The organism is Paenibacillus chondroitinus NBRC 15376 (assembly GCF_004000765.1).
Lineage (GTDB): Bacteria > Bacillota > Bacilli > Paenibacillales > NBRC-103111 > Paenibacillus_E > Paenibacillus_E chondroitinus.
In genome coordinates this window covers 1-57,671 of the sequence record NZ_BILW01000002.1, presented here as the reverse complement: position 1 = coordinate 57,671, position 57,671 = coordinate 1, and the positions used below count along the sequence as shown (strand labels likewise).

Genomic DNA, 57,671 nt, shown 5'->3' with positions numbered 1-57,671 from the left:
TGTTATGAAAGGGAGAGTAGGCTCCTCTAATAGCGGGAAAGATGGGATTTACCAAATATTGAAGAACTTTGAAGTTAATTGCTTGAACACTAATTATATAAATTTGCAAAATTTCCCCACTAAAATATCTGATGATTTTGATTATTATTCGTCTTGGGGACATATTTACAAACACTTGAACAAGATAATTAATCTAAAGCATAATATTATTATGGATATTTGTGAAATAGAAAAAGAAAAATATACAAATGTAATAAATGATATAAACAATGCTAGCTGGAATGTGAATTACAAAAATATCGATGGTTTTAAATATTTGGAAGAGTTAATAAGTAGGAAATGTAAACCGGACATTGTCTTTATTGATCCATTTTGGAAGAATATAAAATTGGAGGGAGAGTTCAAGGATCCTAATAATAACATTCTTCTATGGGATTACGTATATGTTGCAAATGCCATAAAAACCATGAATGATGCTAAAATTGACTTTATAATATGGTATCCGCTTTATAAGAATAAAATGAGAGATGAAGTTAGTGAATTTAAAGAGATGCTATCAAGTTTAACTCTGGTGAACTACCAATATGATAATGGTGGGAAACCATCTTCTCAATTTATGTATGAAACAGGAATGCTTTTCTCAAAAAATTTAGCCACTTTCATTCCTAATATTAAACAAGAATTAAGCTATTTTAATAATAGTATTAATTCTTGGAGAGTTGAAAAATCATTTGCCTAAAGTGCAAAAAAACAATTAACATTACAACACGGTGATTTAGGGTCATTATGCATATTTCAAAAAAACAGTGGATGAAACTTGATTTATTATTTGATTTAGTGGGTTAACCAAACCAGTGCATTCGCACTGGCTTATTTTTTAGGAGATGTGGGTGAGAACTAAATCATTATAACGTTCGTTGGGATAATCCGTCAGCGCCGTGCAAGTAAATAATTAAAGTTATCTGCGGATACAGGAATGTTAAGAGGAGCTATTTGTGCTGATTATATTGAGACAGACAATTTCGATATCTTTCCTGAAATGCAATGCTGTATAGTAAAATTGATCGCTTTTTGAGTTTCAAGTTATACAAGGTTGAAGGAGACGCACTATGTCAAACGCGCAAATGGGTATATTGATTCGTCTATCGTGCCATAGTAGGCAATGGTTGATGAAGCTTTCCAAGCTCTCCAAAACCGCAAGGAACATCAAACCAATTTACCTGCACCATTGGGTGTCTGTAGCATGCTAGCTACGAGAAAATTCTTTTGCGCTATTAAATCACTTCTGATATATTTTACTTTATCGAATAAAAGGAGGATTTTGTAAATGATCAACGGGGATACTGAAGTTAAAAAATTTCACATTGTAAAAGATCTCGATGAAAAGTTAAATGTTATTCATATTAAAGAGGACTTATCCATAGACGAACTAAGAGCTTTGGTGGTGGAGTTCAAAACTATTAATAAAGCAGATCTAAATGAAAAATATTTAGTAAATCGATTTGTGGAATTCTTGAATAATAAAAGCTTTAACGCAAAGGACGTAGTTCTCGGGGCAACAATCGACTTACATATGTAAATTTAAATGATTATATACATCCTTCCTAAATATATTTATTGGGGGGAGATTTATGGACAATTTTAGTGAGAGTTTTAATGAATTATTAGTTAATGGATTATCGGTAAAAGATTTCGTTTCCTTAACTAAGGAATCACAAGCTAAGACACTCTCTTATATCAGAAATGATGAATTGCTTGCACTTATTAATGATAATATGTATAAACCATTTGTCCAATCTGTAAATAGTGCTTTGCCAAACGAAAGATTAAAAGAATTGTCCCTAATTGCTCATATTTATTTTAGTGATGATTTTTTGATTAATACAAAGTCAACTTTTATTAAATTAATGTTTGATCTTTTGGTGAGAGAAGAGATTCAATGGGAAAGCGACATCATTTTATAAAGAACAGTCGACATCTTGTATGATGTCGACTGTTCTTTAGTTAAGCTTTAACAATTAATATCCGTTATATTTAAGGATTAGGCTATGTTAATTATAAATGTTGTTTTAGCCCAAAAGAAAACCACCCTATGAAAAGGCGGTTAATTACTTGCGTTCTGCGTTAATTGAATCGCGATTATTCCGTTAAAAGACAAGAACTAATATCTCATAGCGAAGCGTGACCCCGCGGTTTTCCGACAGCCGCTTCCTGCTGTCAAATTAAATAAACGATAGCCATTTAGCGAAAGGATACTTACTTTACAACTACCTGACGATCACTTTAGTTCAAAATCAGGTGTATTGATTCTTTCTGACACATTTTTACCGCTAACGCTATCATCAAAGCTAATTTCTTTAATTAGATGGTACGTTCCCTTAGACAGCCATTGTAAAAGCCAGACTTGCATCGTTAGTGATTCACCTGGCTGTAATTGGTATCCGACCGCAGCGAAAGCGAAGTTACTTTGTGTCAAAGTATATCATGTATGCTTGCATGGTTTCTTTTTTTGCCATAGCTGCTTTTGTCTATGGTTATGGTAAAGTCACTGCTGTACTGATTATTCCGAATGACTTCACTGGCTTCCACTTTACTACTCACGGGTGCCACAAAGACATTTTTTCGTGTTCTATTGGATACTTAATATTACATCCAGAAATCCGCAAGCACTTTTGTCAAAGCAAAATGTCTTTCTTCGAGAGTGCTTGGGTTCCAATCATTATACTTCGATAATTCCTTGGTAATAGTAAAGTCGGTCATGCCTTTGGATAAGTAGGTCTTTACTTTTTTATCGAATGAACGGTTGTTGGCAGATGAATTTTTCATCCGGCTAAGTAACACCAAATTGCCTAAACGATGAGTCCAGAATTTGCGTGTCTCATCATTGAAATCAGCGGACCATTCCGATGAAGGATTCTGTGGCAACACGTGCTCAACAGTTATGACGCCGGTATAGGCTTTCATAATGTTATGATTTTCACTAAGCAACATGTCCAATCGAAGTAGAACATACTTACAATATTTCTTTTTGTAGAAATTTGGGGAGTCTATAGCTGCTACGACATCACCTTCATATTGTGTTATATCAAAAAGATCATCATCAAGTATTTTTGTTACATCATTTTCTATCTCGATGATTTGTAAGAGGCGATTCATCTCAACAATTCTTGCCGTTGGTGTGATTTCGAGAAGCCAGTTTGTAGCAACAAGCTTTTCTAACTTGACTAAAAAGGTATAAATGTCGTTCTCATCTGTGAATTTTCTTGCAAAACTTATGTAGACTGGGATCCAATCGGAATTGGGGATGTAATCTCTCATAATTGACATTAAATTATAAAGCTTAGGATTTCTAGTCCGAACATGTGCATTCATTAAATGTTCCTTATAGATATCCGCTATTTCCTCAATCATTTCAATGAACTGCTTTCCTCTAAGACGGGAATTTTTCTTAAAGATAATTTCTTCGTATTCCGCGATAATGGATTTTTTGGCTTTATCTTTTACCAAGATGGTTCTGATGTGTCCAATTAGTTCATCAAATTTATCCCGTCCGAGTTCTTCTTCAACGTCTTCCCATTTTTTCTGATATCGTTCTTTTGCAGTATTATCGGCTACTTCGCCAAGGTTGGAGCTTTTTAGCAAGTCAGCAGTCGATAAAGGCATTCCTCTATCATTTAAAATAGAAAACAGTCTGTATGCCGATGTAAAACTACCTGTTTTTACATATACCAATACGCAATTGTTAAAAATGAATTTAATCATTCGATCTAGTAATTCATTATGAAGTTGGTCATTAATAAAAAACTTTTGACTGAAAGTCGATATGGCTTCAACCATGTTTATCTGCGATTCGCTTATAAGTCTGTTATCCAGAAAAGTAACAGATTCTGTTCCTTGTATTGTGAGAATATGTTTTTTGAAAAAGTCGCGATCTTTTTCTCTTACCAGTAAACGCACTTTTTCTGGAATATTTTCATAGACATTAGCCATTTGATATATTTTTTCTTGCAAGAACTTTTTTGCTTCGCTAACTTGTACTAAATCGCGCAGAACTGCGAGCAAAATGGTCAATGTCGTCAGCCGCTGCTGACCATCTACAACATCATATATGCCTGCTCCATCTGGTTTTTCTTCTTTAACCTGAAGAATGATACTTCCTAGGAAGTAGTTATCTTCAATCCTGTGAAGATCTGCATACTCCATGGCATCTTTTATATCTTCGAACAATTGGTCAAAGTTATCTTTTTCCCACGAAAAGGGGCGTTGGTAACCAGGGATTTGAAAAAGGAATTTAGCAGAGAAGAGGTCTTTTAATAGTATTTCTTTTGCTTCAATTTTTCCGTCGATCATATGAACAACCTCCCATTACTTGGAAACTATGAATATCTTATCATGGAAGAGTTTGGTTGTAAAAAAGAAACTAGTTCAAAAGATTCATGTAAATCTACGCATATGTATCCGAATTTTCAATCGGGATTTTTATTATCTCCATAAATCGCGTCCTTTTGTGCGTTTACTGCAAATAAAATCCTCCTTTACGATATTTGTAGTCAAGCGGATGCGTGAAGCTACAAGGGGTTAAATGAAGAAGACAAAAAATACGGATGCTTTAAAGGGGAGCATACGGCGGCTTGATGAAATCTTTATCTGGGATGATTGAACCAAATTGGAATTTACCATTAACGATGAGATAGTATTCAAAATCCAAGTAGTTCAACTTTTTTCAACGACGTCCTGATTTAGATTGATCTCTACGAAAAACCGCTTAACGCGGGTATAATTATCGCCTCGGCTTATAAACCATTCACGTAACATCACGAGTCCAAATTCGGTGACAGGACGACTTGGAGAACCAAGTCGTCTACAGCAATCGATAAAATGAATGAGTATAATTTCATCTCTTTGCTTCCACCATTTTTCTAAAAATGAACATGCCATGCTTATGATATGCTTCTTGTTGATCTTCATTTTTGCTTGACATTATCTTGCATCTAACTATTACCGAGATCAAGCAATAATTTCTTCAGTCTCTTCGCCTTCATCTTCCTTAAAATAATTCTATTGATGGCTAACTCTTCTGGGTACTCCTCGCCAATTTGTTCTAGCATTGTAATGTGCCGTTCTAGGTTCTGAACTATACGCTCCAGTCTTTCTAGTTCCATTTTATTATTTCCCTCCTAGGTTGTTAAGCAAGCTTGCTGAAATGATATCGACTCAGTAGTCAATGCTTTTAATGAACTTGTAAAGTCCAAACCGAGCTGAACAAGTGAGTCATTTTCATTTGCACGTTTCATACAATTTGAAATCGCTTGTTTTTTTGAAATTACCCATTTGAATGAATCAATGAATTCTCCCAAATTACGGTTTGACTTAACGAGATTTATTAACCAAATACACAGCACGATATTTCCTTTTGTATACCCCTTTTCAGGATCGAGCCTTTCGACTGACATATGAAAAAAAGATTTAGGACCTTTTACATTCCAATCCATTTCCACGTCAGTATAAAAACATTTTTCCTTTTGGGCAAAGTATAGTTCTTCTAAATAAGTTGCCAGTTCAGCAGCAGGTAGGCATTTAAACGATTCTTCACTTTTTTTGTACCTACTTCTTGCCGATACTGCCAGTGCATAAAACTTGTTTTTCTTCATTTTCTCAGCAGTTACTTTGGATGTACAAACTTTGCATCTCGAATTAAATCCATAAACACCGCCACTTCCTTTCGTATTCGAATAAAAGTTTTTTCGGTTAAGTGGCTTGTAAGCTCTACACATTGAACACCGTTTTTGAAGTTTACTACCGACAACACGATATGGGCTATTTGCCCTTTTTTTATGTAATATTTGCACAAAAACTAACCACCTTTGTATTTTTGGGCTGAGTGTATTGAACTAAGGAGGACTAGGTGAACAACTTTTTCAACCTCTCAACCTGATACCTCTTCAAGTATCTTAAAGCAATTGAAACAATTGGACTAGAGTCACCGACTTGCTCAGAACTTTTAATAAAAAGTTCTAGATTTTGAACTACAAGTTCAAGTTCCTTATATGTACTCGTAATTCTTTCTTTTCTTGTTATCAACAAACTGGTCAGAATCTTGGTTTCATTTTTCACTTTAGTAACTCCTTTTGTTTTTTTGCTTTGTTAAAATGCTGCTAGCTAGCAGCATTTCCGTTAATTGGTGAAAATAAACATAGAAATACAAAAAAACTTTTTCATTATCATGGTAATGAAAAAGTTTTTCTCAGCATTTATGATTTTTTTTTCGTAAATTATCAAGTTTTTTGGTAATAAAAAAGAATTCTCAATTTATCTGCGAATTTGTATAAGAAATATCATTTAATTTGCAATTATTGTATCAACATTACTGGCAACGCCCTTGATGTGACGCGGGTTACCGGAAACAATTTTTTCAATCTTTTTGGGGGCTTACAATGCTTTTGGCTGCTGCCCTTCTACATACTGCTTACGGGTGCATCTCCTTCCATTGTAAGGGCTGGATTGATGGCCATGGTGGCGCTGTACGCGGCAAGAAAAGGAGTAACGAAGGATGTGCTGCACAGCATGGCAATCGTGGCTTGGGTCATGCTGGTGTGGAATCCGTATTTCTTGCTGGATGTCAGCTTTCAGCTTTCTTTTCTGGTTACTCTCGGACTCATTCTTGGCGTACAGCGTGTAAATGATTTGCTTAAAGGTTGGATAACTTCCTCCGTCTTAAGAAACACAGCGTCAATAACCCTTGTTTCGCAATTCGTTTCCTTTCCTGTTTCCATCTATTATTTCAATCAATTTTCCTTGCTTTCCTGGCTGGCGAATGCCGTTCTGGTGCCTGTTATCAGTTTAGCTGTATTTCCTGCTGGTATTGTGGCGGTCGTTGCGGGACTATTGTATTTGCCGGCTGGCCAAGGAATAGGGTGGTTCATTTCGTGGTTGAATGATGCAATTTTTTGGGTGACAGACAAGCTGCAGCAGTTATCCCTATTCAAACAGATCTGGCCCACCCCAAGCTTGCCGTGGATTGCTTTTTATTATCTGCTGTTGATTGGGATTTATGGGTTATGGAGGCGCTGCATGCTCGGCAATATGGATGAGCCCCCGATTAGGCTGGAAAGTTTACAAGACAGAGGTGGAGCGAAATACGCGGTAGGGTTATGGCTTGCCGTAGGGGGGTTCCTTGTCCTATTATGGATCGGCTATTCCCCTGACAGACTGGAGAGAACCGGACTTGTTCAATTTATAGATGTGGGGCAAGGGGATGCCATCTTTATTCGAACGCCGTATGGGCGAAATCTTCTGATAGATGGCGGAGGCACAATTTCGTTCAGCAAGGCCGGCGAAGGTTGGAAAACAAGAAAAGATCCTTATGAAGTAGGGAGAAAACTGCTGGTTCCTTTGCTTAAAAAGCGTGGTGTCCATCAATTGGATATGCTGGTGCTGTCTCACGAAGATACCGACCACAGTGGAGGGCTTCAGGCTGTTATGGAACAAATTCCTGTTAAGCAATTTATGTTCAATGGTACCTACAATCCGAATAATGGCATAGAAAAACTATTCCAAACTGCTCTAGATCGCAAAATCCCGATACTTGCCGGGGAGCAAGGCGGATGGATTCAGATCGATCCTGTGACCCGACTGCGGGCTTTGTATCCTTTTTCAGAAACAGTGGATCATGTTGAGGTTGTGAAGGAACAGAATGAGTATTCTATTGTACTCCAGCTGGAAATGATGGGAACGAAGTGGCTTTTTACAGGAGACATGGGAAAAAATTCGGAGCTGGCCCTTCTGAGTCGTCTGAAAGAAAACAAAGAGGAGCAGGGCCGACTCGATGTTCTGAAAATAGCGCACCACGGCAGCAAATACTCTACTTCGCAGGAGTGGCTGGATTATTGGCAGCCCCGAACGGCTGTGATTTCAGTAGGAGTTGGAAATCTATACGGCCATCCTGCGCCCGATGTCATAGAGCGGTTAAGAAATTTTGGTTCACACGTATTTCGAACAGATCGGATGGGAGAGGTTCAGTTGGAAGTTCGCAAAGATGGGCTATTTTCGCGTACGAAAATCGTCTTGCCTTAATGTTTTAAGTCTTGGCCTCCGGGGGCTTCGATTGCTGCTGAGCTGTTTCGTTCTGCTGCTTCCATGGCGGGTCTCCGTTTTTGTGAAGGAGTTGATTGATCAGATATGTACCGAGTGGTACAACAAAAGAAAGGATTGTACAGATCAAGACCAGGCCGGAAGGCATTAAGCCTAAAAAAGTTGACCACATGGCTTATTGCTCCTTCGTTGATTCGAAAATATTGCCGATACGGCGGATAATCACTTTGGTCTGCACGTCGACTTCTGCTTGGGAAAACAAATTTTCTCCGTTATCCCAATTCTCCGCAATGGGCTTCCACATTTTATAATGATTCTGAAATAGATAGGGGCCGAGGCCCAGAGCGTCTTTTTTGTAGGAATGCTGCAATTTTTTGATCGTCTTATTGGTTGTGGAGGCCAGTTTATCTTGCAAGCTTTTCTCAAGTGCTTCTACGGTTTTTCCTTCAGAAGGATCGATGTTGGTGATGGATTTGTCAAGAGTGCCTTCGACTATGATCTTAATCGTAAATTTCATATGTCCCGGACTCGTTTGTTGGACATAAAACTTTCTATTTGAGCGTTCCACTTTAAAGCCTACGACTTGATCATCGATGTGAGATTCAATGATCCCGCCTTTCACTCGCTGTGTAATAAAGTTTAATCCTTGCGTTTCTTCTCCCGTTAGGAAGCCGAGTAATTGCTTGGTTGTTCCATCGAATAAGGCACTTCCATTTAGGGTCACTCCTCCGTCTTCCTTTTTAATTGTTTGTAGAACAAAGCTTTCATTTTTGATTAAATATTCGTGCACATCGCCAATCCTCGATTCAGGCAGCATGAAATTCGTTTTTTGATTGTTTTTGGCGATGGAGGAGATATAATCAATTGGCGTTGATTCATTGTTTGGGTAAATGCCGAGGACATCCGAAGCTTTCCCATCTGCGATTAAAATTTGAACACCACGCCGCATTTCGCTGTTTCGCAGAAAAAAATCAAGCACATTGGGAAGGTTGGCTTTGTTTTTCGCCACATCACTAGAAATGATGATGATTCTCAAGTGTTCAAAATAAGGAGATCGGCTTGTTCTGCCTGCTATTCTTGCAGCAACAGCCGGCATCGAGTTTTCTGTTGTTGAGATATTGAAATAAGCCTGTCCGGCATGAGGATTCATGCTGTTGCCTTGTCCGGTGGTACTCCCGCTGCTTTGTTTTAGTCCGCCGGGCACTATCATTTGATAGGTACCTTTGTATTGATTTTTTCCGTTATCTCCCTCGGGTTTGTCGATGGCGACTCCAACAACGAACCCCCGTTGATTAATTTCCACACGGTCCCAGCATCCTGTCAGCAGCAACAACGTGCAGCCAAGATACAGCGTGCAGAGAACTTTTCTAGGAAGCATCGCTCTTCACTCCTCGAAGCTTGGCAACCATATGAATGAGTATTGGAAACAGAATGCTCACCAGGAGTCCTTCGTAACTGATAAAGGTGCTCATTTTACTAAAATCTGAGAGATTTTTCGGATACATACACAACAAATAGATGATCGGGCTGAGGATAAATACCCATGTTCTGTGCTTTGGTTTGGGAAACAAAGAGCGAAGTCCATAAATCGTACAATCATAGGCCATAACAGTTGTCGTAAAGACAGCCATGATCCAAATCGTAAAAAATATGGATTCAAACCGTTCAAAGAATTCGCCAGGGATCTGCATTTCCTTAGCAAGCTCAACAGCAGGATAAGTGATTTCCGGCAGTGCGAGCTGTGAAAAAACACCTACACAGACAAGATAGATGGCCGTATATAACACGAGAGGAATAAGAACACCGATGGCTACAGCTTTTGGGGCATCTTTCGGTCGGTTCATCATTGTAATATAGAACAGGACGACTTCAAAACCCAAAAGTGAAAAAGCGGTCGTTTTCGTTGCAGCGGCTAACGATTTCCAATTCGTGGTGAAAAAAGGTTTTAGTTCTTTCAGATCGACCATACCAAGGCTGCAGAGAAGAACGAGCACGGCGATTAAGAGTACGATCGGAATGAATAAGATATTTAAACGAATTAGACCTACGCGGCTGCCGCTAACGGCATACACGTTTACCATCAAGAAAGCAAAGGCAATGACCTCAACAGGCGTTGTTTCAAATAAGTATTGTTTGGCAATATTGGCGATAGCCCTGACTTCGTAAGCGCAAAAGGATAAAAAATAAAGCGAAAGCAATAAAACGGCAGCAAAGGCAAGGGGCTTTGTGACCGCAGCAGAAGCATAGACGTAATAGCCTTGTGTGCTAAAATGCGTAGCAATTTTGGCGAGTATCCATCCGACCCCAATGGCAAGTGTGCCTGCTGCGAGCATAGATATCCAACCGTCCGAGCCATTGACGGTTTTGGCTAATTCACGTGGGAGCATCAGAATGCCAACCCCGATAATCATCGAAGTTACGGTAATCGAAATATCTAAAGAGCTGATCTCTTTATCCCCGTATTCAAAAGATTTCATTCTTTATTTCTCCTTGGTTTTCATTCTGTCGTCATTGTTGGTTTGGAGCATTTGCGGCCGCTTTTTCATGAAGTGAAGAGGGGCACGCAGGACGAGATCCTTCCAGTCACGAATGAACATAGGTGCAAACGGTGTAGAGTACGGGATTCCAAAGCTTTTCAGATTAACGATATGAATGTTGATCATGATATAAGCCAGAATGATTCCGTAGAGTCCAAGAAATGCCGCGAAGAGCATGATGCCGAACCGCATGACGCGCAAGGAAATGGCAAATGAGTAGGAGGGCAGGGAGAAAGAGGCAATGGCCGTGACGGCAACCACGATAACCATAACGGGACTTACCATGCCGGCTGCTACCGCGGATTCTCCAATAACTAAACCTCCTACAATCCCAATTGTTTGCCCAATGGGCTTAGGCAGACGGAGACCTGCTTCTCGAAGCAGCTCCAACGTGAATTCCATAACGAAGGCTTCAATAACCGCTGGAAAAGGTACACCTTCCCGCGCCCCGGCGATAGAAAAAGCGAGCTTGGAAGGAATCATCCCATGATGAAATTCAAGCAATGCAATATAGAGAGCAGGCAGGAATGTGGCAATGAAGGCTGATATGAGCCGCAGAATCCGAGTCAGCGTAGAAATCAGCCAGTTTTGATAATAATCCTCAGGTGATTGTAAGCTGGAGGAAAATGTAATCGGCAAAATGAGGGCAAATGGATCACCGTCAACTAAAATGGCTACGCGTCCCTGGAGGAGGGCTCCGGAAACTTTATCAGGCCGTTCTGTATTCAAAATGACAGGGAACGGGCTTAGAAAGCTATCGGTGATCCATTGCTCCAAATAACCGGAACCTTCAATATCGTCCATATCGATACTATTGATGCGCCGTACAACTTCCTTCACTAGATCCGGATGGACGATATCGGCGATATACGTGACAATGACTTTTCTTCTGGCTCTTCGGCCGATTTGATAAGTGTCAAAAACAAGATTGGTTTCCTTTATGCGTCTTCTAAGCAGCGCGGTATTTGTTCGTAAATCTTCGGTGAAACCGATTCGTGGTCCGCGAATGATGGATTCTGTCTGCGGTTCTTCGATAGCTCTGGATTTCCAGCCGCTGCTCGTAACAATAATGTATTGAGATAGATTATCCAGTAAAATCAATGTGTTTCCGGACAGGATCTCTAAGAGTGCCTCGTCCAGAAGTTCACCGGTTTCGATTTCGAAGCTAGTTAAAACCTGCTGCGTTAAGATGTTTAAAAGCTCCATGGCTGAGCCTACAGGTTGTAAGGCGGAATGAAGCATCGGATTAATGAGCTGCTCGTTAACGAGCGTTGTATCTACAAGGCCATCAATGCAAACGATTGCGCAAGGGTACTCTTCCTGGCCAACCGTAAACTTTCTGATAATGAGGTCGCTGGGTTGATGAAGCAGCGTTCTAATGGTATTCAAGTTATCCAACAGAGTCGGCAGCATGACTTTGGTTTGGTCTGATGATGAAGATTTTGCTTGAGATTTCGTAATGCTGCTGTGAGACATGCGTCTTCTTCCGAATAATTGTTTGAACACGGCAAGCCCTCCGCTTATAAGTAGCTTCTGAGTAATATTTACCACTTTAGTAAGAAATAAACGTTTTTTTGTAAGGTACTACGCAAACATAGTACTTTCCGAACGATGGAAAAGGTTTAGAATGAAGAGTAATTTGACCGAAATCAGAAAGGGGAATGAACAATTTCATCCAAATGGATTAAACTAACACGCTTCTCTCACGTCTAAGATGTGTATTTATTCACGAAAGTTTGTTATTCTGGAAGTTGCAAACAGCCTTTATATTTTTTATTCTAAAAATATTGCAACATTATGAGACGTCGTTGCGTCTGTAAGATTGCAAGAGGGAGGGATCCCAGTGGTAGCACCCGAACTGGTTAAAAGAGCTCAGGCCGGTGATCGTGATGCACTCATTACCCTATTGCGAGAAATTGAGTCTCACGTCTATCGAACCGCTTATTATATTTTGAATAATGAACAAGATGCCCTTGATGCTTCACAGGAGGCGCTCCTTCGGATTTATACCAAAATTAACTCATACGAAGAAAAAGCGTTGTTTAAGACGTGGGTGCAGCGGATTGTAACGAACATCTGCATCGATAAATTTCGCAAGGCGAAACCTACGGTTTCTATTGATGAGCATGATATGACGTTTACTGCAGAGCAAAATGTTGAATATGAAATTATGTCTGGCTATTTAGCCAAAGATATTCGAGAAGCAATCGATAAGCTTCCCGAGCACCATCGGTCTGTTGTTGTTCTCCGTTATTTGCAGGACTTTTCGTATCATGAAATTGCCGAATCGTTAAATTTACCGCTAAATACGGTTAAGTCTTACTTATTTCGAGCTAGACAGCAGTTACAATTGTTGCTCCAAGATTATCAGAAAGGAGGTGTTCGGGGATGAATTGTCAAGAGGTGATGGAACTTATGCAAAGGCAGCTGGATGGAGATCTGAACTCGCAAGAGGAAGATGAGCTCCATGCTCATTTAGCCTATTGTCTAGACTGTGTACAAGTGTTTGAACGTTTACAAAGATTGTCGGGTGAACTCGCCCAATTACCGAAGGTTGTCCCTCCATACAGCTTGGTCGATGCCATTCTGCCGCAGCTAGATGAGATTGATAAAGGAGCCGCGGCGTCCATTACCGACAAGGCAGCTGTCTACAACGCAGAAGTTGGCCATATCGAGCAAGGACAGCGCAAGAAACTCCCTTGGACACGCCGATTAGGATCGCAGTTCTCTTGGAAATTTGCAAGTGGCGTCGTTGCCGCGGGTCTCATTATTGGATTCTTTGCTTTTAACATGAACCATCCTGTGATGGATAATGCTGATGGCTTGCTTCCAATGGCAGCATCCAAGCAAGAGGCTGGTCATCAGGAAGCGGCTTCTCCAGAGCTGAAGTTGAATCGAGAAGCCCAGGATCAGATGAAAGGTTCCGGCAATTCTGGCGCTACCGAGTCACCAACGCCAAGTGATGATGTGTCTGGTTCTACACCGGCAGCGGGGGCAGAGTCCCGGTCTACAGGCTCTATGGGGTCCAATGCAGTGGAACCGCAGGTTACAACGAATGCCCCACTGGAAAAGCCGGGTGCGATTAGTCCGTCAACATCGGTGGACTCCAAAGCTACAACGCCTACGGTCCCTTCAACTTCGGAGCCAGCACGTATGAAAGATACAGATACAACTGGCGGAAATGAGCAGAAAGCTGCGGATCAGAATCAAGTGAATCCGAATCCGGCGCCGCCTGTAGCTCCCAATAAAGCTGACAATGATCAAAAAGCCGCAACCATACAGCCCTCACCAACTCCTTCGCCTAGCCCATCTGCAAAAAAAGGGATAGAGAGAGATGCGGGGCCTGGTTTCTATGCGATGACTGTACCGGTCACGGATAATTTTATGAAGTCAGCGACGGGGGCGTTAACGGCGGCAGTTGAAGATCATCACGTCGTGATCCGTAATAGTGAAACTTTGGAGATTATTTTTGAGTCCAAGCAAGTGTGGAAGCCGGAGGATCAGATCACATTGGTCGAGTGGTCCAAGGATGACAAATTATTTTATCAAGTGCAAAGCGGGGGCACCCTGCATACCATTCGCGTCGATGTGAAGCTCAAAACGGAAGTATCACCGTAAAAAACTTAAAATGAGCGCACCATTAGAGGGGCTCTTGCGTATGTTATACAAAAGGGAAGCGAAAGTATGCCAGGGGGTTCGCCCACACGGTCTAAGGTTTCTAGAGCCTTTAACCGGTGTTTAAATAGACAGACAAAGGGATTGCTTCAAGGTCGAAGGACTTTGACGTAATCCCTTTGTTGTTGGTAAAATGAAGGCGAGGAGTGAACGCCAGCTATGGACGCAAAGAGAGCTTTGAAAGACATACAAGCAGGGCGGCAAGCACCCGTGTATTTGTGCTACGGTCCTGAGAAATATAAAATGAGAGAGTTTATTCAGGTGTTAACAGATTCACTTATTGAGCCGGAACATAAGGAATTTGCTGTGAGTAAATTCGATTTAAGCGAAATCTCGCTTTCATCTGTACTTGAAGATGCGGAGACGCTTCCATTCATGGTGCCCAAGAAGCTTGTCATCGCCAAAAATGCGCTGTTTTTTACTGGGGCTAAGGAAAGCACGAAAATTGAGCATCACTTAGACCGTTTAACCGACTATTTAAAATCGCCCGCCGAGCACACTGTCGTGGTGTTTACTGTAGACGCTGATAAATTGGACGAGCGCAAAAAAATCGTCAAAGCGCTCAAAGACATGGAGGCGGCCGTTCCCTTCCTATCCCTAAGCCCAGAGGAGCTGCAGCAATGGGTGGCTGCCAGGGCGCGTCAGCGGGGGTTCTCGTTTACAGGGGAAGCTACGGACCAACTGATTCTCTATACAGGTGGCAATTTGCAATCGTTATCCGCAGAAATCGAAAAGATCTCCTTGTATGTGGGGGCTGGGAGCGAGGCAACCACAGGTGTAATTGACCAGCTTGTCGCTCGAAGCACGGAGCAGAACGTTTTTATACTTATTGAAGACATTGTGAACGTGAGGCTGGATCGAGCCTTTGTTATTTTAGAAGAGCTGCTGAAGCAACGGGAAGAGCCGATCAAAATAGCTGCGCTTATTGCAAGGCAATTTCGCATTATGCTGCAGGTCAAAGAGCTTAGCAAGCAAGGCTACTCTCAGCAGCAAATGGCTTCTCAGATCGGTTTGCACCCCTTTGCGGTGAAGGTGGCTGAAGGTCAAGCGCGGAAATACAATATTGAGAAACTGAGCGATATCATGTCCCAGCTAGCTGATCTTGATTTTCAGATGAAGACCGGGAAAATTGATAAAGTGCTAGGGTTAGAAATGTTCCTTCTTAGGCTGGCTGCCTAAGGAGGTTTTTTGTTAAACGGAAAAAAGTCCAATTCTCGGAAGAGAACTGGACTTTTGCTTTATGTCCTGTATTACGCTTGGGCCGTAAGAGCGTTCAGCTTTTTAGCCAGACGGGACTTCTTGCGGTTAGCGGCATTTTTATGGATTAAACCTTTAGAAGCTGCTTTATCTAACTTTTTGGAAGCGTTAATTAGAGCTTCTGGGCTTACAGCTGTTTCGAAAGCTTTCACAGCAGTACGCAGAGCGGACTTTTGGGAAGCGTTACGAAGACGGCGCTTTTCGCTAACTTTTACTCGTTTAATAGCGGATTTAATGTTTGGCATGAAATTCACCTCCTACTTACAAAACACGGTTCAACGTTACATTTGTATGTTTGCTGACAACTTTAAGTATTCTACCATGCAACTATTGAAAATGCAAGACCTGTCAATAGGTTTTCAGTGGCTATTCCATTTGCATAACGGCCTCATAATCGTCACACACTAAGAGATGCAAAGCACCTCAGAAAGGGGAACTTCCATGGACTTAAGCTCTTTTACCACCCATACGGATCTTGCGCTGGATGCAAGGGATATGGCTCATGCAGCGAATCAAGGGCAGCCGATACCTGGTATCGAACAGGAGTCGACTCGTGAAAATGGCATACGCGTTACCAAAATTAACGTAAAAAATGAAGAAGGCTCCAAAGCCCTTGGCAAACTCCTTGGTCATTATATAACGATAGAAGTTCCTGCACTACGCGAAAAAGACAGCCAATTGCAGGACCGTGTAGCTACGAAGCTGGCCCAAGAATTCGAGCAGTTTTTGCGGGACATAGGGATTCCCCAGAATGCCAAAGCGCTTATTATCGGGCTGGGCAACTCCAATGTGACGCCGGATGCGCTCGGTCCACTCGTCGTTGACAATGTCATGGTGACGCGCCACTACTTTGAACTGATGCCGGAAGATGTGAGCCCAGGTTATCGCCCCGTCAGTGCGGTAGCTCCCGGGGTGCTTGGGACAACGGGGATTGAAAGCAGTGATATCGTGCTCGGGATTGTTGAAAAATCCAAACCTGATTTCATCATTGCCATCGATGCGTTAGCTTCCAGATCGCTCGATCGGGTAAATACGACCATTCAAATTGCGGATACAGGCATTCATCCGGGCTCCGGTATCGGCAATAAGCGCAAAGGGTTAACAAAGGAGAATCTTGGCATACCTGTAGTGGCCATTGGCGTGCCGACGGTTGTTTATGCTTCGACCATTGTTAATAACGCCTTCGATCTCATGCAAAAGCATTTTAGCGAACAGACGGCCAATACGGGACAAATACTTGGGCTGCTGGACAATATTCATGAGGAGGAGCGTCTTCAACTCGTAAAAGAAGTGCTAAACCCTGTCGGCCACGATTTATTAGTCACTCCGAAGGAAATTGATCAGTTTATCGAGGATATCGCCAATATTATTGCCAGCGGTTTGAATGCTGCCCTGCACGATGCCGTTGGCGTTGAGAATGTCGCGGCTTATACGCACTGAACATATCGGAACTGTGTCTGCGATTTTCGTGGAACAGTTCTTTCTTTTGCCCATTGTTAGGACGATCTGGAAGGAAAAAGATGGCAGGTGTCGAAGTAACAGACAATCACCATAAATAAGGAAGTGGTACTGTGAGCAGCACACAGCTGGCAAAGCTATTCATTGGGTCATCCGCTGAAAGTATTGAGGTAGCAGAGGCTTTACAGTCAAATCTCCATTTTTCCTGTGATGTTACGGTTTGGAACCAGTTACTATTCCCGCCTTCACATACAACGCTAGCCCCGCTAATTAAGCAGGCTCAAGCAAGCGATTTCGCTATCTTTGTTTTTCAACCAAATGATTTAACGCTTTTGAGAGATTCGGTAGTCAGCACCGTTCGCGATAACGTGATCCTGGAGCTTGGATTATTCATCGGACAGATCGGCTTAGATAGAACTTATTTTCTCATCCCGGAAAAAGAAGACTTACATATTGCCACGGACCTATTGGGATTGACACCGCTTACTTATAAAGCAAATCATCCATCCGGCTTGATGGCGGGACTGGGGCCGGCCACTTACACCGTGAAACGAATGTTGAAAGAGTTAGGATTGAGAATCAAATGAAACCTAAAATGTTTATCGGTTGTTCGCCTGCAAGTCTACTTTGGGCGGAATTCTATCAATCGCAGCTAGCTTCAACGGCTGATGTCACCGTCATTAATCAAGGTGTCCTGACGGCATCCCAGCATAAATTAAAGATGCTTAAAAAGCATATTGAAGAAACAGATTTTGCCCTGCTGATTCTGAGTCGCGAGGACATGCAGCATAAGGTGACTTATGCCAATCTCTTGGTACTCATTGGTCTATGCATTGGTGAGCTGGGGCACAGCAGAACATTTATTGTGATGTCGAGTGACAGTGAACTGCCTGAATACCTCGAAGGCTATAACCCTCTGCGGTTCGATGACACGCAATTGAATCGAGAGATCGGAGAGTTGGCAGGTCCTCATCTTTATCCAATGAAAAGCAGCATTGCTGCACATAAGAAACGTATGAAACCTTCCGATATGAAAAAAAATGATGCCATTCGCAGTTTCCTCTTTGATGCGCTGGACTCGCTGAGTGTCTCAAACGTGGATTATGACCGTGTTCTAGACAAATTCCATAAGACATTTGATACCAATTGTGGTATAATTGAGCTTCAAGAAGTGACGGCTGCAACGTTGTTTGAGCTTCTTGACGACGGAGTTACTTTACAGCAGTTTGGCCGTGCAGGACAGGTTAGCAACAATCACAGTTTTCATGTGAATGATCCTACCAGTTACCTGGCGGAATGTTACCGCGGCAAAGATACGAACATCTACCTCGGGCGAGCCAAGGATAAAGAAGACGGCGAGTTTGAATATATATATTGCGTAAAGCTGCATCCAACCATCGTTTCTTCCATACATTTCAAAACAAGAGCGGATATTCCGCAGCGCAATCACCATCAAGTTATGATGGAGTTATCGGAAAGAAACGCGAAGCTCGTGTCTTCACTCAAATCCATTGTGAAAGGAAGGATTCTCTATGCTGAAGCACATGAAGAAAGTTCGTAACCGACTAACCGCCAAACATGCCCACAAAGCAACCGATAAGACCAAACTATATAATGGCCCCACAGTTCTTAACAAACCAAGCGGGATAACAATTGTAGCCAAAGGATCATTCGATTTCGAATCCCTGGCTTAAAGCTAAATAGAATGTGCTAAGAACCCCTGATGGGGTTCTTTTTTAATATTTAAGAACTCCACCACATGAAAACTTGCTGCTATGGCATGAGCGGTTTGACCATGGCCAGGGAGGAGATCTACAGAGCGCTATTTCATCGAAATAGGCTCTTTTTTTCGCGGAGAGGAACTGTGGGCTGCTATTTATCCGTATTTCTGAAGAAAACGGGTTAGGCGGTCAAATAAGAGCCTGTAGTTCCGGATGAACGCGGAAACGAGTTGGATTTGCTTGAATAGAGGCCTTTAGTTCCGCAAAGGTGCATCGTTGAGTCAACAGAGTCCTCGAATGAGGTCCCACTAAGCCAAGTGACTAAGTAACGCTATTATTTCCTTCTATCAAAAAATTCTATCGTTTCGGGTTCTATCGACGGGGCTCGTTTCATAGATTGAATTAAGATAGTTTAGGAGGAATCAGACTATGAAATGGACTTCAGCCACTCTCAATCTCAGCCACGTTCGAAAAACCTTTCAGAGCGCCAGTTCCGTCGGAAAAACGTTCTTTATTCTAAGCGCAGCAACATTAGCCATTTTTGTTTTAGTTGGCGTAGGAGGTTATCTGCAGAATAAAGTCATAACGACCTCGCCGGTTTCGTCGATGAAAAGTTTAGCCGCGTCTGTCACGAATCAGTTTTTTATCGATATGCTTGGCATGGAAGTGCCTCATCTAAATAAAGACCAGAAGAAGTTTACATTCTCTCAGCACAATGTCTTTCATTTTGCTTTCCAGTTCCTGACGGACATTAATCCAAGCGACCCGAAAAGTTTGGTAGCGAGCGAAGTTCCAGGTATGGATGCCAACAAGTCTACCGTCCTGGTCAAAGGAAGCGAAGCAAACCCGAGCGATCCAGTTGACTACAACCCCGTCTCTACGGATCTGGAAGCCGAGGCCAAGAATCCTCCGAGCCCGACGCCCGAACCCACGCCAACGGGTACTACAACGCCAGTTGTGAGCCAAACAGGCCAGCCGCCAAAATCAGCAGGTGACAATGTAGCTTTCATTTACCAAACGCATAGCAATGAATCTTTCCTGCCTGAGCTCAAGGGAGTCACGGATCCGGACAAAGCTTACAGTGATAAAGTCAACATCATTTCCGTTGGCCAACGGCTGGCGCAGAATCTGGAAAAAGACGGAATTGGAGCTGTCCATTCACAAACTATTTATCCAAGCACGGTTAAAAATTTCGAATATCCATACTCTTATAAATATTCCTTAAAAACATTGCAGGAAGCAGCCGCCCAGCATCCGGATTTACAGTATTATTTTGATCTGCATCGGGATTCCGCGGCTCGCAATAAAACAACCGTTACGATCGATGGCAAGGATTACGCACAGGTGTACTTCATTATCGGCGGAAAGAATCCAAATTGGAAAAAAAATGAGGAGTTCGCCAATAAGATTCATCAAGTGCTGGAAGCCAAACATCCTGGGATCTCCAAAGGGATCCATGCGAAGGAAGCTAGTGAAGGCAACGGATTGTATAATCAGAACTTTTCGCCAAACAACATATTGATTGAGGTAGGCGGCCCCTACAATTCATTGGAGGAGTGCTACCGAACAACGGATTGGCTGGCCGATGCCATTTCAGAAGTGATTTTGAATGCGAAGAAAGTTGACGCTCCGGCTGCAAGTCCTAAGCAATCCTAAGTCATTTGAAGGATGAAGAAGTTAGAGCAACATTATGAAATTTAAAGGAGGCTTTCTCATGAAGCTGAGGCACTTTTATATCAAGGTGAGCTTGTTCGGATTGCTGCTGCTGTTCTGCATTTTATTCGGTGTCAGTTTAGCGTCCAGCGGGATGGAACGAATTCAAGGTCCTCAACCTTCTGCGAAAGCCGCTGTACAAGACCCGGTGAAGCCAACTGGGAAGGGGACAGCTGCAGCTGCGAGTGCCGGAAAGGCAACCACGTCTCCAGCCCCCAAAAGTGACGCCGGCGCTAAAACAAATGCAGGTTCAACCGCGAAACCTGAAACCGAAAAGCAAGATCCCGTAGCCGACCACGACAACTCTCTGAATCATGTGGGAAATAAACTCGGAGACCTGCTGCAAATCGCATCGCATCATGGAATTAAGCTGTTTGTGTCGATCTTTGACGCTATATTGGGCAAAGGATAAGGGTGTACATTGCTGCAACTTCCCACAACTGCTATAATGAAAATTATTTGCATGTTGTGGGGGTTATTACGTTAGCATGACTGACATTCGCGAAAGACAATCAAGAATTCGAAACTTTTCAATCATCGCTCATATCGATCACGGCAAATCAACACTTGCTGACCGCATTTTGGAATATACAGGTGCGCTGTCGACCCGTGAGATGCAGGAGCAAGTACTTGACCAAATGGATCTGGAGCGGGAACGCGGGATTACAATCAAGCTGCAAGCGGTAAGACTGAATTACCGGGCGGATGACGGCATTGATTATATCCTTAATCTGATTGATACTCCAGGACACGTCGACTTTACTTATGAAGTATCCCGAAGCCTTGCGGCTTGCGAAGGCGCTTTGCTGGTCGTGGATGCTGCACAGGGTATTGAAGCTCAAACGCTGGCTAACGTGTATCTGGCGCTTGAAAATAACTTGGAAATTTTACCTGTTATTAATAAAATCGATTTGCCAAGCGCTGATCCGGATAAAGTGAAGCAGGAAGTCGAAGACGTGATCGGGCTTGATGCCAGCGATGCGGTGCTCGCTTCTGCGAAAGCAGGGATCGGCATTAAGGAAATCATCGAGCAAGTTTGCCAGAAAGTGCCGGCACCACAGGGCAATCCGGACAATCCGCTCAAAGCGTTGATTTTCGACTCTCACTATGACGCATACAAAGGTGTTATTGTTTATGTGCGTGTTGTTGACGGCTCGATCAAGGCAGGTTCCAAAATTAAGATGATGGCGACCAACAAAACGTTCGAAGTCATTGAGGTTGGCGCATTCAAGCCAAGAATGTCCTCGGTTCCATCGCTCGAAGTCGGAGATGTTGGTTTCATCGTTGCTGGTATCAAAAATGTCGGAGACACGCGCGTCGGGGACACGGTAACCGAAGCGGATCGTCAAGCGCCAGAGCCGCTGCCAGGCTATCGACGGATTAACCCGATGGTTTTCTGTGGATTGTATCCAATCGAAACAACGGATTACAATGATTTGCGTGAAGCCCTGCAGAAATTGGAGCTCAATGACGCATCACTTCGTTTCGAACCTGAAACGTCGACAGCGCTAGGATTTGGCTTCCGCTGTGGTTTCTTGGGGCTGCTGCACATGGAAATCATTCAGGAACGTATTGAACGTGAGTTCAACATTCCGTTAATTACGACGGCGCCAAGCGTTATCTACCGCATCACGTTAACGAATGGCGATGTGATTGACATTGATAACCCGTCGAACTATCCGGATCCGCAGCGTATCGATTTCGTTGAAGAGCCATACGTGAAAGCTTCCGTCATTGTGCCTAATGATTATGTAGGTACGATCATGGAGCTATGCCAAGGCAAACGCGGCGAATACTTGAACATGGAGTACTTGGATACGAACCGTGTCACGTTGACTTACGACATCCCATTGTCCGAGATCGTCTATGACTTTTTCGATATGTTGAAATCCAGAACAAAAGGTTATGCATCCTTTGATTACGAATTGTCCGGATACAAGAAGTCGAATCTCGTGAAAATGGACATTTTGCTCAATTCCGAGCAGGTCGATGCGCTCTCTTTCATTGTTCACCGTGACACCGCATATAACCGCGGCAAAATCATCTGTGACAAACTGAAAGATTTGATTCCTCGCCAAATGTTCGAGGTGCCGATTCAAGCGGCAATCGGACAAAAGATCGTAGCCCGTGAAACCGTTAAAGCCATGCGGAAGAACGTCCTTGCCAAGTGTTACGGCGGTGACATTTCGCGTAAACGGAAATTGCTCGACAAGCAAAAAGAAGGTAAAAAGCGCATGAAGCAGGTCGGCAGCGTGGAAGTGCCGCAAGAGGCGTTCATGGCTGTACTCAAAATAGACGAATAGTTTGCAGTGAATAAGAAGCTGGGGTGGCAGAGTACTCTGTCCCTTGGCTTCTTATCAGTTGATAACCTAGACAAACGCGCTCGTCCACAAGGACGACGAATTAGGCTGTCCAGGATAGAAAGGAAATACCCTTATGTTAGTTACTTATGCAGCTCCAACTGCTGTGTACATTCATATCCCGTTTTGCACAAATAAATGCCATTATTGCGATTTTAACTCCTATGTGCTCAAAGGCCAGCCTGTTATGGAATATTTAGACGCGCTGGAACGTGAAATGGAGCTTACCGTAAAAAATAACCCGCCGGCTAAAGTTGAGACAATTTTCGTAGGCGGAGGAACACCGACTGTTTTGCTTCCTGATCAAATGGAACGATTTTTGCGGATGGTACGCACGTATTTTCCGGCTGACGCGGCGGAAGTCGAATTTTCCATGGAAGCCAATCCGGGAACGACGGATGAAGATAAGCTTGCGGTAATGAAAGAAGGCGGAGTCAACCGTATAAGCTTTGGCGTACAGTCATTTAACAATGATTTGCTTTCGGCAATTGGCCGTATTCATAATACAGATGATGTGCATAGAAGCATTGAGAATGCCAAAAAGCTTGGCTTTGACAATTTGTCCATCGACTTAATGTTTGGTTTGCCGAAACAAACCGTTGAGATCATGCAGGCGACCCTGGATGAAGCTTTATCGCTTGATCTGCAGCATTACTCCATCTACAGCTTAAAAGTGGAAGAAAATACGTTGTTCCATACGTTATTCAACAAAAATCAGCTGCCGCTGCCAAGTGAAGATGAAGAGGTCGATATGTATGAGCTCATTATGAAACGTTTGGAAGCTGCAGGTTACAAGCAATATGAAATTAGCAACTTTGCGAAGCCAGGGCGGGAAAGCAGGCACAATACGATGTATTGGCGCAACCGATCTTACTATGGGCTTGGCGCAGGCGCGCATGGCTATATGAATAGGCAGCGTCATGTGAATGTAAAAGGGATTCAGCCATACATTGATGCCACTAAAGTCGGCTTGCCAATCATGGAACAATTTGAAGTTACGCGGCAGGAAGCCATGGAAGATTTCATGATGGTCGGCTTGCGTCTGTTGGAAGGCGTTCGGAATGTCGATTTCCAAGAGCAGTTTGGAGACACGATTGAAGCGCATTTCGGAGAAACCATTCAAGGCTGGGAACAGAAAAAGCTGTTGGAGCGAACGCCGGACGGGTATCGGTTATCCAAACAGGGCATTCTGCTGGGCAACGAAGTGTTTGCTTCCTTCTTAACTTAGGCACTTCTTGAATTTGACCCGGAATCGGGCAAAAAATTCCTTGTGCAAATATACGGTATGTTGTATATTTATACATGAATCCACAAGCGTTGCAGCAGTTAGGCTGTGAAGACGCTAGCGTGGGTTTTGTGCATTTTTGTTGCGATTGGTGGGATGACAGTGAATTCATCAACTACAGTGTCCGTTAGGAAAGCATCGATCATCGATATCGATAAGCTTTATGAAATTATACAAGGCTATGCGAAGCAGGGCATTATGCTGCCGCGTACCAAGGAAATGCTGGAGGAGCAAATTGACTCTTTCGTCGTTGCTGAGCATGATGGTACATTAATAGGCTGCGGCTCCCTTACAAGGCTTGGACCAGATCTTGTCGAGATTCGCTCGCTAGGGATGACGCCAGGCTTCAAAGGGCAAGGAATTGGCGGCAAGCTTGTTGATTTCCTGGTTGAAGAAGCAAGAAGCCAAGGCATTGTGAAAGTCATGGCGCTAACGTATGAAGTTGCTTTTTTTCAAAAAAATGGTTTTACCCTTGTACCAAAAGAGATTTTTCCGGAGAAGGTTTGGAAAGATTGTATGCATTGCAAAAAACAGTATTGCTGCGATGAAATCGCCGTACTCAAACGATTGGATTGACTTGACAACAGACCTTAGGGTCTGTTATTTTTGTATTAGGATTTAGCACTCACTAAATACGAGTGCTAACGAAAGTGATCATAGAGCGATTGTGAAGAGGAGGGGTACTTGATGTTGACGGATCGGCAACGCATGATTTTGAGTGCTATCATAGATGATTATGTTCGTTCAGCAGAGCCAATTGGTTCAAGAAGTATTTCTAAACGAGGCAATGTCGGATTTAGCCCGGCAACGATTCGTAACGAAATGTCCGATCTCGAAGAGATGGGTTACTTGGAGCAGCCCCATACGTCCGCAGGCCGTATACCCTCGCACAAAGGTTATCGTTACTATGTCGATCATCTGCTCCAGCATGGCACTTTGCATGAGAATGATTTGAATTCAATGAAGGGCACTTTTGCTCAGCGCATTCAAGAGATGGAAGGTGTTATCCAGCATGTTGCCGGTGTACTGTCCTCCTTGACGAATTATACATCGATTGTGCTCGGGCCTGAGGTATTCAGTACGACGTTGAAACATCTGCAGATTATCCCTCTTACCGAGACGACTGCTGTTGCCATCATTGTCATGAATACAGGGCATGTGGAGAACAAAACGATTACGATTCCTGATGGTATTCGAATGTCCGACATCGAGAAGGTTGTCAATATTCTAAATGCCAAATTGCAGAATGTGCCGCTGATCCAGTTTAAATCCCGACTTTATAATGAAGTCGCGAGCGAGCTGGGCAAATATGTGAATGGTTACCAGGAGCTGCTTTCGGTTGTGGAAAGTGTGCTGCAAAGTGATGAGAAGGATCGCGTGTTTCTTAGCGGTATGACCAACATGCTGACACAGCCTGAATTTAAGGATGTTGACAAGGTGAAAAGCATTTTTGATCTATTGGAAGAAGCACCTACACTTATCAAATTGTTTACTCCAACAAATGAAGGCATGGAGATCAAAATCGGTGCTGAAAATAGTATTGAAGCCATAAATAATTGCAGTTTGATTACGGCCTCCTATTCGATTGGCGGCCAGCCTCTGGGTACCATAGGCATCTTGGGGCCAACGCGAATGGAATACGGCAGGGTCATTAGTTTAATGAATCATTTATCGAAGCAAATGGAAGACGTGCTGGGACGTTGGTACGGCAAATGAGCGGTATCAAGACAGGACACAGCGAGGGCGAAGAACGCTACTCTACATTAGTTAATAATGCAGCAGCCGTTAGGGCTATTTGTTCCGCGGTTGAGGGCACACTGGGCCCTAAGGGACTGGACACCATGCTGGTTGGAGGACAGGGCGATGTCATCATCACCAATGATGGAGTCACCATTTTAGAAAAGATGGACGTCTCCCATCCAGCAGCCAGATTGATGATTCAAGTCGCAAGGAGCCAGCAGCGGCAAATTGGCGACGGCACGACGACAGCGACGGTTCTTGCCGGCGCGCTGGTGCAAGAAGGCGTCGCGCAAGTCACGCGCGGCGTACCGGTTGCCAAGGTCGTCAGCGGGATGCTGCAAGGCATCGAGCTGGCGGTAGAAAGCCTTGAGCGCCGCAGCCGCGCGATCACGGGTCTCAACGATGATGCGCTGAAACGCATCGCGATTACGGCAGGCCGAGAGCAGACGGATATCGCGAGGCTCATCGTTCAAGCCGCCGAAGCGGTCGGCGAGGCGAAGCTTCGCGAAGACGGCTATCGCTTCGCAGACAGCGTGATCGCCCATGAAGAGGCGAGCAGCGAGGTCTGGACCGGCATTCTGCTGAACCAGAAGCCGATGAACCTGCATCTCGACCAAGAGCGGCGAGATGCCCGCATTCTTGTGCTGCATGATGCCTTGGAGCCTGAGGCGGTCAGCGAGGAATCGCTGGTCACCGAGGCAGGCTTCCAGCGCTACATGCAGCTGAGAGAGCTTTTCCGCAGCAACCTTGCGTCGCTGCTGGAGCTTGGGGTCGGACTCATCGCGTCCGACCGCGGGGTTGACCCCGAGGCGGAGCAGTTCTGCTCCGACCATGGCATCATCGTGCTGCAGCGCTTGTCCCGCAGGGACTTGCAGCACCTGAGCGAGCACACCGGCGCTCGGCCGGTGCGTCGCACGGCGCTGCGCAAGAGCGCGCCGGAGCTTGACGCGGCGCTAGGCTGCGCGGGTTATGCCGCGTACGACGAGCGCCTGGGGCGCGTGCGCGTAGCGGGTGGTCACGGCGAGCAGCACGTGACCGTGATCGTCGGCGCGGCGACGCGCGAAGCGGCGCATGAGCGCTCGCGCATCGCCAAGGATGCCGCCTCGGCCGTGCAAGCCGCCGTGCGCGGCGGGTACTTGCCCGGAGGCGGCGCCGCAGAGATGGCGGTCGCGCATGATCTCGAGCGCGTCCGCGAGACGATGAAGGGCATGGAGGGCTTCGGTGTGGCCGCTGTCGCGGGAGCACTGCGCAAGCCGCTGGCTCAGATCGTTGTCAACGCGGGTTATAATCCGCTTGAGAAGGTTGAAGAGCTGAAAGCGGCGCAGATCGCGCTGGAAACCGACAGCCTCGGAATCGATTGCGACACCGGTCAGGTGACGGATTTCGTTGAAGCCGGCATTGTAGACCCCGCAGATGTGAAAATTCATGCATTGCAGGCTGCAGGAGAGGTTGCTGCCGCTGTACTGCGTATTCATACCGTGATTAAGATGAAGCAGCCTTTTGAAGAAGAGTAAAGCTGGGCAAACTGACGATAACGAAATTTTGTTGTATTATGTTGAGGAGGTGAAGGACAATTGAGTACTGATAACAAAACAGAAGAGCAAGACGTGAACACTACATACGCAGCCGACAACGAGCAAACCGCAGAAAACCAGGAAGATGCGGCAGCTCAAGACACTCAAGCTGATGCTTCTGCGGAGGCAAGTGAATTAGAGAAGGCGCGTGTGCAAGCCGAAGAAAACTACCAGCGTTTATTGCGCGTTCAAGCGGACTTCGACAACTTCCGCCGCCGCGCTAGAGCGGAGAAGGAAGACTTTGCTAAATATGCTTCACTTAAATTGATTGAGCAGCTTTTGCCGATTGTAGATAACTTCGATCGCGCGTTAGCGTCAAGTAAAGAGACGAAGGATTTCGACGCATTGGCCAAAGGTTTGGATATGACGTACCGCGGCATGGATCAACTGCTGACGGCTGAAGGCCTGAAGCCGATCGAAGCCGTTGGTCAACCGTTCAACCCGGAATTCCACCAGGCTGTCATGCAGGTTGAATCTGACGAGCACGAGGAAGGCATTGTCGTTGAGGAGCTTCAAAAAGGTTATATCCTTAAAGATAAAGTCATCCGACCAGCTATGGTGAAAGTTAGCTTCTAGATCTTATCATTTTAAACAATAAAAATATCGAATCTATTCAAATGTTCCCTAGGAGCAAAAGGAGGAAGCTTTAACATGAGTAAAGTAATTGGTATTGACTTAGGTACTACAAACTCTTGCGTAGCTGTTATGGAAGGCGGAGAAGCTGTCGTCATTCCTAACCCGGAAGGTAACCGCACGACGCCGTCCGTTGTTGGTTTCAAGAAAGATGGCGAGCGTGTTGTTGGTGAAACAGCAAAACGTCAAGCGATCACAAATCCTGACAAAACAATCAGCTCCATCAAGCGTCACATCGGTACGAACCACAAAGAGCACATCGATGGCAAAGACTATACGCCACAAGAAATTTCAGCGATTATTCTTCAAAAGCTGAAAGCTGACGCAGAAGCTTACCTGGGCCAATCGGTAACACAAGCGGTTATCACAGTTCCCGCTTATTTCAACGACAGCCAACGCCAAGCAACGAAAGATGCTGGTAAAATTGCTGGTCTTGAAGTACTTCGTATCGTCAATGAGCCTACAGCTGCAGCGCTTGCATACGGCTTGGAGAAAACAGAAGACCAAACAATTCTGGTCTATGACCTTGGGGGCGGTACGTTTGACGTGTCCATCCTTGAATTGGGCGATGGCTTCTTCGAAGTTAAAGCAACAAGCGGTGACAACAAACTGGGTGGCGATGATTTTGACCAAGTCATCATTGACTACCTCGTAGCTGAATTCAAAAAAGAGCAAGGCATTGACCTTAGCAAAGATAAAGCAGCGGTTCAACGTTTGAAAGATGCTGCTGAAAAAGCGAAAAAAGAGCTTTCCGGCGTACTGACGACAACGGTTTCCCTACCGTTCATCACAGTAGCTGACGGCGTGCCACAGCACTTGGAGTTAAACCTTACTCGTGCGAAGTTCGAAGAACTTTCCGCTCACTTGGTAGAAAGAACGCTTGGACCAACTCGTCAAGCTTTACAAGATTCCGGGTTATCCACTAGCCAAATCGACAAAGTTGTTCTTGTCGGCGGATCCACTCGTATTCCTGCGGTTGTAGAAGCGATCAAAAAATTGACAGGTAAAGAGCCTCACAAAGGCGTTAACCCGGATGAAGTTGTTGCTCTAGGCGCAGCAGTTCAAGCTGGTGTATTGACTGGTGAAGTTAAAGACGTTGTTCTTCTTGACGTAACGCCACTTTCCCTTGGTATCGAAACAGCAGGCGGCGTGTTCACGAAAATGATCGATCGCAACACGACGATCCCAACAACGAAATCACAAGTGTACTCCACTTATGCAGATAACCAAACTAGCGTAGAGATTCACGTGCTTCAAGGTGAGCGCTCCATGGCTAGCGGCAACAAAACACTGGGCCGTTTCATGCTTGGTGATATTCCTCCGGCTCCTCGCGGCGTTCCGCAAATCGAAGTTAGCTTCGATATCGATGCGAATGGTATCGTGAACGTATCCGCTTTGGATAAAGGAACAGGCAAAAGCCAAAAAATCACGATCACTTCTTCCAGCGGCTTAAGCGATGCGGAAGTTGAACAAATGGTGAAAGACGCGGAAGCTCACGCTGAAGAAGACCGCGCTCGTAAAGAGCTTGTAGAAGCTCGTAACGAAGCCGATCAACTTGTATACTCCGTTGACAAAACGATCAAAGATCTTGGCGACAAAGTAGACCAAGGCGAGATCGATAAAGCAAATGCTGCCAAAGAAAAAGTAACAGCTGCTCTAGCTGGCAACGATCTCGAAACGATCAAAGCGGCAACGGCAGAGCTTACAGAAGTGATCCAACAGCTTTCTGTGAAGCTGTATGAGCAAGCTTCCGCGGCGCAAGGAACTGAAGGCGCAGCTGATGCAGGCGCAGGCGAAGCTCCTAAAGGCAGAGAAAATGTTGTTGACGCGGACTACGAAGTGGTTGACGAACAAAAAAAATAAACATATCCTATAGTAATGCTGGATGTGTAGAAACGAATGAGTCAAAGCCAAGGGGGTTCCCCGTGGCTTTGACTTTCCGTTTGTAGTCTTGAACATGGGAGTGGAACAATGAGTAAACGTGATTATTACGAGGTGCTTGGGGTCGGCAAGGATGCTTCGCAAGAAGACATCAAAAAGGCTTACCGTAAAATGGCGCGTCAGTATCACCCTGACGTGAATAAAGCTGCGGATGCGGAAGATAAATTCAAAGAAGCAAAAGACGCGTATGATGTGCTTAGCGATAATCAGAAGAAAGCCCAATATGACCAGTTTGGTCACGTTGATCCGAACCAGGGGATGGGCGGCCAAGACTTCAGTGGCGGCTTTGGCGACATTTTTGATATGTTCTTTGGCGGTGGCGGCGGTAACCGTCGTAATCCGAATGCGCCGCAGCGCGGAAACGATTTGCAATACACAATGACGATTGAGTTTAAGGAAGCGATTTTCGGTAAAGAAACCGATATTCATATTCCGCGAACTGAAAATTGCGATACGTGTAACGGCTCTGGCGCCAAGCCGGGAACGAAGCCGGAAACTTGCGGCGGCTGTCACGGCAGCGGTCAACAAGAAGTTGTACAAAATACGGCATTCGGCCGCATTGTGAATCGCCGCGTATGTACGCAATGTAATGGCTCCGGTAAAATCATTAAAGAAAAATGCGGAACCTGCCATGGCGCGGGTAAAGTGAAAAAACAACGCACCATTCACATCAAGATTCCAGCTGGTGTGGACGACGGCGCACAACTTCGCGTATCAGGCGAAGGAGAAGGCGGTACTCGTGGAGGCCCATCTGGTGATCTTTACGTCGTCATTCGCGTGAAATCCCATGAATTCTTTGAGCGTGAAGGCAATGATGTCTATTGCGAAGTACCACTTACTTTTATGCAAGCGGCACTTGGTGATGAGATCGAGATCCCGACGCTGACAGAGAAAGTCAAGCTCAAAATTCCGGCTGGCACGCAAACCGATACGTATTTCCGCTTAAAAGGAAAAGGGGTTCCGCACTTGCGCGGCTTTGGTCAAGGTGACCAACACGTGAAAGTGATTGTGGTAACGCCTACGAACTTGAGCGAAGATCAGAAGGATTTGCTGCGCCAATTCGGCAAACAAACCGGTGAGCATACGCATGAGCAGAACCAATCGATTTTCGAACGTATGAAAAGAGCTTTCTTGGGCGACTAAATTCATATTTTCAATAAGAACCATGAACACTCCCTTGACGTTTTCACAGATTTTGATCTGTTGAAAAGGCCAGGTGGAGTGTTTTTTTGTTTGGCTGCAGGATGCACGTTCACAACTTGTTTACATTCAGCTAACAGTATATGGAATCTTTTACATAGCGAATACGTAACGATAACTTCCTCTTAATCTATGAAAGTTATGCTAGATTACGTGAGATACTTAATATTTGGAGGGAATACACCTTGAAAAAAAGCTTGAAACAAATCATGGGATCCGGTCTAGCCATTTCCTTACTGGCCTTAAACGTAGCTGGCGTAGCATCAGCTGCTGAAACAACTCCGACTTCTGTTCCAACCGAGAAACCGCAGTCCAAAAACCTGATCGTACTGATCGGTGACGGCATGGGTCCGGCTGAAGTGACGGCAGCAAGATACTACTCCAAAAAGTTTTTAAATAAAGACCGCTTAGAGCTTGATGGCGGATACTATGTTGGTAAAGCAACTACATACTCGCAACCAGGTCCATACACGTCGGAATCCGGTGCTGTAACAGACTCCGCTGCAGCTGCAACGGCCTTCTCGACTGGTAACAAAACTTATAATAATGCTATCAGCGTGTCTAACGGTGACGTTGCCAAGCCTTTTGGCTCAGTCATTGAAGCAGCAATGAAGCAGGGCAAAGCAACCGGACTTGTTACTACAGATAATATTACTGGAGCAACACCTGCGGTATGGGCATCCCATGTTCGCCAGCGCAGCAATCAAAATGCAATTGCTTCGCAATACTTAGCAAGCGGAGTGAATGTTTTTTTCGGAGGCGGTAAAACGAACTTTGTAACAAAAGACGATAAAGGAAAACGTACTGACAAAAATATCATTCCTGACTATGAAGCAAAAGGCTTCAAAACAGCGTTTGATAAAGCAGGTTTAGATGCAATTCCAGCTACAGCTGACCATGCACTTGGACTTTTCGCAATGAACGAAATTCCATACGTACTGGACCGCGATGCGAGCACACCAAGCTTACCGCAAATGACGCAAAAAGCACTTGATATTTTATCCCAAAATAAAGATGGTTTCGTGCTATTGGTTGAACAAGGACGTATCGATCACGCGGGCCACGCAAACGATCTGCCAGCTAACGTTCAAGAAATGCTGGAGCTGGATGCAACTTTCAAAACGTTGGTTGATTTCGCGAAAAAAGACGGAAATACTTCCGTTGTTGTCACGGCTGACCACGAAACAGGCGGATTGTCCTTGGGAATTAACAATGTGTACGAATTGAATGTTGATTTGTTTAACAAGGAGAAGCACTCCTATGAGTATTTGGATGCAATTTTGAAAGCAGCTCAAACAGCTGAAGACGTTCGTAAAATCGTTGCTGATAACGTTGGTTTCACAGACTTGTCTGACGAGGAAGTTGCTTTGATATTGAAAGGTGACGGTTCATCCTACGGGCGTGCTGGCGGGTACAACGCGGTAGTGTCCAAGCGTTTGGCTATTGGCTGGACGGGACATGGACATACTGGCGTAGACGTTGGGGTATGGGCATACGGGCCGATCGCTTCTTTGGTTAAAGGCGACATCGATAATACGGATATTGCCAAAAGCGGTGCAAAAGTAATTGGCGCTGACCTTGCTGCAGCAACAAAAGAATTGCAAGATAAGTACTTGTATCCATTGTTTAAAGTGACTCGCGATAACAAAACATTGTTTACAGCGAAATCGCTTGCTGAAGCATTAGATATTCAAGTTGTTTGGGACGAAGCAACGAAATCCGTTACACTTTCCAAAGACAACCAAAAATTGTCCGTTCTTGTTGAAACGGGCGCTATCACTGAAAATGGCAGCGAAAGCACACTTGTTGGCAATGTCGACAATGGCAAGCTATACCTGCCGCTGGAAGCATTCAATAAGCTGACTGGCAAAACGATGACATGGGATTCCTTCAACGAGCGCATCGTGAAAAACTAAAAGCAAAGGCAAAGAAAGGACAGGGGATCACGCTTCCCTTGTCCTCTTTTCCTATCTTGGACCTATGAATTTGGAGGACAGCTATGATTGAGTTGAACAATATTTCAAAGTCATTCACGATGCATGGGCAAAAGCTGCAGATACTAAGCGTTCCTTCGTGGAGCCTTGCGCAAGGGGAACGCATTGCTTTGCTCGGCCCGAGCGGAAGCGGTAAAAGCACGCTCCTGCACTTGCTCAGCGGTGTTATGGTTCCAGACGAAGGGGAAATACGTGTGAACGGCTTACCGCTCCATACGTTTTCGCAAAGTAAGAGAGACCGTTTCCGTGCGGAGCATGTCGGTTATATTTTTCAAGATTTTCATTTGATTTCGTCACTGACCGCCAGACAGAACGTTGAGCTCATTGTTCCGGATACCTGGTCGAAGAAGATGACCAAAGACCAGCTTGACGACTGGTTTGAGAGAGTCGGCTTGAAGGATCGTCAGCATCATATGCCGAATGAGCTGTCGAGAGGTCAGCAGCAGAGAGCCGCCATAATTCGAGCTATTCTAACTAAGCCGCAGCTTGTGCTCGCCGATGAGCCTACAGGCAGTTTAGATTGGGAAACAGCTGGTGAGGTCATGTCGCTATTGCTGAACATTTGTGAGACCGAGAAGCTCACGCTCGTTACCGTTACTCACGATTTGCATCTGGCGGAAATGTACCCGACACGTATTCATATCGGGGAAATTAATGAGCTATCGAGGAGAAATGCCGTATGAGATTAGTGGCTTTAGTCTGGAGAAATATGCTTCACCGTAAAACACTCTCACTGCTAACCATTTTATCTGTAACGATTACGGCCGCTTTGGTTGTGTTTTTACTGCTTTGCAGCGAAGGGCTTGAGCAGGGAGCTGAGAAGGGCTACGGTCCCTTCGAGGTAACGATTGGTGCCAAAGGCAGCGCGTCGCAGCTTGCTTTGAACACTTATTATCATGTAGGCGCTCCTACAGGGAATGTACCGTTTTCACTGCTCAGCCAGCTTCAAAAGGATGAGTCCGTTGATCGTGCCTATGCAATGACGACGGGAGATAATTATAACGGATTTCCTATCGTTGGGATTGAACCCGGCTATTTCGCTTCCCGCTATGGAACAGAGAAGCAGATGGCGGGAGGGAAAATGTACGGAAAGCTTGGCGAGACCATTGTCGGATCGCACGTTGCGAGCTCGCTAGGGCTTCATATCGGAGATAAATTCCAGGGCGCGCACGGCTTGATTAAAGGGCTGGAAGAAGCGGAAGGCGAAGATCACGGAGATGAATCGGTTGAAGAGGAGCATCATCATAATTTTACATATACCGTAGTTGGTATCTTACCGCCATTATTTACTTCCGATGATCGTGCTGTTTTTACTACTTTGGATTACGCTTGGGCTGTGCATGAGGGGCAGGATGCTGAACATCGGGAAGTTACTTCCATTCTAATCAAGCCGAAGACGCTGCTCGGTGCGCAATTGATCAAAACGAAATACGGTCAAATAAACAATGTTCAAGCGATTTATACAAGCAAAGCGGTTGCTGATGTTGTGAACGTCATCGATAAAGGAACCGGGGCGTTAACGGTTGTAACGATCATCTGCATTTTGCTTGCTGCAGGCACCATCCTTCTTTCGCTTGTCGCAGCTGTGAATGAACGGAAGAAAGACGTCGCTTTACTGCGTTTAATTGGAAAATCCAAAGGATTTATTTGGTCCTCGCTGATCGGGGAGGGATTATTGCTGACGGTGATCGGCCTTGTTCTGGGCATGCTGTCAGGCCATCTCGGCGGTTATTTAAGCCGCGAAGCTGTATTTGAATATACAGGTTTGCAGCTGCAATCCTTTCAGTTCATGCAAGGAGAATGGCTGTTAATCGCAGGAACATTAGGAATTGGTGTTCTTGCTTCAGCAGGACCGGCATTGCAGGCCTATCGTGTAGATCCATTGCAATTATTCAAGTCATGAAGTCTGAGGTGATGAAAATGAGAAAAATGCTGTTCACGTCCGTTTTGGCTGTCGTCCTACTCGTTTCAGGATGCGGTCAAAAGAAAATGGACACCGCAGGTCAAACGTTCGGCAGTATGGATCAGACCACGATCGAAAGCTCTGTGCCTTCTCCACTTCCAACTGTAAGTGCACAGCCAGTTCCATCTGTTACACCGGACAAAGCAGTTCCGTCCGAATCGCCAAAGCCTACTGCAGAACCTGTGGCGACAACAACCGTTACAGAAACGCAGCCTACACCGGTACCATCTCCAAAAGTATCGGAGCCTCCAAAAGCTGTGCAAAGCACACCTCCACAAGTTGACGCAACAAATGTCAAAACGGATGCTGCGCCGCCCTCCAGCCCGCAACCGAAGCCTACGGCCACGGAACCAAGCAAAACCGTAAAGCAGTCACCAGCGTCCAACGAAATAAACTGGGATCAGTTTTTTGACAATGAGAAACAGGATACCCCTTCGGATCGCTTCTGGGATATGAGTGGTAAAACCGTGCAAATCAAAGGCTTTATGGGTGAAGTACTCTCCTTTGAAAAGCATTGGTTCCTGCTGATACCAAAACCGGGAGCAGAATGCCCTTTTGATAATGGGGATGAAACCTATTGGAATAAAATTATGATCGTATTTGTGCCGGATGATGTCAAACTTCGATACACTTCGGGTCCACTGCTCATCACAGGCAAGCTCGATGTAGGCGTGAAGCTGGATGAATCGGGTTACAAGACGATGTTTCGGCTCTATGATGCCTCTTTCGAGAAAATAAAGGAATAGGCTGTTTCGTATAATAAAGACTCGTTTTGGCAAACTAAAAACTGGATTTTACTATGATAGCTTTTAGGAGGTTCAACGATGAGTGCGAAACAAAATCAAGAAAAGCAAAGTCATTTGCCAGTTGCCAAAAATGAGGATGTAGAATTTTCGGCTGAGGTTGCCGATCGGGACGATTTCGAGGCGGCCGAACGGGCGAAAGCCGCGGATCATAGACAGGAAGACAATTAACATGGCGGAAAAAGCAATTCTTGCTTATTTCCATTCTCCTGAGCAAGCCGAAGGTGCGGCAGCCAAGCTTAAAGCGCTAAGAGCTGCTGAAGTTCAGGTGGACCGGTTCAATAATGAGATTGGACGCGGTTTTGAATCTGCGATGGCGGATAGTATGATGAGCGTAGACGGGGACATGAAGTCAGTAGGCTTGGATATCATCCTGACTGCAGTCATTGACGACTCTGTGTACGATCAAGCATGCCGTGTTATTGAGAGTGCCGGCGGTTCCATATAAACGAACAAAAGCATCGTTACCCGTGTAATGCGCGAGTAATCGATGCTTTTATATTTTTGCAAAAGATAAGTTAATTATGAACGTTCATTAAATGAATGAGTTGATCGGGAGCATCTGTAATAATACTTGTGACACCGAGCGCAAGCATACGCTTCATCACCGGTTTGTCGTTGACCGTCCAAGCGTAAACTTCTTTGTTGTGCGATGCGGCTTCTTTCATGAATTCTTCGTTGACTAGCGGGTATGCCGCAGAGACGACGTCGTAATCTTGACTTTCCCAAAGGGAGGAAGTTTCTGATTTCTGACTTATTATAAGCCCCGTTTTAATACGAGGGTTCATTTTTTTTACGGTGTGAAGTAAAGCGGCATCAAAGGACGTGACCGTGCATTGCTTTTCAAACTCATGAGCGCCAATGATTTGAACCGTCTTCTGAGCAAGTTGTACACCATGCCCATTATTTTTCAGCTCTATATTTAGCTTGATCCGGTCTTTGGCCAGCTCGATCACTTCATCGAGGGTAGGGACGCGGTCGCTTTTAAACTTTGGGCTGAACCAATTGCCGGCACTGGCAGATTTAAGCTCAGATGAGGTGACTTCCCACATGTTTTTGTTGATGCCCGTCGTGCGTTGAGCACTGTCATCATGCATGAGCATAACAACTCCGTCCGACGTTTCTTGCACGTCTAGTTCGGCGAATCCAGCTTTATCCGCAATGGCTTGGCGGAACGCGCTCAAGGTATTCTCAGGCGCTTTCTTGGAGCTGCCGCGGTGAGCGGTCACTTGGCTGTAGTTATCAGCCAGCAGGGTGGCACTGGCAAAAGGTGCTGTGAGTTCCAACCCAACAATAATAAGAAAAATGAGGAAAGTTCTTACCATGCGAAGACTCCATTCTGGGATAGTATAAGTGAGGTAATAGCCATTGATAACTGTTGTTCACCTGTTATTAAATGTACCACGAATGTATTAGGAGATTATTAAGAAAATAAAAAAATATAGCGCTTACATTCAGGTTATTTTACCCAAGAAGCGAAGTGTAGTACAATGATCCTTGTAAAAATAGCCCTGATGGGCTTATTTTCGCGAAGGTGATAACAGATAGGAGGAGCACGACTGATGCTTTGGCAAGAATTAACCGTACATACGACAGAAGAAGCAATAGAAATGATTACGAACTTTGTTCATGAATTAGGCGCTGGGGGCGTCTCTATTGAAGAGTCAGGGACATTAAACAAAGAACGGGATACGTCATTTGGCCAACTGTATGAAACGCCTTTTAACGACATTCCCGAAGGAAGAGCTGTGATCAAAGGCTATTTCTACCATGGGACGGACATGGAGCCGGTGATGGCGAATTTAAAGGCTTCGGTCGAACAACTGAGCGAATTCGACATTGATACGGGCAATCCAACTTATGAACTTAGAGAAGTGGATGACGAGGATTGGGCGCACGCATGGAAGCAATATTTCAAACCGATTCGCATCACGGACCGTCTAACGATTAAACCGACATGGGAAGAGTATACAGCTTCACCTGGTGAACTGATTCTGGAGCTTGATCCTGGCATGGCGTTCGGAACAGGCACACATGCGACAACGTCACTATGCTTGAAAACGCTGGAGAAGGTGCTTCAGCCAGGGGATGATGTCATTGATGTTGGAACGGGTTCCGGCATTTTGTCCGTTGCAGCTGCCAAACTCGGAGCCAAGCATGTTTTAGCCGTGGATTTAGATCCTGTTGCTGTTACCAGTGCTGAGGATAATACGAAACAGAATGGGCTCGAATCTAACATTACGGTAAAATTGAGTGATTTGCTTGGTGTTCTGAAAGAAAGCGAAACAGAAGGCGCTAGCAAGCTTGGCGTCACGATTCCAGTGCAACTCGTTGTTGCTAACATTTTGGCAGAGGTTATTGTTACTTTCGTTGATGATGTTTATGAAGTTCTGCAGCAAGGTGGCTATTACATAACGTCCGGTATTATTACCGCTAAGGAAGAGCTCGTCGAAAAAGCGCTGGTTGCTGCCAAATTTACAATTGTAGAGAAAAACTATGATTCGAATTGGGTTGTAATCGTAGCTAGAAAGCTGTAGGTGTTCATCCATGGGAGGATTATTGTTTTATGACTGGAGTACGCTGCCTTTCGTTATTCTGGTCCTCGTGCTTTCATTTACGATTCATGAATTCGCACATGCGTATAGCGCTTATAAATTAGGAGATTCTACGGCTTATCAATTCGGCAGGGTTTCCTTGAATCCGATGGTGCATTTGGATCTTTTCGGGACCATTATGCTGCTCATTGCCGGGTTCGGTTGGGCGAAACCGGTCCCTGTCAACCGCGGGAATTTCAAAAGCCCCCGTTTAATGGGGATTATCGTTACCGCCGCAGGGCCGATAAGCAACTTGATTCTTGCATTTATCAGTTTATTTGTATTTGTGCTCTTCCAGAAATACGGCTGGCTCGAAGGCATGTCAACGGGAAGCGCCAGTGCAATTCTAATCTTTTTAAAATTAATGGTGAGCACGAATCTGACTTTGTTCTTGTTCAACCTCATTCCAATTCCGCCGCTCGATGGGTACCGTATCATTCAAGATCTCGTGGATTTGAGATACACGGAGTCTTTACAAAAGTTTGAGCAGTGGGCATCGGTCATTTTCCTGCTTGTTGTATTCGTTCGACCGCTGCGCCAGGTGACATTAGATCCTTATTTAGGATTAGGGAATAATATCATAGAGCTATTTTCCAAGCCAATTGCGTTCATTCTTGGTTTGTAGCTGCCAGTTTCATCCCTTTGTAGCTTTTCTGGTTCAAAAAGGGTATGATGGTGAGTGGAAGATTGACCTAGGAATCCAATTGACATGGAAATGAACGAAGATAGAGAGGCTTGGACTATGCAGCGTTATTTTCTCCCGCCCGAGCAGTTTCACCTTGACAATCAGACTGTCACCATTGAGGGAGACGACGCACATCATCTGATGCGCGTGATGCGGGCAGACATCGGCGACAAGGTGATTTGCAGCAATGGCTTGGATCGCGAAGTGCTCGTACGGATTTCTCAGTTAGACAAAGGGCTGGTAACCGCGGAAATCGTGGAAGAACTGCCGATGGACGCTGAGTCGGCGGTTCAAGTCTGGATTGCGCAGAGCCTGCCCAAAGGCGATAAGATGGAAACGATCATTCAAAAAGGGACCGAGATCGGGGCAGCCCGGTTTCTTCCTTTTTTATCGGAGCGTACGATTGTGCAATACGACGCCAAGAAGGAAGCGAAGCGGACGGAACGTTGGCAGAAGATTGCCAAAGAAGCCGCTGAGCAAGCACATCGCAATCGTGTGCCGCAGGTAGAAGCCGTTTATTCGTGGAAGCAGCTGCTTCAGCAAGCCAAAGAAGCGGATGCTGCGTGGATCTGCTATGAAAAAGAAGATGGCCAGCAATTGAAGCCAGCCATCCAGGAAGCGCTCGCCGCGGGTAAATTGGGACAAGGAAGCAAAGTCGTTATTGCAGTGGGGCCGGAAGGCGGATTTACGGAACAAGAAATCAGGCAGGCCGAAGAGGCAGGCTTCCGATCCGTATCCCTAGGGGCTCGTATTTTACGCACGGAGACTGCTGCGATGGTAGGTCTTACGTGTCTTTTCTATGAAACCGGAGAGATGGGAGGATAAGCGTTATGGCAACGGTAGCGTTTCATACATTAGGTTGTAAAGTTAATTTCTATGATACAGAGGCCATATGGCAGCTTTTCAAAAATGAGGGATATGAACAGGTTGATTTCGAGCAAACGGCAGACGTTTACGTGATCAATACTTGTACGGTAACGAACACGGGGGATAAAAAGAGCCGCCAAATGATTCGCCGTGCGATTCGTCGCAATCCGGAGGCGATAGTTGCCGTAACAGGCTGTTATGCGCAAACTTCCCCGGCTGAGATCATGGCGATTCCGGGTGTCGATATGGTTATCGGTACACAGGACCGGGACAAAATTATTCCGATTGTGAAGCAATTTGAAACGGATCGCCAACCGATTAATGCGGTTCGCAACATCATGAAAACACGTCAGTTTGAAGAACTGGATGTGCCTGATTTTGCTGATCGGACAAGAGCTTTTCTGAAAATTCAAGAGGGCTGCAACAATTTCTGTACATTTTGTATCATTCCATGGTCGCGCGGGCTAATGCGCAGCCGTGAGCCACAAAGCGTTATTGCGCAAGCGGAGCAATTAGTGGCTGCAGGCTATCAGGAAATTGTCCTGACGGGTATTCATACCGGCGGATATGGCGAAGATATTGAGGATTACAGCTTGGCTAAATTGCTTTGGGATTTGGACAAAGTCGAAGGCCTGAAACGTATTCGGATTTCTTCCATCGAAGCAAGCCAAATTACAGACGAAGTCATTGAGGTTCTGAAATCCTCGGACAAAATGTGCCGTCATCTGCATATTCCTTTGCAAGCTGGAGATGACCGTGTATTAGCTCGCATGCGCAGAAAATATACGACAGCTGAATTCGCCAGCAAAATTGAGCGCCTGCATGAGATTATGCCGGACGTTGCCATTACGACGGACGTGATTGTGGGCTTCCCCGGTGAAACCGAAGAAATGTTCCGTAACGGCGTAGAATTCATGGAACGCATGAAATTCTCCGAGATGCACGTCTTCCCTTATTCCAAGCGGACTGGAACACCAGCGGCGCGAATGGAAGATCAAGTGGATGAGGAAATCAAAAATACGCGCGTTCACGAGCTGATCGATCTTTCTGAGAAAATGCAGCTTGCTTATGCGCAGCAGTTTGTAGGTCAAGTACTGGAAGTAATTCCGGAACGTGCTTACAAAGGCGCACCTGACAGCGGTTTGTACATGGGCTACTCGGATAACTATGTTCAGCTTGTTTTCCAAGGTTCAGAAGACATGATCGGCCAAGTTTGCCGTGTGAAAGTGACGGAAGCGGGCGTGAATGAAAGCAAAGGCCAATTGGTACGAGTGCTAGAAACAGCAGCTGTTGTAAATTTGTAAGCCAAATCTTTAGACGTTAACATGTACCTCTAAGCGCGGTCGCTTCCTGAGTTGGCCGCGATAGAGGTTTTCTCTATTAGCAGCGAGGCTGGACGAAAAATGAGGATGAGGTGGATCTAATGACTTTACATGCCAAAGAAATTGCCAAATATATCGATCATACCCTTTTGAAACCAGATGCAAGTACAGCGGCTATCCACAAACTATGCGAAGAGGCGGCTGAGCATCAATTTTTCAGCGTGTGCGTGAACTCACAGTTTGTTGGAATAGCTAGCAAGGCGCTGGAAGGTACTGGCGTGAAAGTTGCAGCAGTTGTTGGGTTCCCGCTTGGAGCAAGCTTGAGTGAAGTGAAAGCTTATGAAGCTGCGAAGGCAGTTGAACAAGGTGCCGCTGAAATCGATACCGTGCTTCCGATCGGTCTGCTTCTGGAAGGTCAATATGATGCCGTTCGTTCGGATATTAAGCAAGTCGTCGATGCAGTCAAAGGCAAAGCGATTGTTAAAGTGATTATGGAAACCGGCTTTTTGAACGATGAGCAAAAAATAATGGCTTGCAAGCTTTCGGAAGAAGCTGGCGCTCACTTTGTCAAAACATCCACAGGGTTTGGTCCAGGCGGTGCGACAGTAGAAGATGTACGTCTTATGCGCGCAAACGTATCGGATACGATTGGCGTCAAAGCATCGGGCGGCGTAAGAGATCTGCAAGCAGCGGTTGCGATGATTGAAGCCGGAGCAACTCGTTTGGGTACTAGCTCAGGCGTAGCTATTGTGAACGGAACTCAAGGCGCTTCCACATATTAAGATAGCAAAAAGGTAAGGCGATCAGCGAACAGACGACATTGAAAATCGTTTGTGAACGAGCGATTTGCGACGATGCGTCATCTGCGAGATGAGCCGAAAGACTGACAAGCTGATGGATGAAGGGGTAAAAGAGGATCGCTCCTCCGACGTTGAGCAGGATGTGCGACCAGGCGACGTATCGCCCGGCGCGTGAGGAGCTCATCCCGGCGATCAGTGCCGTCACACAGGTGCCGACATTGGCGCCAATTGTGATGGCAATGCCCAGCTCGACGGGGATGCCCTGGATCGCGGCGAGGCCCATGGCCATCGCGATAACCGCTGCGCTGCTGTGCACCAGAGCCGTAACGGCCGCGCCGGCGATAATGCCCCACAGCAAGCTTTGCTTGGCTTCGGTGACAAACCAAGCGAAGAGCCCCCGGGACTGCAGCGCAGGCCCGATGGTTTGCATGATCTCGATGCCGAGCAGCACGAGAGAAAAGCCCGCCACCGCCAGCGATCCGTAGCGGACGCTGCGCAGCCATTCGCGCCCGCCGGCAGGGGCGGCTGGTTCTTGCCCTTGCGCCGTTGATGGCGGCAAGGGGCCGGCCAGCCAGCTCGCCATCCAGATGGCGGCGCTCACAAGCAGGATCGGCACACCGATCCCCCCGAGGCTGAGTCCGATCAGCTCGGTGGTGAGGCAAGTGCCGATGTTGGTGCCGAGAATGACGCCGAGCGTTCTCGGGAAGGTTAGGACGCCGGCGCCGACAAGGCCGATGGCGATGACCGTAATGGCGGTGCTGCTTTGCAGCGCCGCCGTGAGCACGGTGCCGGTGACGAGGCCGCGCACCGGCGTTCGGGTAAACCGCTCCAGCCACAGCTGGAGGCGGGGGCCGGCCCACCGTTGAAGCGCTGTTTCCATGAGCTTCATGCCGAAGAGAAATAAAACTAACCCTGCAACCACGGGTAGGATAATGGTATTTATCATCATAGCATTCTCCCTCGCAAATGAACTTTTCATTATCACTCAATATATGTGACCGTACAGACAAGCATGACAAGCACCAAAGAGACGGAACGGCATCACACAAAGGACGGCTAAAGGATATATGGCAGCAGTATTTTTACATAAGAAACGTAAACCTCGTTTAGAGCAAGGTCACCCATGGGTGTACAAAAGTGAAATTGAGCGTGTAGACGGAGAAGTTGTGCCAGGACAGCTTGTTCCGGTGCAAACACATCTGGGCCAGTATTTAGCGACGGGTTATTACAATGAAGCTTCGCAAATTACGGTCCGAATTGTATCTTACAAGCCGCTTGAAGCCATGACGACAGACTTTTTTGTAGAACGGTTCACACGCTGCTTGCAGCATCGCAGCCGCTTCGTAAAAGAGGCGAAATCTTACCGGTTGGTCTATGGTGAAGCGGACTTTTTACCAGGGCTTATTGTAGATAAATTCGAAGATACGCTCGTTGTGCAGATTCTTACCTTGGGGATGGATCGCTGCCGTGAGCAAATTGTTGCTGCACTCGTTCAGGTTGTAAAGCCTGCAGGGATCTATGAGCGCAGCGACGTGTCGATACGTGAGTTGGAAGGATTGGAACAAACCAAAGGCCTGTTATATGGTGAGTGTCCCAAACATGTGGACATTCTTGAAAATGGTCTGCGCATTCGGGTAGACATCGAAGAAGGCCAAAAAACCGGTTATTTCTTCGACCAAAGAGAAAATCGTGCAGCTATTGCTCCATTGATGACAGGTTGGGGTTATCGCAGCGGTATTGAGCTTCGTGAAGTCGAACATGAGGGAGCCATGCAAACACTACCAGTTAATGCGAACGGCAAAGTCGTGACATTCCCTTACTGGGATGGTGCTTCCGTACTGGAGTGCTTCTCTCATACCGGCAGCTTTACCCTCAATGCTTGTAAATTCGGCGCGAAAAAAGTGACCTGCCTGGACATTTCCGAGCATGCCATTGAGAGCGCGAGAACGAATGTCGGGTTGAACGGCTTCGAAGACCGTGTCGAGTTCGTAGTTGCAGATGCATTTGAATACTTGCGGACCCAAGTCAAAGGCTTGGATGAACGGAAAGTGCGCGCCAACGCCGGCAGCGGCGGACAAGGGAAGAAGATCGATACATCCAAGCCGGTTGCTGAAGGCGGCAGGACTTGGGACGTTGTCATTCTGGATCCGCCTGCTTTTGCCAAAACGAAAAGCGCAGTTGAAGGCGCATGCCGCGGCTACAAGGATATTAACCTGCACGGCATGAAGCTTGTGAATGAAGGCGGGTACCTTGTGACGGCGAGCTGCTCGTACCACATGCATCCGGAGCTTTTCCTGGAGACGATTCATGCGGCGGCGACGGATGCAGGCAAAATCCTGCGTTTAGTTGAATTCCGCGGAGCAGGCATGGATCATCCGCGTATTCTCGGCGTGGATGAAGGACATTACTTGAAGTTCGCGATTTTTGAGGTGCGAAGCAAATAAGCTGAGTGGAGCGGGGCCAATGTGGCCTCGCTTTTTTTGGCTAGATGGGCTTACAGGGAACTAGGGTCCGTTATTCACTTGAAAAAACGGATTTCAATGGATGAAATCCAATGAAAACGCCAAAAGTAACTCGAAATTGCTCATTTCCTTGGACAAAATCCAACGTAATGGCATCGTCTGGCGCTACAACACCACGATTAACCGATCTCATTGGATTTTATCCAGTGAGATCAATAATTGAGCTGCTAAATCACTGTGTTCGTTGGATTTTATCCAGCGAATCAAAGGTCAGCACTATTTTCAACATAAATGAATATAATCACTCAACTTTAAGTGAAAGATTTCATTTATCATAACGAAAGAAAACGCGAATTGGATGAACATCTCATTTCCGAATATGATGAAGAAAAGCGATTTCAAACTTCACAGCGAAAGGAAAATGACGAGATGGCATCCGTAACCGGTTTGGACGGCATTATAGCGGCAGAAACAGAATTGTCCATGGTTGATGGTCAGAATGGCGTTCTTGTGTATCGCGGATACGAAGCGAAGGAGCTCGCGCTGCACAACAGTTTTGAGGAAGTCGCCTATTTATTGTGGCATGGTGAGCTTCCTTCCACGGACATACTCAACGAGTTCAAAAAGAGATGGGCGGAACAACGCAGCATCCCTGCTGAACTAAAGGCGGTATTGGATTTGCTCCCCAAGGAAAGTGAAATGATGAGCGTGCTTCGCACAGCTACCTCAGTTCTAGGTACAATCGTCCATCGGGAGGCTGAATGGCCGCTGCATTTTGAGCAGATTCTTACGAATACTCTCATGCTCCCAACGATCATTGCTTACCACTATCGGAGGTCGCAAGGGCTATTGCCCATCGAGCCTGACCCGCAGTTAGATCATGTGGCCAACTATTTGTACATGCTGACTGGTTCCGTGCCGCAGCAGGTTCATGTGAAGGTGCTAACAGCTTATTTGATTTTAGCTATGGAGCATGGGATGAACGCTTCCACCTTTGCCGGACGTGTTGTGTTATCCACACAATCTGATCTTGCTTCTGCGCTCTGCGCTTCAATAGGCGCAATGAAAGGACCCTTGCACGGAGGAGCGCCATCGGAAGTGCTTCATATGCTTGATGCGATTGGAGACAAAGAGCAGGCGGAGGCATGGCTGCGTGATGAGCTGAAGGCTGGTCGAAAACTCATGGGCTTTGGTCACCGCATTTACAAAACAAACGATCCCAGAGCGGAAGCGCTTCGCCAGCTCATGACCGAGTTAGCTGCTGAGGATCCATGGTTCGATTTGGCCATCCACGTAGAAAAGGTAGCTGTCGAGCTGCTAAATGAATATAAACCTGGCCGGAAATTGTACGTGAACGTAGAATTTTATGCTGCAGCCGTGATGCGGGCTATTGCGCTTCCGACATCTCTCTTCACACCTAGTTTCACGCTGAGCAGAATGGTAGGGTGGACGGCTCACTTAATGGAGCAAACGAGTTGTAATCGTATTTTTCGGCCACAATCCGTTTATATCGGCGAATTGCCGCCGTCGCTGCAAAATCATGTCTAACCAACTGAAGACTTATAAATAAAAGCCTTTCTCCCTTGTCATGAATTTTCAAGCCAAGGAGGATAGGTTTTTTTGTTATACCATCTTAAGCCCATCATCTGCCACGCCTCTTTTCTACCAAAAGTATGATAGAATAGATAAGATTGATATCTTTTGAAATCAGCTTGAAGGAGGCCCTGTATGTCTATTCGTTTCGTGATCGGCAGAGCCGGCAGCGGAAAAAGTGAACGTTGTTTGATAGAAATGAAACAGCAGTTGGCGGTAGAGCCGGAGGGTGACCCGCTCGTGCTATTAGTGCCGGAGCAGGCGACCTTTCAGGCTGAGCATGCCATTGTGTCCGATCCCGGCATTCGGGGAATGATTCGCGCCCAAGTGTTAAGTTTTCACCGGTTGGCATGGCGTGTCATGCAAGAAGAGGGCGGTACAGCGAGACTGCCGATTGATGATATGGGTAAAAAATTGCTGCTTACAAGCATTTTACATAAACAGAAAGAAAAACTCCGCTTATTTGGCCACTCGGCTGAGCAAATGGGTTTTGTAGATCGGTTAAACCAGCTTTTTACGGAGATGAAAAGGTATTGTGTAACGGCTAAGCAGCTCGAAGAGCATGAGCAGAAACGGGCTTCCGTGCTTGGGGAGAGCGGTTTGCTGCGAGATAAAATGCATGACATTCAGCTGATTTACCGCCAATTCGAATCCGAGCTGTCCCGTCAATATTTGGACGGTGAGGATTATTTAACTCTGCTGGCGGAGCAGATTCCGAATTCCGCTTATTTGCGGTCCGCTTCGGTTTGGATCGATGGTTTTCACGGTTTTACGCCGCAGGAGTTTGCCGTGCTTGGCGCGTTATTTTCGACTTGCAAGCAGGTGACGATTACGCTGTGCCTCGATCGGGAGCTGCAAGCCGGGGATGCGCCGGATGAGTTGGATCTATTTCACCCTACGGCAATGACGATGGTTCGGCTGCAGGAGCTTATTTGGCAGCTTGGACTGCCGTCAGCCGAGGTTCATCTACTTGCGCCGGATCGCTCGCCACGTTATGACGATAGTCCGTTACTCGGATATTTGGAGCGCAACTTCGACCGTCGGATTGGCGGTGGAGCTCAGCGTTATAAACCGGCAGCGCATGAGAAAATCAGCGATCAGCTCGTAATTGCAGAAGCTGTCCACCGTCGTGCTGAAGTAGAAGGCGCAGTCAGGGATATGCTGCAGTTGGTTCGTGAGCATGGCGTACGTTGGCGTGAAATTGCCGTCATGGTTCGAAATATGGAAGGTTATCAGGATTTATTAAAAGCGGTACTGACCGACTACGAAATTCCGCACTTTTTTGATCAAAAGAGAACCGTTCTGCATCACCCGTTGGTTGAATTTATTCGTTCGGCGTTGGAAGTGGTCCAACACAATTGGCATTACGACGCCGTATTCCGCTGCGTCAAAACGGATTTGCTGCTGCCGAGCGAGGCGGCTGATCAGCGAACCGAGTTGGATAAGCTGGAAAACTATGTGCTGGCTTTCGGTATTCAAGGCTACAGGTGGACGGATGGTAAGCCATGGAGCTACAAGTTCCGGGCCAATCTGGAAGAAGCCGATGAAGGTGTACAAGAGCAAACGGCTGAATTAGCCGCTTTGAATAGAAGCAAAGAGTGGGTGGTTAGGCCGCTTCTTGCTTTTGCCAAACGTCTGCAGCAAGCCGGGTCAGTGAAAGCGCAAGTTGAGGCTCTATATGAACTTCTCATTGCCGTTCAGGCTCCCGACAAATTGGAAGCCTGGAGTCAGCAAGCGATTCAGGAAGGCAAGCCGGAGAAAGCCCGTGAGCATGGCCAAATGTGGAACAGTGTCATGGAGATGCTGGATCAGCTTGTGGAGACGATGGGGGACGATGAGCTGTCTCTTGAGATTTTTAACAGCCTCGTGGAGACGGGCATGGAAAGCATGAAGCTAGGGTTAGTGCCGCCTTCCATGGACCAATTATTGATCGGAAGCATGGATCGTACCCGTTCAAGCGGTATTCGTTATGCTTACATATTGGGTGTGAACGATGGCGTAATCCCTGCCCAAATGCCGGAAAAAGGGGTTCTGACGGAAGCGGAACGGAGCGTTCTGATGGAATCCGGCCTTCCGATGGCGGATGGAAGCAGACGCAAGCTGTTGGATGAGCAATTTATCGTCTATACGTCGTTAACCGTCCCGGGTAAAAGACTGTGGATGAGCTATCCGCTGGCAGATGAAGAGGGCAAATCTCTGCTGCCATCCGAGCTGATCAAACAAATGCGCCAATTATTTCCCGGAACTGAAACCCCGCTGTTGCTCGCTGAACCGGCTGCTGAATCCTCGGAAGATGAGCAAGCTGCCTATATGGCGCATCCGAATCAGGCGATCTCCTATTTGGCTGTGCGCATGAAGCACTGGATGCTTGGCGGCCGCATGGCGGATTTATGGTGGGAGACCTACAACTGGTATGCAGATAAACCCGAGTGGCAGATGAAGCTGCAATCCGTCGTTCAGGCGCTGGGCTATACGAATAAAGAGAACAAAATATCTTCCCGAACGAGCAAGCTGCTATACGGTCAAAATCTGCGGGCGAGTGTGTCACGCATGGAGAAATATGTGGCATGTCCCTTTTCCCACTTCGTATCTCACGGCTTGAGATTGCAGGAAAGACGCGTTTACCGGCTGGATGCCCCGGACATCGGGCAATTGTTTCATGCGGCATTAAACCAATTTGTCCAAAGATTGCAGCAGGATCAACTGGATTGGGGATCGCTGTCCGCAGAGGAGTGTATGGAGCGTTCCGCACAGGTTGTGGACGAGCTTGCCCCGAGACTGCAAGGGGAAATTTTGCTCAGTTCCAGCAGATATGCCTATATCGCGAGAAAATTAAAGCAAGTTGTGGGCAGAGCGGCTGTTGTTCTAGGTGAACATGCGAAACAAGGTCAGTTTGAACCGCTAGGTCTGGAAATCGACTTCGGACCGGGCAAAGAACTGCCGCCTTTAACCTTTGATTTAGAGAATGGCTGTACGATGGAAATCATTGGACGTATCGACCGGGTGGACCGTGCGGATGGCGAGCAGGGCGTATTACTGCGAGTCATTGATTACAAATCAAGCTCAACTTCCTTGCAGTTATCCGAAGTGTATTATGGACTGTCCTTACAAATGCTCACCTACTTGGATGTCATTATTACACATGCGGAACGTTGGCTGGGTATTGCGGCGAAGCCGGCGGGCGTGCTTTATTTCCATGTGCATAACCCGATGCTGCAGCAAAAAAATGCGCTGGATCCTGCAGCCGTGGAGAAAGAACTTCGGAAACGTTTTAAAATGAAAGGTTTGATCACGGCAGATCCTGAAGTTGCTGGATTGATGGATCGTGAGCTGTTAAAAAGCGCAGGGCACTCGCAATTAATTCCAGTTGCTTTGAAAAAGGATGGAAGCTTCTATTCAAGCTCCTCCGTTGCTACGGATGAACAGTGGGACACGCTCAGGAAATATGTGCGCAAGCAGGTAAAAGGAATCGGAACGAGCATTACTGATGGTCATGTCGACATTGCTCCTTATCGGCTTGGCAAAAAAACTGCCTGCTTGCACTGCTCTTATAAATCAATTTGTCAGTTTGATCCGTTGTTTGAAGGCAATGAAATTCACGTTTTGAGACAGCGGGGGAAAGACCAGCTCTGGTCCGAATTGGAGCAAAATGTTAGCCCGTGATGAAGACGGAAAGGAGTGCAACGAAGTGAATAAACAACAACAGCCCAAGCCTCCCGGCAGTACGTGGACGGACGATCAGTGGGACGCGATTACGCTCAAAGGTCAAAATATGCTCGTTGCCGCTGCGGCCGGATCAGGCAAAACCGCCGTACTCGTGGAGCGAATTATCCGGCGAATTTCCGATGAGTGGGAGCCCATCGATGTAGACAGGCTGCTGGTCGCAACCTTCACCAAAGCGGCGGCCTCGGAGATGAAACATCGCATACGCGAAGCGCTGGAGAAAGAGCTGATGAAGCAGCCGCACTCGCAGCATTTGCGCAAGCAGATCGCGCTGATGGGGCGCGCCTCGATTACAACGCTCCACTCCTTCTGCTTGGAAGTTGTGCAGCGTTACTTCAGCCTCATTCGTCTTGATCCCGGGTTCCGGATTGCGAATGAGACGGAAGCGGAACTGATGCGCCAAGATCTGCTTGGCGAGATGCTTGAGGAATATTACGCCGCAAGCGGAGAGAACAGCGCCTTCTGGCGGCTGGTCGATTCGTTTAGCGGCGAGCGGAACGACGACGCGATCATGCAGCTTATCCAGAAGCTGTATGATGTGTCGCGCAGTCACCCGTGGCCGGAGCATTGGCTCAGAGCGACGGCTTCGATGTTTGGAGCGCCGGAGCCTGCGCCGCAGGAGGTGCCGGATGAGGCGGCCGCCGTTATACAGGAGGCGCTGCCGTATGTTGCCGCTGCGTCAGCGCCGGCGGACTACGGGATTTGGGAGCAAAGTCTGATTCGCGACCTCGTTTTGGAATTGGAAGGAGCCGCCGACTTATTGCGGCAGGCGATAGAGATCGCCGATTCGCCAGGCGGGCCAGCTCCTTATTTGGACAACTTGCGAGAAGATTTACTGCTCGTAAATAACCTGCTGGAAACGACAACTTATCCGTGGTCCGTACTGTATATGGGTTTTCAAACCGTCGAGTTTGGCAAGCTCAAAGCTTGCAAAGGCGACGACTACGATAAAGCGATGCAGGAAGAAGTGAAAGAGCTTCGCAATAAAGTCAAAGAGCAAATTAACAAAATGCAAGAGGAGCTGTTCGGCCGAACCCCGGAGCAATTCCATCAGGAGATTGCCGACATGGCGCCACTTTTGCATACGTTAGTAGATCTGGTTGCGGATTTCGGGCATCGTTATCAGGCAGGTAAACAAGCGAAAGGCTTGATCGATTTTGCCGATTTGGAACATTACTGCTTACAAATTTTAAGTGCGCCTGGCTCTATTCCGGGTGAATTGGTTCCATCTGAGGCTGCACAGGCATATCGGAAGCAATTCGCTGAAGTGCTGCTCGACGAATATCAGGATACGAATCGTGTACAGGAAGCGATTGTGGAATTAATTTCGAACGCTAACCCTGGAAATCGATTCATGGTTGGCGATGTAAAACAAAGTATTTACCGATTCCGGCTTGCGGAGCCGGGCCTCTTCCTTGAAAAATATAAAGCTTACCGCTCCAAAAAGGATGAGTTTCCGGAAGGATCGTCCGCAGGCGGCAGAATTGATTTGGCGCGTAACTTCCGCAGCCGTATCGAAGTCGTGGACGCGGTCAATTTTATTTTTAAACAAATGATGAACGAAACCGTAGGCGAAGTCGCTTATGATGAGCGCGCTGAGCTCGTGTATGGAGCGGGTTATCCGCCATCTGCCTCGGATTGTTCCGTTGAGATGCTGATCATTGATCGAGGAACAGATGCGCCAGACCCGAGTGAATCCTATTCGGCTGATTTGGAAGAAAGTGAAGAGATAACTGCCGAAGCTTCACCCGAAGGTGCTGCTGTTGATCCTGTTTTGGAAGCGCAGGAGCTGGAAACCGCGCAATTGGAAGCGCGAACCATTGCCCGCCAAATTCAGGGGCTGATGGGTACCGGAGGCGAGGAAGCTTTTCAAGTATTTGATAAAAGAACCGGCGGTGACCGCCCTGTCACGTACCGGGATATCGTCATCCTGCTGCGCGCCACGCAGATGTGGTCGCCTATTCTCATCGAAGAACTCAAAAAGATGGGCATACCTGCTTACGCAGAGCTAAGTACAGGCTATTTTTCCGCAACAGAAGTGGAAGTTATGTTATCCCTTTTGAAAGTCATCGATAATCCGTATCAGGATGTACCGCTTGCGGCTGTACTGCGGTCACCGGTGGTGCAGTTAACGGCCGAAGATTTGGCACAGATTCGCATCGCAGATAAATCGGTACCCTTCTACGACTCTGTGCTGCAGGCCGCTGGGAGCGAGAAAACCGAAGAAAATGAGGTTTTGCTGCAAAAGCTGAACTACTTCCTGGAGCTGCTGGAAACGTGGCGGACCGAGGCGAGACAAGGCTCTTTGGCGGATTTAATCTGGCATATTTATAGACAAACAGGCTACTACGATTTCGCAGGCGGTTTGCCGGGTGGCGTGCAAAGGCAGGCTAATTTAAGGGCGTTGTACGATCGTGCCAGACAATATGAAAGCACATCCTTGCGCGGGTTGTTCCGATTCCTTCGTTTTATTGAAAGAATGAAAGAAAGCGGCGGGGATCTGGGCACAGCGCGTGCGCTCGGAGAACAGGAAGACGTTGTAAGGATCATGTCGATTCATAAAAGTAAAGGGCTGGAATTCCCTGTTGTTTTCGTGGCGGGGATGGCCAAAATGTTTAACCAGCGGGATCTGAATGATTCGTTTCTTTTGCATAAAGAGCTTGGGTTCGGCCCGCGTTTTGTAGACACGACATTGCGTGTGAGCTATCCAACCTTGCCTTCTCTTGCGATTAAAAGAAGGATGAAACTGGAGCTGCTTGCGGAAGAAATGCGGGTGCTCTACGTAGCATTGACAAGAGCCAGAGAGAAGCTTTATTTGCTGGGGACTGTCAAATCATTGGATAAGCTCTTGCGCGGATGGGGCAGACATCTGTCCAGAACGGAATGGTATTTGCCCGATTTTGAACTGGCGAAAGCCAAAAGTTATCTGGATTGGGTAGGTCCAGCGCTGCTGCGGCATCCTCACGCCGGTCTCTGGAGGGAGCGTTTGGGCATTAGCGAAGCTTCATCAGGGGTACGATTATTGGATGATCCTTCGGCATGGAAGCTGAAGGTTATTAAGCCTGAAAGTCTGCTGGCGGATGAGGTGTTGGAAGAACATAATTTGGCCCCTGACGGAGACAGGATGGACAGTATTCGCAGGATTGAGACCGTAACGACATCGGGGGAATGGCAGGAGTGGCTGGATGACCGGCTGTCATGGTCGTATTCGTTCCCGGAAGCTCCTAAACTTTTTGCGAAGACGACGGTTTCCGAAATGAAGCGGTTGTCGGAACTAAATCGAATCTCGGATGAGATGGAAATGCCGGTTGCAACTGAAGTCATAGCTCCTGGAGCTGCGGCACCGACTTCCGGGAACGGAAGGTCGATGATTTGGCGCAGGCCTAAATTTATGGAAGAGAAGAAGCTGTCAGCAGCGGAAAAAGGAACGGTCGTTCACGCCGTCATGCAAAATCTCTCCCTGCAGGAAGCACCGACGGAAGCAAGCATTCGGGGGACACTGCAAGACATGCTAGCGAAGCAAACGTTGACCGCTGAGCAAAGTGAAGTGGTGGATATTCCGATAGTTTTGCGATTCTTCGAGACCGGAGTTGGACAACGGATGCTTCAGGCCAGGAATGTACAACGCGAGGTGCCTTTCAGCTATGGGCTGCAGGCAGACGAGGTTTACACGGGAACGAACCGTTCCACGAGCGGTGAAACGGTACTGATTCAAGGCGTCATCGATTGTTTATTCGAGGATGAGCTGGGTCTGGTTCTGGTTGATTATAAAACGGATGCAGTGAAAGGCAGCAGCGATGCGGAGCTGAAACTGCGGTATGAGCAGCAAATTTCTCTCTACACACGTGCCGTGGAACATATTTGGAAACGTCCGGTAAACGGCAAGTTTCTGTATTTCTTTGATGGAGCAAAGCTGCTCGAAATGTAAGGTGGAGGATGAGGTATGCGAATTTTACACACGGGTGACTGGCATTTTGGCCGAACGTTGGAAGGGCGAAGCCGTCTGGAGGAGCAGTCCGCATTTGTAGACGAGCTGGTAGGTATCGTACAAGACCAAGAGATTGACTTGGTCTTAATCGCCGGCGACGTGTATGACAGTGTCAATCCTCCGGCAGCTGCGGAACAGCTTTTTTATGATAGTATGGCCCGTCTCGCCGATGGCGGAAAACGTCATGTAGCCATCATCGCAGGCAACCATGACCATCCGGATCGCGTCGCTGCTGCAGCACCGCTTGCGGGAAAACAAAACATAACATTGATCGGTTTGCCTGTGCCTGAGATTCAATCGATAGGAATCGCTCGAACGGGCGAGCTTGCTCGTCTTATTGCATTGCCGTATCCATCGGAGTCGCGTCTTAAAGAGCTGCTCTCGGATGTAGCGGAGGAAGAAGCACTGAGGAGTAAGTATTCCGAACGGGTAGGGGCGCTTATTCGTAAACAGGCCGCAAGGTTTGAAGCGGGAACGGTTAATTTGATTATGAGTCACCTCTATGTGCTCGGAGGCCTCGAAACCGAGTCGGAACGGCCGATTCAAGTGGGCGGAGCATATACCGTAGATACAACAGCGCTGACAGCAGGGGCGCAGTATGTGGCGCTAGGGCATTTGCACAGACCGCAGAATGTAAAAGCAGCTTCGCCGATCCGCTATTGCGGATCGCCAATTGCTTATAGCTTCTCGGAGGCCGGACAAGCCAAGTCCGTAACGGTGCTTGATCTGCAGCCTGGACAGGCGGCTGAGCCGAAGGAGATTTTTCTCGCCTCTGGACGCCCGCTCGTCAGCTGGAAAGCTAGAGAGGGAATCGGGCAGGTTCACCAATGGCTGGATGAGAAGCGGGATGCTTCCGCATGGATCGACTTGGAGATCAACATGACAGAAGCCATGTCGATTGAACAAATTCAATCGCTGCGCAAAGCGTATGACGGTTTCATTCATATTCGTCCCATTTATCCGGAGATGGAGGCTGTCAGGGCAGCAGCACCGAAGGTGGATCTGTCCATGGAGGAGCATTTCACGCGCTTCTACTCCCGGCAAACCGGAGGAGCCCAGCCAGAGCCTGAGCTGATACGGCTGTTCTTGGAGCTGCTGGAGGAAAAGGAACAACTAGGAGGACCTGAATATGCGTCCAATTGAGCTGCAAATGTCCGGGCTCCAAAGCTATCGAGAACTGCAAACGATTGATTTTAACCAACTGCTAGGAGCGGGTGTGTTCGGTATCTTTGGACCGACGGGGAGCGGGAAATCGTCCATTCTCGATGCCATCACGCTATCGTTGTACGGTAAAGTCGAGCGGGCCAGCGGCGGCACGCAAGCAATCATGAATCATGCAGAGCAGACGCTGTTCGTTTCTTTCACTTTTGAGCTCACGAATGCAGCGGGCACAGAACGTTATCGCGTTGAGCGGCAATTCAAGCGCGGTACGGAAATGTCCATTAACGGAACGATCGCCCGATTACTGCATTTGCAAGACAAGGAGACGATCGTACTTGCGGATAAAGCGGGTGAAGTCAATCAGAAAGTGCTGCATATTCTTGGTCTGTCTATGCAGGATTTTACGAGAGCCGTCGTGCTGCCGCAAGGGAAATTCGCCGAGTTTCTGACGTTGACAGGCAAAGATCGCAGGCAAATGCTGCAAAGGCTTTTCCATCTCGAACAATACGGGGATCAGTTGAGCGCCAAAGTAAGCTCCAAAGTGAAAGAAACGGATAGCCTGGTGAAACAGCTTGCGGCCGAACAGATAGGCTTGGGCGACGCCTCGGAGCAAGCGCTGCTAGCAGCGAATGAGCGGCTTCAAGAAGCTGAACATGAAGCAGTGAGAAGCCGCCTGCACTTGACTGAACAGGAAAAGTGTTATGAGGAGCACAAGCAGATTTATCATTGGCAGCAGGAACAATCCGTGCTTGAATCGGAAGCGCAAAAGCTGCAGGAGCAAGAGCCGCAAATACGCGAAAAAGAGCTACTTTTGGGGCAGGCAGAGAAAGCTGAAAAAGTTAAACCTTATCTGGAACAGCATAAATTAGCTGTCAAAGACGTCACAGGCGGCCAGTCGAAGCTGGAGTCTGCTAAAGTGGACCAACAAGCATCTGAGGCAGCGTACCAGCAAGCAACGGAGCGGTATGAACAAGCTCAGCAAGAGCTTTCGCTGAAGGAAGGTCCTCTGTTACTGAGGTTAGACCAATTGCAGCAGGCCCTGGTTATTCAGCAGGAGCTGGATCAAGTTGACCAGCAAGTGAACCTTGCCCAGCAGCAAGAAAATGAAGTGAAAACAGCGTTAGCAGCGCTGCAAATGGATCTTAAGAAGAGCAATGAGACGAAGCAAAAAGCGATTTTAAAACAAACGGAACTAAAGGAACAACTCAAGCAGGTGGAGACCAATACGGCGACTACTCAGCTGTTACATAAAGCGCTTCAGGAGAAAAAGGCGATTGAACAGCTCCGGCTGCAAAAGGATGACGCTCAAAAGTCGTTCGAAGAGAGAGGGCGTTCGCATGCTGCGATCGAGCAAAATCAATTGCAGCTAGCCGGAAAACGGAAAGCAATGATGGACAAGCTGCATGGATGGCTCCAACGTTCAAGTGAAGTCAGCTCGGAGGGGCAGCAGCAGAATGTTTTATCCCATGCCTTTATTCCTGCCTTGCAAGATGAGCTGGCGCAGATGAAACAGCGTTGGAAAAGGCAAGAGCGTCATGCACTTGCGGCTATTTTGGCCAGTGAGCTAACGGATGGAGAACAATGTCCAGTGTGCGGAGCAACCGAGCATCCTTCCAAGCACATCCCATCGGCAGAACTGGTAAATGGAGAAGATGTCGAGCTGCAGCTTCAACAAGGGGAAGTGCTGCTTCAACGGGTTAAGGAGCGATTATATACTCATGAACAGCGTTTGATTCGAATGACAGCTGTTATGCAGCAAGCTGTTGAATTGGCGTCGCAACCATCACGATCGCCACTGGCTGACCACGAGGTTGGGCAAGTCTGGAAGGAAGCGGCAGCAGGTCTGGAACAAGCTGTATCTCCCCGTTTGGCTGAGTTACATGAAGAAACTGGACTCTCCGGCTTGGAACATCGATGGATGGAAATGGAAAAAGAATGGGGAGCAATCATCTCCCTTGCCGATGAATACGAACAGTCTTTTCAAGTTTTATCCAAAGAATATAGTGCGCTTGAACAACAAACTGTGCAAGCAGCCGCGCAGCAGCAAGCAGCTGCGAGTCTATTAACTGAGGCGGAAGCTAGACTGAAAGCTGCCCAAACAACAATGAACGAACAATTGAAGCAGTGGCAGGTTAGATATGCTGAGCTTTCTTGGGAAGAGATTGATCAGCAGCTGGAACAACTACTGGCCAAAGAAAGGCTGGCTGAAGAGCTTCGCGCACGCATCGAGAAAAGCGTGCCCTTCCTGGATGAGCTGGCCGTGAAGATCGATGAGCTTCAGCGTGCTGCTGCAGAGCAGGATCGGACCGCCCTGCAGCTGCACGAGCGTCTGAAGGGCCTTGCACAGCTCGCCGCCGACAAGTCGCGGCAGCTCGCGCAGTTCGCGCAGCGCGCGCCGGGCGCGGCTGTGCCGCAGCTCATCGCGGAGGCAACCTCCGCGCTGGAGCAGCTGCGCCTCGCCGCGCAGCAAACCAAGCTCGCGCACGCTGCAGCGCAGCGCGAGCAGTCCCTGGCGGCGCAGCGCTACAGCG

The 57,671-nt window shown here is 46.8% G+C and carries 48 protein-coding genes (1 of these 48 running past the window's edge); 37 read left to right on the top strand and 11 right to left on the bottom strand.

Features of this window, described 5'->3' with window-relative positions:
- The 3 genes from PCH02S_RS02760 to PCH02S_RS02750 form a co-directional block, all read left to right on the top strand.
- On the top strand, positions 1-739 hold the 3' portion of the coding sequence (locus PCH02S_RS02760) for a hypothetical protein (RefSeq protein WP_127449864.1). The gene continues 110 nt to the left of window position 1, outside the view; 739 of the gene's 849 nt are visible here — the last part of the coding sequence; its start codon lies off the left edge, out of view; its stop codon occupies positions 737-739.
- Positions 740-1,327: 588 nt separating this feature from the next.
- Positions 1,328-1,579: a hypothetical protein gene (locus PCH02S_RS02755; protein WP_127449861.1), complete on the top strand. Its 252-nt coding sequence runs from the start codon at positions 1,328-1,330 to the stop codon at positions 1,577-1,579.
- A gap of 52 nt (positions 1,580-1,631) precedes the next feature.
- On the top strand, positions 1,632-1,964 hold the full coding sequence (locus tag PCH02S_RS02750) for a hypothetical protein (protein ID WP_127449859.1): 333 nt from the start codon (positions 1,632-1,634) through the stop codon (positions 1,962-1,964).
- Between the two features lie 682 nt (positions 1,965-2,646).
- On the opposite strand, the gene PCH02S_RS02745 is transcribed toward PCH02S_RS02750, so the two are convergent.
- The 3 genes from PCH02S_RS02745 to PCH02S_RS02735 all read right to left on the bottom strand — a co-directional run bounded on the left by PCH02S_RS02745 (position 2,647) and on the right by PCH02S_RS02735 (position 6,114).
- Entirely contained in the window at positions 2,647-4,350 is a 1,704-nt protein-coding gene (locus tag PCH02S_RS02745) for a DUF262 domain-containing protein (protein WP_127449858.1), read from the bottom strand.
- A gap of 827 nt (positions 4,351-5,177) precedes the next feature.
- On the bottom strand, positions 5,178-5,849 hold the full coding sequence (locus PCH02S_RS02740) for a hypothetical protein (protein ID WP_127449856.1): 672 nt from the start codon (positions 5,847-5,849) through the stop codon (positions 5,178-5,180).
- A gap of 52 nt (positions 5,850-5,901) precedes the next feature.
- Positions 5,902-6,114, bottom strand: a complete 213-nt coding sequence (locus PCH02S_RS02735; protein ID WP_127449854.1) for a hypothetical protein — start codon at positions 6,112-6,114, stop codon at positions 5,902-5,904.
- A 270-nt stretch (positions 6,115-6,384) separates the two neighbouring features.
- On the opposite strand from PCH02S_RS02735, the gene PCH02S_RS02730 reads away from it, so the two are divergent.
- Positions 6,385-8,073 (top strand): ComEC/Rec2 family competence protein, encoded by a 1,689-nt coding sequence (locus PCH02S_RS02730; RefSeq protein WP_164819412.1) that lies wholly within the window; start codon positions 6,385-6,387, stop codon positions 8,071-8,073.
- A gap of 4 nt (positions 8,074-8,077) precedes the next feature.
- On the opposite strand, the gene PCH02S_RS02725 is transcribed toward PCH02S_RS02730, so the two are convergent.
- The 4 genes from PCH02S_RS02725 to PCH02S_RS02710 are packed head-to-tail and all read right to left on the bottom strand — an operon-like array spanning position 8,078 to position 12,134.
- Positions 8,078-8,263, bottom strand: a complete 186-nt coding sequence (locus tag PCH02S_RS02725) for a hypothetical protein (RefSeq protein WP_127449851.1) — start codon at positions 8,261-8,263, stop codon at positions 8,078-8,080.
- A gap of 3 nt (positions 8,264-8,266) precedes the next feature.
- Positions 8,267-9,469, bottom strand: a complete 1,203-nt coding sequence (locus PCH02S_RS02720) for a Ger(x)C family spore germination protein (protein WP_127449849.1) — start codon at positions 9,467-9,469, stop codon at positions 8,267-8,269.
- The gene (locus PCH02S_RS02715; protein ID WP_127449847.1) at positions 9,459-10,568 is read right to left on the bottom strand and encodes a GerAB/ArcD/ProY family transporter; all 1,110 of its coding nucleotides are present in this window, start codon (positions 10,566-10,568) and stop codon (positions 9,459-9,461) included. The genes PCH02S_RS02720 and PCH02S_RS02715 overlap by 11 nt, the downstream gene beginning before the upstream one ends.
- 3 nt (positions 10,569-10,571) lie before the next feature.
- Positions 10,572-12,134 carry a spore germination protein gene (locus PCH02S_RS02710; protein ID WP_338112917.1) on the bottom strand — a complete coding sequence of 521 codons (1,563 nt, stop codon included), beginning with the start codon at positions 12,132-12,134 and terminating at the stop codon, positions 10,572-10,574.
- A gap of 337 nt (positions 12,135-12,471) precedes the next feature.
- Between PCH02S_RS02710 and PCH02S_RS02705 the strand changes: the two genes are divergently transcribed.
- The 3 genes from PCH02S_RS02705 (at position 12,472) to holA (ending at position 15,482) form a co-directional block, all read left to right on the top strand.
- Entirely contained in the window at positions 12,472-13,020 is a 549-nt protein-coding gene (locus PCH02S_RS02705) for an RNA polymerase sigma factor (RefSeq protein WP_127449845.1), read from the top strand.
- Positions 13,017-14,246 carry an anti-sigma factor family protein gene (locus PCH02S_RS02700; RefSeq protein WP_127449843.1) on the top strand — a complete coding sequence of 410 codons (1,230 nt, stop codon included), beginning with the start codon at positions 13,017-13,019 and terminating at the stop codon, positions 14,244-14,246. Before PCH02S_RS02705 ends, PCH02S_RS02700 begins: the two co-directional genes overlap by 4 nt.
- A 216-nt stretch (positions 14,247-14,462) precedes the next feature.
- Positions 14,463-15,482, top strand: coding sequence for a DNA polymerase III subunit delta (holA, locus tag PCH02S_RS02695; RefSeq protein ID WP_127449841.1), 1,020 nt, complete (start codon positions 14,463-14,465; stop codon positions 15,480-15,482).
- 71 nt (positions 15,483-15,553) lie between these two features.
- Here the strand turns inward: holA and rpsT are convergent, their stop codons facing one another.
- Positions 15,554-15,805: a 30S ribosomal protein S20 gene (gene rpsT, locus PCH02S_RS02690; RefSeq protein WP_028557986.1), complete on the bottom strand. Its 252-nt coding sequence runs from the start codon at positions 15,803-15,805 to the stop codon at positions 15,554-15,556.
- Between the two features lie 196 nt (positions 15,806-16,001).
- Between rpsT and gpr the strand changes: the two genes are divergently transcribed.
- The 19 genes from gpr to PCH02S_RS02595 all read left to right on the top strand — a co-directional run bounded on the left by gpr (position 16,002) and on the right by PCH02S_RS02595 (position 36,393).
- A complete protein-coding gene (gpr, locus tag PCH02S_RS02685) occupies positions 16,002-17,000 on the top strand; it encodes a GPR endopeptidase (RefSeq protein WP_127449838.1) in 999 nt (332 codons plus the stop codon).
- A gap of 131 nt (positions 17,001-17,131) precedes the next feature.
- Positions 17,132-17,605, top strand: a complete 474-nt coding sequence (locus PCH02S_RS02680; RefSeq protein ID WP_127449836.1) for a nucleotide-binding protein — start codon at positions 17,132-17,134, stop codon at positions 17,603-17,605.
- The gene (locus PCH02S_RS02675; protein ID WP_127449834.1) at positions 17,602-18,579 is read left to right on the top strand and encodes a TIR domain-containing protein; all 978 of its coding nucleotides are present in this window, start codon (positions 17,602-17,604) and stop codon (positions 18,577-18,579) included. The genes PCH02S_RS02680 and PCH02S_RS02675 overlap by 4 nt, the downstream gene beginning before the upstream one ends.
- Positions 18,580-19,168: 589 nt before the next feature.
- The gene (spoIIP, locus tag PCH02S_RS02670; RefSeq protein ID WP_127449832.1) at positions 19,169-20,395 is read left to right on the top strand and encodes a stage II sporulation protein P; all 1,227 of its coding nucleotides are present in this window, start codon (positions 19,169-19,171) and stop codon (positions 20,393-20,395) included.
- A 58-nt stretch (positions 20,396-20,453) separates the two neighbouring features.
- On the top strand, positions 20,454-20,864 hold the full coding sequence (locus PCH02S_RS02665; protein ID WP_164819411.1) for a DUF3679 domain-containing protein: 411 nt from the start codon (positions 20,454-20,456) through the stop codon (positions 20,862-20,864).
- A gap of 76 nt (positions 20,865-20,940) precedes the next feature.
- The gene (lepA, locus tag PCH02S_RS02660; protein WP_127449829.1) at positions 20,941-22,755 is read left to right on the top strand and encodes a translation elongation factor 4; all 1,815 of its coding nucleotides are present in this window, start codon (positions 20,941-20,943) and stop codon (positions 22,753-22,755) included.
- A 133-nt stretch (positions 22,756-22,888) separates the two neighbouring features.
- Positions 22,889-24,040, top strand: a complete 1,152-nt coding sequence (gene hemW, locus PCH02S_RS02655; protein ID WP_127449827.1) for a radical SAM family heme chaperone HemW — start codon at positions 22,889-22,891, stop codon at positions 24,038-24,040.
- A 159-nt stretch (positions 24,041-24,199) separates the two neighbouring features.
- On the top strand, positions 24,200-24,673 hold the full coding sequence (locus PCH02S_RS02650) for an N-acetyltransferase (protein WP_246068928.1): 474 nt from the start codon (positions 24,200-24,202) through the stop codon (positions 24,671-24,673).
- 111 nt (positions 24,674-24,784) lie between these two features.
- Entirely contained in the window at positions 24,785-25,813 is a 1,029-nt protein-coding gene (hrcA, locus tag PCH02S_RS02645; protein WP_127449825.1) for a heat-inducible transcriptional repressor HrcA, read from the top strand.
- Entirely contained in the window at positions 25,810-27,351 is a 1,542-nt protein-coding gene (locus PCH02S_RS02640; RefSeq protein ID WP_127449823.1) for a TCP-1/cpn60 chaperonin family protein, read from the top strand. Before hrcA ends, PCH02S_RS02640 begins: the two co-directional genes overlap by 4 nt.
- Positions 27,352-27,411: 60 nt before the next feature.
- A complete protein-coding gene (gene grpE, locus PCH02S_RS02635; protein ID WP_127449821.1) occupies positions 27,412-27,987 on the top strand; it encodes a nucleotide exchange factor GrpE in 576 nt (191 codons plus the stop codon).
- Between the two features lie 75 nt (positions 27,988-28,062).
- Positions 28,063-29,907 (top strand): molecular chaperone DnaK, encoded by a 1,845-nt coding sequence (gene dnaK / locus PCH02S_RS02630; RefSeq protein ID WP_127449819.1) that lies wholly within the window; start codon positions 28,063-28,065, stop codon positions 29,905-29,907.
- A 108-nt stretch (positions 29,908-30,015) separates the two neighbouring features.
- Positions 30,016-31,128 carry a molecular chaperone DnaJ gene (gene dnaJ, locus PCH02S_RS02625; protein ID WP_127449817.1) on the top strand — a complete coding sequence of 371 codons (1,113 nt, stop codon included), beginning with the start codon at positions 30,016-30,018 and terminating at the stop codon, positions 31,126-31,128.
- A gap of 242 nt (positions 31,129-31,370) precedes the next feature.
- The gene (locus tag PCH02S_RS02620; RefSeq protein WP_307719921.1) at positions 31,371-33,101 is read left to right on the top strand and encodes an alkaline phosphatase; all 1,731 of its coding nucleotides are present in this window, start codon (positions 31,371-31,373) and stop codon (positions 33,099-33,101) included.
- Between the two features lie 83 nt (positions 33,102-33,184).
- Complete coding sequence (locus PCH02S_RS02615; protein ID WP_127449815.1) at positions 33,185-33,862, top strand: ABC transporter ATP-binding protein; 678 nt, start codon at positions 33,185-33,187, stop codon at positions 33,860-33,862.
- Positions 33,859-35,082: an ABC transporter permease gene (locus PCH02S_RS02610; RefSeq protein WP_127449813.1), complete on the top strand. Its 1,224-nt coding sequence runs from the start codon at positions 33,859-33,861 to the stop codon at positions 35,080-35,082. The genes PCH02S_RS02615 and PCH02S_RS02610 overlap by 4 nt, the downstream gene beginning before the upstream one ends.
- A 17-nt stretch (positions 35,083-35,099) precedes the next feature.
- Complete coding sequence (locus PCH02S_RS02605) at positions 35,100-35,888, top strand: hypothetical protein (protein WP_127449811.1); 789 nt, start codon at positions 35,100-35,102, stop codon at positions 35,886-35,888.
- Between the two features lie 78 nt (positions 35,889-35,966).
- The gene (locus tag PCH02S_RS02600; RefSeq protein ID WP_127449809.1) at positions 35,967-36,116 is read left to right on the top strand and encodes a YfhD family protein; all 150 of its coding nucleotides are present in this window, start codon (positions 35,967-35,969) and stop codon (positions 36,114-36,116) included.
- Position 36,117: 1 nt separating this feature from the next.
- Complete coding sequence (locus PCH02S_RS02595) at positions 36,118-36,393, top strand: hypothetical protein (RefSeq protein WP_127449807.1); 276 nt, start codon at positions 36,118-36,120, stop codon at positions 36,391-36,393.
- Between the two features lie 70 nt (positions 36,394-36,463).
- Here PCH02S_RS02595 and PCH02S_RS02590 read toward each other — a convergent pair whose 3' ends face one another.
- Positions 36,464-37,270 carry a glycerophosphodiester phosphodiesterase gene (locus PCH02S_RS02590; protein WP_127449805.1) on the bottom strand — a complete coding sequence of 269 codons (807 nt, stop codon included), beginning with the start codon at positions 37,268-37,270 and terminating at the stop codon, positions 36,464-36,466.
- 237 nt (positions 37,271-37,507) lie between these two features.
- On the opposite strand from PCH02S_RS02590, the gene prmA reads away from it, so the two are divergent.
- The 5 genes from prmA to deoC all read left to right on the top strand — a co-directional run bounded on the left by prmA (position 37,508) and on the right by deoC (position 42,195).
- On the top strand, positions 37,508-38,482 hold the full coding sequence (gene prmA, locus PCH02S_RS02585) for a 50S ribosomal protein L11 methyltransferase (RefSeq protein ID WP_127449803.1): 975 nt from the start codon (positions 37,508-37,510) through the stop codon (positions 38,480-38,482).
- 10 nt (positions 38,483-38,492) lie between these two features.
- Positions 38,493-39,164, top strand: coding sequence for a site-2 protease family protein (locus PCH02S_RS02580; RefSeq protein ID WP_127449801.1), 672 nt, complete (start codon positions 38,493-38,495; stop codon positions 39,162-39,164).
- Between the two features lie 117 nt (positions 39,165-39,281).
- On the top strand, positions 39,282-40,049 hold the full coding sequence (locus PCH02S_RS02575) for a 16S rRNA (uracil(1498)-N(3))-methyltransferase (RefSeq protein ID WP_127450503.1): 768 nt from the start codon (positions 39,282-39,284) through the stop codon (positions 40,047-40,049).
- Positions 40,050-40,054: 5 nt separating this feature from the next.
- Entirely contained in the window at positions 40,055-41,395 is a 1,341-nt protein-coding gene (gene mtaB / locus PCH02S_RS02570) for a tRNA (N(6)-L-threonylcarbamoyladenosine(37)-C(2))-methylthiotransferase MtaB (RefSeq protein WP_127449799.1), read from the top strand.
- A gap of 119 nt (positions 41,396-41,514) precedes the next feature.
- Positions 41,515-42,195, top strand: a complete 681-nt coding sequence (deoC, locus tag PCH02S_RS02565) for a deoxyribose-phosphate aldolase (RefSeq protein ID WP_127449797.1) — start codon at positions 41,515-41,517, stop codon at positions 42,193-42,195.
- Here deoC and PCH02S_RS02560 read toward each other — a convergent pair.
- Positions 42,158-43,162: a Na/Pi cotransporter family protein gene (locus PCH02S_RS02560; RefSeq protein ID WP_307719920.1), complete on the bottom strand. Its 1,005-nt coding sequence runs from the start codon at positions 43,160-43,162 to the stop codon at positions 42,158-42,160. The genes deoC and PCH02S_RS02560 overlap by 38 nt on opposite strands.
- A gap of 118 nt (positions 43,163-43,280) precedes the next feature.
- Between PCH02S_RS02560 and PCH02S_RS02555 the strand changes: the two genes are divergently transcribed.
- On the top strand, positions 43,281-44,657 hold the full coding sequence (locus PCH02S_RS02555; protein ID WP_127449795.1) for a class I SAM-dependent rRNA methyltransferase: 1,377 nt from the start codon (positions 43,281-43,283) through the stop codon (positions 44,655-44,657).
- 70 nt (positions 44,658-44,727) lie between these two features.
- Here PCH02S_RS02555 and PCH02S_RS35535 read toward each other — a convergent pair whose 3' ends face one another.
- Positions 44,728-44,868: a hypothetical protein gene (locus tag PCH02S_RS35535; protein WP_164819410.1), complete on the bottom strand. Its 141-nt coding sequence runs from the start codon at positions 44,866-44,868 to the stop codon at positions 44,728-44,730.
- A gap of 236 nt (positions 44,869-45,104) precedes the next feature.
- On the opposite strand from PCH02S_RS35535, the gene PCH02S_RS02550 reads away from it, so the two are divergent.
- From PCH02S_RS02550 to PCH02S_RS02530, 5 genes are all read left to right on the top strand, one after another.
- Entirely contained in the window at positions 45,105-46,223 is a 1,119-nt protein-coding gene (locus PCH02S_RS02550; RefSeq protein ID WP_127449793.1) for a citrate synthase/methylcitrate synthase, read from the top strand.
- Between the two features lie 180 nt (positions 46,224-46,403).
- Positions 46,404-49,931, top strand: a complete 3,528-nt coding sequence (gene addB / locus PCH02S_RS02545; RefSeq protein WP_127449791.1) for a helicase-exonuclease AddAB subunit AddB — start codon at positions 46,404-46,406, stop codon at positions 49,929-49,931.
- Positions 49,932-49,956: 25 nt separating this feature from the next.
- Positions 49,957-53,919 carry a helicase-exonuclease AddAB subunit AddA gene (gene addA / locus PCH02S_RS02540; RefSeq protein ID WP_246068927.1) on the top strand — a complete coding sequence of 1,321 codons (3,963 nt, stop codon included), beginning with the start codon at positions 49,957-49,959 and terminating at the stop codon, positions 53,917-53,919.
- 15 nt (positions 53,920-53,934) lie between these two features.
- Entirely contained in the window at positions 53,935-55,122 is a 1,188-nt protein-coding gene (locus PCH02S_RS02535; protein WP_127449787.1) for an exonuclease SbcCD subunit D, read from the top strand.
- The coding region (locus PCH02S_RS02530; protein ID WP_164819409.1) for an AAA family ATPase at positions 55,109-57,671 on the top strand (2,563 nt) is incomplete at its 3' end. The genes PCH02S_RS02535 and PCH02S_RS02530, both read left to right, overlap by 14 nt.

What these genes read in the sequence shown, in the direction of transcription:
- PCH02S_RS02665 (WP_164819411.1), top strand. Translation starts at nt 20,454, where the DNA reads ATGAAGCTGAGGCACTTTTATATCAAGGTGAGCTTGTTCGGATTGCTG.
- deoC (WP_127449797.1), top strand. Translation starts at nt 41,515, where the DNA reads ATGACTTTACATGCCAAAGAAATTGCCAAATATATCGATCATACCCTT.
- PCH02S_RS02750 (WP_127449859.1), top strand. Translation starts at nt 1,632, where the DNA reads ATGGACAATTTTAGTGAGAGTTTTAATGAATTATTAGTTAATGGATTA.
- holA (WP_127449841.1), top strand. Translation starts at nt 14,463, where the DNA reads ATGGACGCAAAGAGAGCTTTGAAAGACATACAAGCAGGGCGGCAAGCA.
- PCH02S_RS02550 (WP_127449793.1), top strand. Translation starts at nt 45,105, where the DNA reads ATGGCATCCGTAACCGGTTTGGACGGCATTATAGCGGCAGAAACAGAA.
- PCH02S_RS02595 (WP_127449807.1), top strand. Translation starts at nt 36,118, where the DNA reads ATGGCGGAAAAAGCAATTCTTGCTTATTTCCATTCTCCTGAGCAAGCC.
- PCH02S_RS02560 (WP_307719920.1), bottom strand. Translation starts at nt 43,162, where the DNA reads ATGATGATAAATACCATTATCCTACCCGTGGTTGCAGGGTTAGTTTTA.
- PCH02S_RS02580 (WP_127449801.1), top strand. Translation starts at nt 38,493, where the DNA reads ATGGGAGGATTATTGTTTTATGACTGGAGTACGCTGCCTTTCGTTATT.
- PCH02S_RS02555 (WP_127449795.1), top strand. Translation starts at nt 43,281, where the DNA reads ATGGCAGCAGTATTTTTACATAAGAAACGTAAACCTCGTTTAGAGCAA.
- PCH02S_RS02610 (WP_127449813.1), top strand. Translation starts at nt 33,859, where the DNA reads ATGAGATTAGTGGCTTTAGTCTGGAGAAATATGCTTCACCGTAAAACA.
- PCH02S_RS02605 (WP_127449811.1), top strand. Translation starts at nt 35,100, where the DNA reads ATGAGAAAAATGCTGTTCACGTCCGTTTTGGCTGTCGTCCTACTCGTT.
- PCH02S_RS02715 (WP_127449847.1), bottom strand. Translation starts at nt 10,568, where the DNA reads ATGAAATCTTTTGAATACGGGGATAAAGAGATCAGCTCTTTAGATATT.
- spoIIP (WP_127449832.1), top strand. Translation starts at nt 19,169, where the DNA reads ATGAAATGGACTTCAGCCACTCTCAATCTCAGCCACGTTCGAAAAACC.
- gpr (WP_127449838.1), top strand. Translation starts at nt 16,002, where the DNA reads ATGGACTTAAGCTCTTTTACCACCCATACGGATCTTGCGCTGGATGCA.
- PCH02S_RS02745 (WP_127449858.1), bottom strand. Translation starts at nt 4,350, where the DNA reads ATGATCGACGGAAAAATTGAAGCAAAAGAAATACTATTAAAAGACCTC.
- PCH02S_RS02600 (WP_127449809.1), top strand. Translation starts at nt 35,967, where the DNA reads ATGAGTGCGAAACAAAATCAAGAAAAGCAAAGTCATTTGCCAGTTGCC.
- PCH02S_RS02535 (WP_127449787.1), top strand. Translation starts at nt 53,935, where the DNA reads ATGCGAATTTTACACACGGGTGACTGGCATTTTGGCCGAACGTTGGAA.
- PCH02S_RS35535 (WP_164819410.1), bottom strand. Translation starts at nt 44,868, where the DNA reads ATGAGATCGGTTAATCGTGGTGTTGTAGCGCCAGACGATGCCATTACG.
- addB (WP_127449791.1), top strand. Translation starts at nt 46,404, where the DNA reads ATGTCTATTCGTTTCGTGATCGGCAGAGCCGGCAGCGGAAAAAGTGAA.
- dnaJ (WP_127449817.1), top strand. Translation starts at nt 30,016, where the DNA reads ATGAGTAAACGTGATTATTACGAGGTGCTTGGGGTCGGCAAGGATGCT.
- PCH02S_RS02700 (WP_127449843.1), top strand. Translation starts at nt 13,017, where the DNA reads ATGAATTGTCAAGAGGTGATGGAACTTATGCAAAGGCAGCTGGATGGA.
- hemW (WP_127449827.1), top strand. Translation starts at nt 22,889, where the DNA reads ATGTTAGTTACTTATGCAGCTCCAACTGCTGTGTACATTCATATCCCG.
- hrcA (WP_127449825.1), top strand. Translation starts at nt 24,785, where the DNA reads ATGTTGACGGATCGGCAACGCATGATTTTGAGTGCTATCATAGATGAT.
- PCH02S_RS02755 (WP_127449861.1), top strand. Translation starts at nt 1,328, where the DNA reads ATGATCAACGGGGATACTGAAGTTAAAAAATTTCACATTGTAAAAGAT.
- rpsT (WP_028557986.1), bottom strand. Translation starts at nt 15,805, where the DNA reads ATGCCAAACATTAAATCCGCTATTAAACGAGTAAAAGTTAGCGAAAAG.
- dnaK (WP_127449819.1), top strand. Translation starts at nt 28,063, where the DNA reads ATGAGTAAAGTAATTGGTATTGACTTAGGTACTACAAACTCTTGCGTA.
- PCH02S_RS02575 (WP_127450503.1), top strand. Translation starts at nt 39,282, where the DNA reads ATGCAGCGTTATTTTCTCCCGCCCGAGCAGTTTCACCTTGACAATCAG.
- PCH02S_RS02720 (WP_127449849.1), bottom strand. Translation starts at nt 9,469, where the DNA reads ATGCTTCCTAGAAAAGTTCTCTGCACGCTGTATCTTGGCTGCACGTTG.
- PCH02S_RS02590 (WP_127449805.1), bottom strand. Translation starts at nt 37,270, where the DNA reads ATGGTAAGAACTTTCCTCATTTTTCTTATTATTGTTGGGTTGGAACTC.
- PCH02S_RS02640 (WP_127449823.1), top strand. Translation starts at nt 25,810, where the DNA reads ATGAGCGGTATCAAGACAGGACACAGCGAGGGCGAAGAACGCTACTCT.
- PCH02S_RS02675 (WP_127449834.1), top strand. Translation starts at nt 17,602, where the DNA reads ATGAAACCTAAAATGTTTATCGGTTGTTCGCCTGCAAGTCTACTTTGG.
- lepA (WP_127449829.1), top strand. Translation starts at nt 20,941, where the DNA reads ATGACTGACATTCGCGAAAGACAATCAAGAATTCGAAACTTTTCAATC.
- PCH02S_RS02615 (WP_127449815.1), top strand. Translation starts at nt 33,185, where the DNA reads ATGATTGAGTTGAACAATATTTCAAAGTCATTCACGATGCATGGGCAA.
- mtaB (WP_127449799.1), top strand. Translation starts at nt 40,055, where the DNA reads ATGGCAACGGTAGCGTTTCATACATTAGGTTGTAAAGTTAATTTCTAT.
- PCH02S_RS02725 (WP_127449851.1), bottom strand. Translation starts at nt 8,263, where the DNA reads ATGTGGTCAACTTTTTTAGGCTTAATGCCTTCCGGCCTGGTCTTGATC.
- prmA (WP_127449803.1), top strand. Translation starts at nt 37,508, where the DNA reads ATGCTTTGGCAAGAATTAACCGTACATACGACAGAAGAAGCAATAGAA.